The organism is uncultured Anaerobiospirillum sp., from assembly GCF_902485895.1.
GTDB lineage: Bacteria > Pseudomonadota > Gammaproteobacteria > Enterobacterales > Succinivibrionaceae > Anaerobiospirillum > Anaerobiospirillum succiniciproducens.
Genome location: NZ_CABTML010000107.1, coordinates 1 through 57,671, shown reverse-complemented (window position 1 = coordinate 57,671; position 57,671 = coordinate 1). Strand labels below are relative to the sequence as shown.

At 43.5% G+C, this 57,671-nt stretch carries 36 protein-coding genes and 2 pseudogenes; 23 read left to right on the top strand and 15 right to left on the bottom strand.

The features are described 5' to 3' along the window. Positions 1–128: 128 nt before the first annotated feature. Complete coding sequence (locus tag RDO37_RS08905; RefSeq protein WP_303075135.1) at positions 129–569, bottom strand: hypothetical protein; 441 nt, start codon at positions 567–569, stop codon at positions 129–131. A gap of 1,031 nt (positions 570–1,600) precedes the next feature. Between RDO37_RS08905 and RDO37_RS08900 the strand changes: the two genes are divergently transcribed. The 5 genes from RDO37_RS08900 (at position 1,601) to RDO37_RS08880 (ending at position 8,977) form a co-directional block, all read left to right on the top strand. Continuing rightward, positions 1,601–1,996, top strand: a complete 396-nt coding sequence (locus RDO37_RS08900; protein ID WP_052338969.1) for a NirD/YgiW/YdeI family stress tolerance protein — start codon at positions 1,601–1,603, stop codon at positions 1,994–1,996. A 376-nt stretch (positions 1,997–2,372) separates the two neighbouring features. Continuing rightward, positions 2,373–2,798 carry a NirD/YgiW/YdeI family stress tolerance protein gene (locus RDO37_RS08895; protein WP_308498828.1) on the top strand — a complete coding sequence of 142 codons (426 nt, stop codon included), beginning with the start codon at positions 2,373–2,375 and terminating at the stop codon, positions 2,796–2,798. A gap of 573 nt (positions 2,799–3,371) precedes the next feature. Continuing rightward, on the top strand, positions 3,372–6,578 hold the full coding sequence (locus RDO37_RS08890) for an FAD-binding and (Fe-S)-binding domain-containing protein (protein ID WP_308498827.1): 3,207 nt from the start codon (positions 3,372–3,374) through the stop codon (positions 6,576–6,578). A 469-nt stretch (positions 6,579–7,047) separates the two neighbouring features. Further along, positions 7,048–7,566 (top strand): isoprenylcysteine carboxylmethyltransferase family protein, encoded by a 519-nt coding sequence (locus RDO37_RS08885; protein ID WP_027939714.1) that lies wholly within the window; start codon positions 7,048–7,050, stop codon positions 7,564–7,566. A gap of 331 nt (positions 7,567–7,897) precedes the next feature. Beyond that, a complete protein-coding gene (locus RDO37_RS08880) occupies positions 7,898–8,977 on the top strand; it encodes a suppressor of fused domain protein (RefSeq protein WP_303075047.1) in 1,080 nt (359 codons plus the stop codon). A 188-nt stretch (positions 8,978–9,165) separates the two neighbouring features. Here RDO37_RS08880 and RDO37_RS08875 read toward each other — a convergent pair whose 3' ends face one another. Beyond that, positions 9,166–10,779 (bottom strand): HNH endonuclease domain-containing protein, encoded by a 1,614-nt coding sequence (locus RDO37_RS08875; RefSeq protein WP_308498826.1) that lies wholly within the window; start codon positions 10,777–10,779, stop codon positions 9,166–9,168. A gap of 88 nt (positions 10,780–10,867) precedes the next feature. Then, positions 10,868–13,213, bottom strand: a complete 2,346-nt coding sequence (gene rmuC, locus RDO37_RS08870) for a DNA recombination protein RmuC (protein ID WP_308498825.1) — start codon at positions 13,211–13,213, stop codon at positions 10,868–10,870. A 1,162-nt stretch (positions 13,214–14,375) separates the two neighbouring features. On the opposite strand from rmuC, the gene RDO37_RS08865 reads away from it, so the two are divergent. Both RDO37_RS08865 and RDO37_RS08860 read left to right on the top strand, forming a co-directional pair. Then, entirely contained in the window at positions 14,376–14,666 is a 291-nt protein-coding gene (locus tag RDO37_RS08865) for a hypothetical protein (RefSeq protein ID WP_308498824.1), read from the top strand. A 103-nt stretch (positions 14,667–14,769) separates the two neighbouring features. Beyond that, the gene (locus RDO37_RS08860) at positions 14,770–16,701 is read left to right on the top strand and encodes a hypothetical protein (RefSeq protein WP_308498823.1); all 1,932 of its coding nucleotides are present in this window, start codon (positions 14,770–14,772) and stop codon (positions 16,699–16,701) included. Between the two features lie 438 nt (positions 16,702–17,139). On the opposite strand, the pseudogene ppk1 reads toward RDO37_RS08860, so the two are convergent. The 3 genes and pseudogenes from ppk1 to RDO37_RS08845 all read right to left on the bottom strand — a co-directional run. Then, positions 17,140–19,191: pseudogene (gene ppk1, locus RDO37_RS08855) on the bottom strand (polyphosphate kinase 1); the annotation flags it as partial. A gap of 681 nt (positions 19,192–19,872) precedes the next feature. Continuing rightward, complete coding sequence (locus tag RDO37_RS08850) at positions 19,873–21,375, bottom strand: hypothetical protein (protein WP_308498822.1); 1,503 nt, start codon at positions 21,373–21,375, stop codon at positions 19,873–19,875. Between the two features lie 181 nt (positions 21,376–21,556). Next, positions 21,557–21,958, bottom strand: a complete 402-nt coding sequence (locus tag RDO37_RS08845; RefSeq protein WP_308498821.1) for an outer membrane protein assembly factor BamE — start codon at positions 21,956–21,958, stop codon at positions 21,557–21,559. Positions 21,959–22,616: 658 nt separating this feature from the next. Here RDO37_RS08845 and grpE point away from each other — a divergent pair. The 4 genes from grpE to greA all read left to right on the top strand — a co-directional run bounded on the left by grpE (position 22,617) and on the right by greA (position 28,658). Next, the gene (gene grpE, locus RDO37_RS08840) at positions 22,617–23,372 is read left to right on the top strand and encodes a nucleotide exchange factor GrpE (protein WP_308498820.1); all 756 of its coding nucleotides are present in this window, start codon (positions 22,617–22,619) and stop codon (positions 23,370–23,372) included. A gap of 611 nt (positions 23,373–23,983) precedes the next feature. Continuing rightward, entirely contained in the window at positions 23,984–25,924 is a 1,941-nt protein-coding gene (gene dnaK / locus RDO37_RS08835) for a molecular chaperone DnaK (RefSeq protein WP_281710225.1), read from the top strand. A gap of 361 nt (positions 25,925–26,285) precedes the next feature. After that, positions 26,286–27,518, top strand: a complete 1,233-nt coding sequence (gene dnaJ, locus RDO37_RS08830; RefSeq protein WP_027939723.1) for a molecular chaperone DnaJ — start codon at positions 26,286–26,288, stop codon at positions 27,516–27,518. Positions 27,519–28,172: 654 nt separating this feature from the next. After that, entirely contained in the window at positions 28,173–28,658 is a 486-nt protein-coding gene (greA, locus tag RDO37_RS08825; protein WP_027939724.1) for a transcription elongation factor GreA, read from the top strand. Positions 28,659–29,044: 386 nt separating this feature from the next. Here greA and yhbY read toward each other — a convergent pair whose 3' ends face one another. After that, positions 29,045–29,332 carry a ribosome assembly RNA-binding protein YhbY gene (gene yhbY, locus RDO37_RS08820; RefSeq protein ID WP_027939725.1) on the bottom strand — a complete coding sequence of 96 codons (288 nt, stop codon included), beginning with the start codon at positions 29,330–29,332 and terminating at the stop codon, positions 29,045–29,047. Positions 29,333–29,957: 625 nt separating this feature from the next. On the opposite strand from yhbY, the gene rlmE reads away from it, so the two are divergent. The 7 genes and pseudogenes from rlmE to secG all read left to right on the top strand — a co-directional run. Then, entirely contained in the window at positions 29,958–30,629 is a 672-nt protein-coding gene (gene rlmE, locus RDO37_RS08815; RefSeq protein ID WP_308498819.1) for a 23S rRNA (uridine(2552)-2'-O)-methyltransferase RlmE, read from the top strand. Between the two features lie 326 nt (positions 30,630–30,955). Continuing rightward, the gene (gene ftsH / locus RDO37_RS08810) at positions 30,956–33,106 is read left to right on the top strand and encodes an ATP-dependent zinc metalloprotease FtsH (RefSeq protein ID WP_308498818.1); all 2,151 of its coding nucleotides are present in this window, start codon (positions 30,956–30,958) and stop codon (positions 33,104–33,106) included. A 333-nt stretch (positions 33,107–33,439) separates the two neighbouring features. Continuing rightward, on the top strand, positions 33,440–34,411 hold the full coding sequence (locus RDO37_RS08805) for a flagellin (protein ID WP_308498817.1): 972 nt from the start codon (positions 33,440–33,442) through the stop codon (positions 34,409–34,411). Between the two features lie 330 nt (positions 34,412–34,741). Then, positions 34,742–35,698 (top strand): flagellin, encoded by a 957-nt coding sequence (locus RDO37_RS08800; RefSeq protein ID WP_308498816.1) that lies wholly within the window; start codon positions 34,742–34,744, stop codon positions 35,696–35,698. Positions 35,699–36,015: 317 nt separating this feature from the next. Beyond that, positions 36,016–36,879 carry a dihydropteroate synthase gene (locus RDO37_RS08795; protein WP_308498815.1) on the top strand — a complete coding sequence of 288 codons (864 nt, stop codon included), beginning with the start codon at positions 36,016–36,018 and terminating at the stop codon, positions 36,877–36,879. Between the two features lie 329 nt (positions 36,880–37,208). Next, complete coding sequence (gene glmM / locus RDO37_RS08790) at positions 37,209–38,561, top strand: phosphoglucosamine mutase (RefSeq protein ID WP_308498814.1); 1,353 nt, start codon at positions 37,209–37,211, stop codon at positions 38,559–38,561. A 404-nt stretch (positions 38,562–38,965) separates the two neighbouring features. Beyond that, a pseudogene (gene secG / locus RDO37_RS08785) lies at positions 38,966–39,280 on the top strand (preprotein translocase subunit SecG); the annotation flags it as partial. Positions 39,281–39,740: 460 nt separating this feature from the next. Here secG and RDO37_RS08780 read toward each other — a convergent pair. Further along, entirely contained in the window at positions 39,741–40,343 is a 603-nt protein-coding gene (locus RDO37_RS08780; protein ID WP_273325272.1) for a 5-formyltetrahydrofolate cyclo-ligase, read from the bottom strand. A 465-nt stretch (positions 40,344–40,808) separates the two neighbouring features. Continuing rightward, complete coding sequence (locus RDO37_RS08775; RefSeq protein WP_027939406.1) at positions 40,809–41,111, bottom strand: cell division protein ZapA; 303 nt, start codon at positions 41,109–41,111, stop codon at positions 40,809–40,811. 883 nt (positions 41,112–41,994) lie between these two features. On the opposite strand from RDO37_RS08775, the gene rluB reads away from it, so the two are divergent. Both rluB and RDO37_RS08765 read left to right on the top strand, forming a co-directional pair. Then, a complete protein-coding gene (gene rluB / locus RDO37_RS08770) occupies positions 41,995–43,311 on the top strand; it encodes a 23S rRNA pseudouridine(2605) synthase RluB (RefSeq protein WP_308498813.1) in 1,317 nt (438 codons plus the stop codon). A gap of 772 nt (positions 43,312–44,083) precedes the next feature. Beyond that, a complete protein-coding gene (locus tag RDO37_RS08765) occupies positions 44,084–45,844 on the top strand; it encodes a transporter associated domain-containing protein (RefSeq protein ID WP_308498812.1) in 1,761 nt (586 codons plus the stop codon). Between the two features lie 494 nt (positions 45,845–46,338). Here RDO37_RS08765 and uxaC read toward each other — a convergent pair whose 3' ends face one another. From uxaC to RDO37_RS08740, 5 genes are all read right to left on the bottom strand, one after another. Further along, a complete protein-coding gene (uxaC, locus tag RDO37_RS08760; protein ID WP_308498811.1) occupies positions 46,339–47,745 on the bottom strand; it encodes a glucuronate isomerase in 1,407 nt (468 codons plus the stop codon). A gap of 526 nt (positions 47,746–48,271) precedes the next feature. Continuing rightward, complete coding sequence (locus RDO37_RS08755) at positions 48,272–49,585, bottom strand: TRAP transporter large permease (RefSeq protein WP_308498810.1); 1,314 nt, start codon at positions 49,583–49,585, stop codon at positions 48,272–48,274. A gap of 10 nt (positions 49,586–49,595) precedes the next feature. Next, positions 49,596–50,108, bottom strand: coding sequence for a TRAP transporter small permease (locus RDO37_RS08750; protein ID WP_044121513.1), 513 nt, complete (start codon positions 50,106–50,108; stop codon positions 49,596–49,598). A gap of 322 nt (positions 50,109–50,430) precedes the next feature. Next, the gene (locus RDO37_RS08745; protein ID WP_308498809.1) at positions 50,431–51,429 is read right to left on the bottom strand and encodes a TRAP transporter substrate-binding protein; all 999 of its coding nucleotides are present in this window, start codon (positions 51,427–51,429) and stop codon (positions 50,431–50,433) included. 1,374 nt (positions 51,430–52,803) lie between these two features. Then, positions 52,804–53,565 (bottom strand): hypothetical protein, encoded by a 762-nt coding sequence (locus RDO37_RS08740; RefSeq protein ID WP_308498808.1) that lies wholly within the window; start codon positions 53,563–53,565, stop codon positions 52,804–52,806. A gap of 576 nt (positions 53,566–54,141) precedes the next feature. On the opposite strand from RDO37_RS08740, the gene RDO37_RS08735 reads away from it, so the two are divergent. Continuing rightward, positions 54,142–54,693: a YceD family protein gene (locus RDO37_RS08735; RefSeq protein WP_052338918.1), complete on the top strand. Its 552-nt coding sequence runs from the start codon at positions 54,142–54,144 to the stop codon at positions 54,691–54,693. Positions 54,694–55,664: 971 nt separating this feature from the next. Continuing rightward, the gene (gene rpmF, locus RDO37_RS08730) at positions 55,665–55,835 is read left to right on the top strand and encodes a 50S ribosomal protein L32 (protein ID WP_027939400.1); all 171 of its coding nucleotides are present in this window, start codon (positions 55,665–55,667) and stop codon (positions 55,833–55,835) included. Positions 55,836–55,842: 7 nt separating this feature from the next. Here the strand turns inward: rpmF and RDO37_RS08725 are convergent, their stop codons facing one another. After that, positions 55,843–56,133 carry a hypothetical protein gene (locus RDO37_RS08725; protein WP_308498807.1) on the bottom strand — a complete coding sequence of 97 codons (291 nt, stop codon included), beginning with the start codon at positions 56,131–56,133 and terminating at the stop codon, positions 55,843–55,845. A gap of 287 nt (positions 56,134–56,420) precedes the next feature. Between RDO37_RS08725 and RDO37_RS08720 the strand changes: the two genes are divergently transcribed. Beyond that, the gene (locus RDO37_RS08720; protein WP_308498806.1) at positions 56,421–57,470 is read left to right on the top strand and encodes a hypothetical protein; all 1,050 of its coding nucleotides are present in this window, start codon (positions 56,421–56,423) and stop codon (positions 57,468–57,470) included. The last annotated feature ends 201 nt before the right edge of the window (positions 57,471–57,671 follow it).

Below are 57,671 nucleotides of genomic sequence, written 5' to 3'. Positions count from 1 at the left end.
TGCACGAGGCTAAAAGCAAGCCTGCACGATGCTAAAAGCAAACAAGCCTGCACGAGGCAGGCTTGTTTGATGAAAATAGGTGTAATTGCAATTAGTGCTAGAAGCGATGCGCTTGTGGCTATGTTTGCTTAGCGACCACTTTGCAAGGTGCGTTCGATACTTTGCAGGATGTAACGAGTGTTTTCGTTATTACGCTCGAGCACTGCAATACGATTATCAAAGTTGTTCAGCTCTTGCTGCAGGAATCTGTAGTCCTGATCGGTCTTGCCAACTACGCCCTGTACGCCATGGAATTCAGCAGATACACGGTTTAAGTTGTTACGCACGCCTTCAAGCTCGCGATAGTACTCAATCAAGGTGTTGTTAAGATTGGTTACCTTGGTCTGCAGGCTACGTACATCAGTTGCACTTGAAGAGTTGTTCAGTGACTCTTTTTGATCTGCAACTTGTAAAGTTAAGAACACAAGTTGCACTGCCATTACGATAACCGCAATGGTTAAAGCTCCAGTGATAAAGAGTAATGGCTTTTGAGAGTGGAATGTCTTAGTTGGATTGTCGTCTCTCTTCATAAATCACGTCTCTCTTTAAAAGTTGAGCACTGCTACCTTTGTTGACAAAAAGCATCCTCAATAACTTATCGATGATGCTGCGTGCACTGATGATAAAAACAAGATGCTTGAGATCTTGCGGTGTATCACCATAGCGATATTAGCACAATCAATGTATCTAGGATGATGAATTTTACAGACAGGCATATGATGGTGCTAGGCATGGTGTATGGGCATATGCTCAGAAAACTTTTGCATATGCTTAGAAAATTTGTGCATATGCTTAGGAACTTGAGCATAGGCAAAAATGTTTTGCATAAGCAAAGTTAATCGTGTTGGCCTTTAACTCTATGTGAGTAAAGGACGCAGCTTAAATGCGCACACTACGCCGTGTATTGTTCAATATAGCAATATGCGCCAGATTTGTAATTATCATTAGATAGAGCCTATGTTCTTGCTCACAGTTTTCTTTTCATAACTGTTATCAGATGCGGTTATTGTTCTGATCTTAAGATCTTGCATGGGGTGATTACACTTTTGTTTGCTAAGTTTGTGCTGTGCAAAATGGTGGAGTTTTGTCTTACTAAGCTTAAAAGTGTGATGCATTTGGCGACGTTTTTGATGGCGTAATTGTGCAAGATTATGCCAATGCAGATGGGATCAGGCTTTAGCGATAATTGAGGGTGTTTTCTTAGTTTTGACTTAGCTAAGATTTAGCGGAAACTTAGATAAAATAAGGCTTTGTAACAGATTGGAACAAAAAAATTAAAAAAAATTTAACCTTCCTTGAAGCCCGATGAAATCAATGTTTGTGGCGATCTTAGGCTCTAAGATCTGACAGATGTTTGCATAAATATAGGTGCTACTAAGTTTCAGCTAAGAACAATAGTTTTTAATGAACTCATACAAGGTAACGCACCGAGCTGAAGCTCACAAAGGAATAAAGTTGAGCTTATTAAAGACAGTTGTTGTTGTCACTTGCAAATACATTTTGCACTCAGTTCGTGGCTAAAGTTACTACTCCTAAGTATTTTCAAGTGAGGATTCAAATCATGACTAAGTTATCTGTTATCGCCGCAGCTTCTGCTCTCGTATTAGCCTCTTCAGCTGCTTTTGCTGCTCAGGCTCCAGCAGGCTTTGAGAACGCAGGCAACCCAGCCGCCCCTGCAGGTTTTGGCGCTCCATCTGCTCCAACCAACACCATCGCTCAGTTAGTTCAGTCAGGTACTGATGAGCAGCGTGTATCTGTAACTGGCCGCTTAACCAACTTCTTAGGTGGTGAGAACTACGAGCTTACCGATGACACTGGTCGTATCCTCATCCAGCTCGACGACGATCGCAACTGGGGTCACCTCCAGAAAGGCGCTCTTATCACTGTATTCGGTGAGTTAGATCGCGAGCACGGCAACGTTAAGATTGACGTAGACGACGCCGTTTTAGCTAAGTAATAACTTAGGTTTCAGCACTGAAAAACTAGCCTTAGGCATGGTCATGTTGAAAGCTTAAGGCTAGATTTGCAAACAAACGTAGGGCGCAAATGCTGCACTATGCTTTTATCTAAGATGACTTCCATCTTAGCTTAAGTGGTTAGCGTCACCACGCTTAAAATTTAACTTTAAGCACAAGGATGCCAGGTTTCTTTATTCAAAGCTTAAATAGCTTTTGCCTTTGCAATCTTAAGCCTAGGCTTGTAAGAGCCGTGAGCCTCTTGTTAATGATATTGCATTATTGCCGCTTGGCTCTGATAAGTCGTAATCCGTAGGCATGCAAAGACAAGTACAAAATCTTATGGTCTAACAAACTAGACCAACATGGGTGATTCTTATGAAGACTTTAAAAGTTTTAGCCGCAGTTGCAGCATTATCCGTTTTATCCACTCCAGCTGCTTTTGCTATGGGTGGTCCATCTGGCTTCAACACTCCAGCAGTAAACACTGTTGCAGACGTAGATCGCAACGCTTATGACGATCAGCTTGTAACTTTACGTGGTGCTTTAGTTAACTACTTAGGCCACGAGCGTTACCTCTTTGCTGACAGCACTGGTACTATCGAAGTTGAGTTAGATGACGATTACGACTGGTCTTACGTTTCTAAGGACATGCCAATTGAGTTAGTTGGTGAAGTTGATAAGGACTTCTTATCCACCTCTATCGACGTAAAGCGCATTACTCCACTCAATGGTACTGCAGCTCCTGCTCCAGCTAATGCCGTTCAGGGCTTAGCTCCAAATGGTGCAGTTCAGCCACGCTAGATTCCAAGCATAATGTCTTAACCAAGCTAATTAATACCGTGGTTATTACTCCAAATTTAGCAGTCTGATTGATGACTGCTATTTTGGTGAGCTTAGCTAGGTTGAGTACAAAGCACGTACTAAGCCCTCGTTTGCGTTGTCAAACGGGGGTTTTCTGTTTTTAGAAAGGTTATTTGTTGATCGGATGTTCCCTAAACTCTACAAAGCTGTTTTGTATCCATTCATAGTCTTAACTTTTTGATGCCCCATTTGGCCGCATAGTGCTCTGAGATGGTTAAATGGATAGAAAATTTCACTTTAGATGCGGGTTTTTTGTAAGGTTATGAGGCGATATGTAGCGGCTTGGAGCATGACAATAGGGAGGTTCGTGAGAGTTTTAAAAAATTGTTGGGCGGCTGTTGCTTAGCTTTTGAAAACTTGATGAGTTTTGCCTAGAGATGCGCTTTGGCTTATCATTGAGGCTCATTTTTTGTCGTTAGACAGTCTAGACAGTTTTAGTTTCACTTTTTGCCATGCAACAGAATTTAGGATCTGTGCATTTACTATCACACGGGAGTTATGCAAGTGACGGTTATGGTTCCTCGTATTTACAATCTTAGAAAGATTGAGACAGCATACGTGAAGTTTCTCGAGGCACTGACTTCAAGCAACTTTTCAGGCGAGATTGAAGACCGTTATGCAGCAAGATTATTAGTTGCTACCGATAACTCTGTCTATCAGCGTATGCCTCAGGCAGTGTTGTTCCCAAAGAGCAAAGAAGATGTAGTTGAGATCTTCAAATTAGCCTCACGCTCAGAGTTTAAGAGTGTGAAGTTTGCTCCACGTGGTGGTGGTACTGGAACTAATGGTCAATCTCTTACCGATGGTATCGTGATTGATATGTCTCGCCACATGAAGAATGTATGGGACTTTAACCCACAAGAGCGTTCTATCTACGTTCAGCCAGGTGTGATTAAAGATGAGCTCAATGAGTTAACTGCTAAAGAGAACTTATTCTTCTCACCGGAGCTGTCTACATCTTCACGTGCCACCATTGGCGGCATGCTCTCAAACGATGCTGCAGGCCAAGGATCATTAGTTTACGGTCGTACCTCTGAGCATATTTTAGAGGTGGATGTTGTTCTTGAAGATGGCTCTACTGCGCTGTTTAAGCCAGTAAGTGGCGATGAGCTTAAAGCAAAGCTTGCCCTTAAGAATCTTGAGGGTGATATCTATCGTACTGTCTACTCCCTGGTTAAAGACAATGCCGCAGCTATTAAGCAGCATTTTCCTAAGCTAAACCGCTTCTTAACTGGCTATGATCTCGATCATGCTTATGATCCTAAGAGTGATACTTTAAATCTGTGCCGTTTAGTCTGCGGTGCTGAAGGTACTTTATGTACTGTAGTCGGAGCTAAATTAGACTTAACAGTTAAGCCTACTTATCGTGCTTTATGTGTGGTTAAGTATGAGAATTTCGACTCTGCCCTGCGCCATGCTAATGCCTTAATCAAGGCTGGCGTATTCTCAGTTGAGACTGTAGATTCTAAGGTACTTAACCTTGCTAAAAAGGATCCTGTATGGCTCTCAGTTAAAGACTATATTACTGATGTTGAGGGCGCTGAGATCTCAGGTGTCAACATTGTCGAATTTAATGGCATGGACACTGAGAATGTTAAGGCTTTCATGCTCAAGCTTTACGATCAGACTATTAAGCAGTCTCAAAAGCGTCAGATGGGTATTTTAGGTGCTTGCATTGTTGAAACTAAGGAAGGCATTGCAGCTGTTTACGGTATGCGTAAGAAAGCTGTAGGTCTGTTAGGCTCAGCTGCAGGTGCTAAGAAGTTAGTAGCCTTTACCGAGGATACCGTCGTTCCTCCAGAGAACTTAGCCGATTACATCTTGGAGTTTAGAGCTCTGCTTGATGGCATGAACGTAACTTACGGCATGTTTGGTCACGTTGATACTGGACTTATGCACGTACGTCCTGCCTTAGATCTTACCACCGATGAGGATCGCGAGAAGCTAGTTAAGATCTCCGATGGTGTCGTCGAGTTAGTTAAGAAATATGGCGGTCAGATGTGGGGTGAGCATGGTCGTGGTTACCGCTCATGCTATGGTGAAGTGTTCTTTGGTGAGCTCTATCCATTAGCCCGTAAAGTTAAGGCTGCCTTTGATAAGGACAATCGTCTCAACCCAGGTAAGATCTGCGTGCCTTTTGGTAACGAGACTGACAAGTTAGTTGCTGTTGATGATCCTATGCGTGGCGATCTCGACAGAACTATTGATATTCGAGTACGCGATAGCTTTGATGGTGCTATGAACTGTAATGGTAATGGCCAATGCTTTAGCTACTCAACAACCTCTTTAATGTGTCCAAGCTATCGTTATAGCAAAGATCACGTCAAGTCTCCAAAGGGCTATTCAGGCTTAATGCGTGAGTGGCTGCGTTTAATGACTGAGCGTGGTGTGGATATTAATGCAGCTGAGGAAAAACTCACAATCGAGGCCTCTCGTGAGCGTACTTTTAAAGAGTCTTGTGTGGCTGCTGTCTCTTATGTAGGCAACCTATTTGAGCGTACTTACAACACTCTCTTTGAGCGTGAGGACTTTAATCACGAGTACTTAGGTCATGTGGCTACTTGCTTATCATGTAAGTCCTGTAAGACCCAATGCCCAGCTCACGTAAACTCAGCTGAGCTTAACTCACGTTTCTTAAACTTCTACTACAGCCGCTATTTACGTCCTTCTATGGACTTCTTATGCATGAATGCTGAGCGTACCAATCCATTAATGGCTCGCGTACCTCGTTTGTCTAATGCATTACTGCAAAACTCCTTAAGCAAGCTGTTAGTTGAGAACATCTTTAAGTTTGTTGATCTGCCTAAGTTCAATGAGCGTACCTTACGTCAGCAGGCTCAAGATGCCAACATTCAGGTGTTAACTGCCAAAGAGGCAGAGGCACGTGCAGCTCATTATGATGTCATTGTTGTCTCTAATGCCTTTACTGCAAGTTATGAGGCTGATGGCCTGATTGATTTAGCTAAGTTAGTTCGCTCCATGGGTTTTAAAGTGGCGATCTTAAAGCCATATACCAATGGTAAGCTCTTAGTGATCCGTGGTGCGCGTGCAGCCTTTATTCGCAAGGCTCGTCCGCAGGCTGAGCGTTTAGCACGCCTCAATGCCAAGGGCTTAACTTTAGTGGGCTTTGATCCAGCGCTGACCATTTGTTATCGCGATGAGTACAAGTCCCTCATACCAAACTGCCCTGACTTCAACGTGATGCTGCCAGAGGAGTGGTTAAAGCAGGCTTTAGCTAGCGAGAAATTCTTAGCTAAAGAGGCCAAGATCAAAAACGCACTTGAGGACATTGTGCGCAGAAAGACTCCAGATCAAGAGGTTTCTTCAGGTGCTGTTAATGAGGATGTGATTGCATCTTGCGATTACACTGAGGACTTCTATCTGTTCTGTCACTGTACTGAGCAAGCTTTAGTGCCTCTGTCAGTACAGATGTGGCAACAGATCTTAGCTCACTTCAAGCTGCGCCTCATGCCTGTGTCTGTAGCTTGCTGCGGTATGGCTGGTCTCTTTGGTCATATGAAAGACAATTTAGATGAGACTCGTACCGTTTACGAGCAAAACTGGCAGGCAAAGATTCGTGAACGTGACTTTGCTCAGTGCTTAATCACAGGCTTCTCTTGTCGCTCACAAGTTCATCGTATGGAGCACAAGCGTGCTAACCACCCAATCCATGTTCTAGCTAACTTGCTTGAACAGGCTGAAAAAGAGTCTAAGCGCTAAGAGTGAGCCAAGACTCTGCCAAAAGCCTTAGCTCTTAGGCAGTAACAACAATGACACTGCCTAGGAGCTAAATGAGCCTCAAAGGCACACCTTGGTGCGCCGTATTGAGGCAATTAGCACTCAGGTGCTTACTAAAAAAACTCAGTTTTGTGATCTATGGAGCCTCGCACATGCGGGGCTTTATCATTTATGCAGCCAACTCTTTTGCTAGCTGTTAAACTTGTGCCCAAGGTTGGGCCTAATCTTGATGATGCCTGCCTTGTGTAAGGGCTTGAGATCGCCATGTTTGATCTTGAGGCTCTAAGCGTTTGTACATGTATATCTGTGTACAAATTTATGAGTTCATGCTTATTGAGGGTATAACTCTCCCTTAGTGCCAAGCCACTAGCTATTGCTTGTGGAACTAGCCGCAGCAGTGTTTGTATGAGCTTAGTTGTTGTTCTCTATGTTCCTAATAGTGGTTTAAGCAATGGTATTAAGCGTTAAAGATAAGATCTTTTATTTCTTAGGATTCTTTGGATTTATCGTAGTGGCTCCTGCAGTGATGTATTTTATTTCTGTGCAGTGGCCAATGACTTTCTTACCTGAGGATGCCTCTACTTACATCTTAGGCGGCCTTACCTCAGCTGTCGGTCTTTTCTTTGCGATTTGGTCAAACTATGCTCTCGTAGTTAAAGGCAAGGGTGCTGCAGGTAACTTTGGCAACATCAAGATGATGACCGAGACAAAGCACTTAGTTACCACTGGTCCTTATGGCATTTGCCGTAACCCAATGCACTTAGGCGTATTCTTATACTTCATGGGCTTATCTTGTGCCTTAAATTCTTTAGCCACCTTAGTGCTGCCGCTCTTTATCGTGGTCTTTGCATATTGCTTTGCCATCTTCTTAGATGAGCCACGTCTGCGCAAAGACTTCCCTGAGGAGTTTGAAGAGTACTGCCAAAACGTACCTCGTTTTATGCCAAAGATTCTGCGCTGGCGTAGTTAATACCATCGTAACGGATTCAATTTAACCAAGCGCCCAGAAGGATTTCTCCTTGCTGGGCGTTGTTTTTTAGTCTCTAGGCAAGTGGTGCTTGATGGTGAAGTGCTCTTTGGCTGCCTTGGTTAAATTGCAAATATAAGCGAGTATTTGCAAAGCTTTAGTCATTTGAGGTAAATACGCATCTGCAATAGGCTACAATAGGCACGCACTTAAGATCACTTAAGGATAACTGCAATGCCTTATGACTTAAGTTGCAGCAAACTTACTTAAGTTTGCTTAGCTTATGGCCCGATATTTTGGGACGTTAGGATTTTGGTTTAGAGGAGATTGAGACATGGAGCAGGCAGCAAAAGCTCAGATGTTACAAAAGGTAAAGGAGCTGTATGAGGCAGATGCTTATGCAGGCATTATGGATCTGCTTGAGCCTTTACTTGATGATATCGATTACGAGCTTGCCTTAGAACTTGCACGTGCCTATATCAATGCTGGCAATGCTATCGAAAGCTCATCAGCTGAGGCTGTAGGTTTAGCAGGCTCTGCTGAAGATCTCTACATGAACGCCAACGCTCTGTTAGATCGCTTCGCTGGTGATGGCAAGGAGCACTCAACCTATCTGTTCTACAAGGGCTATGCTCTGTTTAAGCTTGGTTTAAGTGCCGATGCTCAAATGCGTTTTGAGCGTGCTCTGCGCTTTATTAAGTTTGGCAGCGAGGACAAGCTGCTGCCTACTATTCAGCGTATGCTTACCCTGTGCAAGACCTTAGATCCAGACAATCATGAGATCTCTCTTAGCAAGCAGGACGAGGCTATTATTGATGAGCACATCAAAAAGAACTTCGGTACCTACAAGATCTTATTCAAGACTGATCGCTATGAGCTGTTAAACATTGCTCCAACTGAAGAGCACCCATTTAACCTCATTATCACCAAGGGTGTATCAGGCAGAAAGTTAAATGTACCAGCAGGGGTGGATGAGCTTACTAACAGCCGTATTGAGCTTGCTATCTGTCTGCCAAAAGAGTGGGAGTTTTCAAACTCTGAGAGCTACAACTTATGGCCAATCAACACCTTATGTGAGCTCATTAACTACATCTTAACTACTGATGAGTTCGTAGGCTTTGGTTACACCTTCAACCAAAACCGTACTTTACATTCCTCCACTGACTTCACTGGCGGTATGCTCACAGCATTAGGCGCTTATGATAAGAACGTACAAGAGGTAACTCTTTCAGATAACTCTTTAGTACGCTTCTTTGAGTTAGTACTCTTATTCCCAATGGAGCTTGCTTTCCGTCAAAACCACGATGCTGCAGCTCTCTTAGAGGTATTTGCCCTTAAGGGTGTAGTTCCTAGCCCAGTACGCAAGCGTATGGATGTTTGCATTGAGGCTGCACCTGTAGTTGAGAAGGTATAAGGACGCATAGTCCTTGCGTCTACATCAAATGAGATGTGGGTAAAAGCCTAGCAACATCAAGGAAAATACAACTTTTCTACAAGGCCGCCATTTGGCGGCTTTTTTGCGCCTATAAGATCTAGCTGACGGTAGTATTCCAGCGTCTAATAATAACTAGATAATGATGGTATTCCTGGTGCTAATAAGAACTAGATGATGATGGTGTTCCAGCGGCTAAAGCCCTGATTGATGGCCACTTGATAGGATGGACGAATTTCGTTGCCGATAAGATCACAGAAGTCTGAGTCACTAAGCTTAGTAAGATCATTGATAGATTTACCGTGACTTATTTCAAGGTAGTGATCCACTATAAGCTTAAAGTCTGAGCCGAGGTTATTGTCTGAAGCTACAAGCATGGCTCCACCATCAGACTTATCATCTGCCTCAGGTGAATCATTTTCGCTATTGGCACGGTTAAAGTGGAATCTAAGGAGCTCTTGATGTTGTTTTGCTAATCTCTCAATGCACTCAAGCGGTGGGAGATTATTGCTCTTAGAACTATTAGCTGAGTCATCAAGAGGAGTGAGGTTCCAAATCATGTCATGGTGAACAAAAGACCATGGCAAGAAGTGGTCTAGTGCAAAGCGATCATGCGCCTTAAAGTGCACATCATCGTAGATAGAACGTAAAGGCCCTTGTTCTTGTAAGTAGGTTGAAAAGTACTTATGTTGCACCTTCAGGCTATTACGCACTTCTTCAGGGGCGTACAGCTTAGAGACAATGGCCGGCATCAGACGATTGTGCTTTTCCATATACTCGGCTAAACGATGGTAGCTAAAGGCTCTTAGCACCATGATATTGGCTCTAAAGTAGCCGCCATACAATGGATTAAAGACTACTAGATTAAGCTTCCTAAATGCATTTTGGGGGAGCATGCCTTTGAGGCATGACAGTAGCTCATCAGCATGGCTAGTTAAGGCATTTATGCTCGATACATCAGTCAAGATAGGCGATGTCGCTGTCTTAGTAGCTGAGCTATCACGCGAACTTTCAATAGCATCGAGTAGCTCACTTCCAGATGCCATAATGCAGTATGGGGCATTGTTGCTCAGATCTGATGCCTTAGCATTGCCATTCCATGGAGATAGAAAGCGATCAGGGACATAAATGCTCAGTTTAAGAAGATCGCCACAAAAGTCATTGAGCTCAGATAAGAAGAACTCCATGAGATCATGAGCCTCATCGCTCATAACTCTCGTTTGTGGCTGCTCAAGCTTGTGCATGCTTGCATTGGTATCGGCAGGATTAGCTGGTAGATAAATACGCAGGCGTGATCCTTTTGTAGATGCAGTGTGGCTTAAAAGCTGATGATAGTAGTTATAGAGTTTAGTAAGATTCTTTTTGCCAGAGATACAGGTAATTGGTAGCAGCCAATCGCACAGACTATCTAGCTTAAACAAGTCCTCTAGAGAGCATGGCATACCATTTAGATGAGTTGAGATCTCAAGGCTCTTGCATAGCTTAGGCAGATGACTTTCAAAGATACGTTCTAATGTGTCGATGCGCTCTGGCAGAACATCCTGCAAGCCAAAGGAAAAGTGAAAGGTCTTGTAAGGCGGATAGGCCTTAGACAGCATCATGACAATCAGTTCATTAAGCGAGACAGAAGCACGGCCTTGTTCTACAACATCCAATAAAGATAAGCCCCACCAAAACTTGTAGGTAGTTGTGGTTGTGTCATAGAGCCTAGAGATCTTTTCGACCTCTAGATTATGACCATCCCAACTTGGAAGGTTTAGGAATGAGCTTAAACCATTTGCCATGTGAACAGTCTCTTTTTCAACTCAAACTAAAGATCGCAGCGACTGCGATCTTTAGTTACGAGATGCTTGTTAGCTATGCCGACCTTATTTAGTCTGTGCCATGGAGCGGGTGCTGCTTATCGTCAGCATCATCCTCATTAAGATCATCGCTGTTGCCATTGGCAAGATCTTCAGATGCATTAGCTTCAACAGGTATAACACCTGCCTCATTTCCATCAATCTCAAGAGAGATTGTAGAGGCTATGGTGTCTTTGGCTGCAGCTAATTGTGGCTCATCAAATAAAGGTACATCAGTTTCATTAGATACTACGCTTTGAGAGTCACTGATCTTATTGTTCGCATCATCAGAGCTTGTAGAGTCCTCTGCTAGCGAAATGGTTTTAAGCGGCTTGATAGAGCATTCAATGGCTTTGACATTGTCATCTTGCATGCCAATGCCAAGCTCATGCTCATAGTTCTTAAATGCCTGCTCAGTAAGATTAGGTGCATCGTAAGAGAAGACCTCAAGTAATCTACGTAAGTTACCGCGACCTTCACATAAGGAGGTATTGACCGCATCAATTTGCTTATTGAAATTGTCGCGGATCTGCTTAATCTTTTCAAAGTCTCTACAGACCTTGTCGCATTTGCGGTAGATAGCATCAGCGCTCTTAGATAATTGCTTAAACTTGTCGCCTTGATGAGCTAAATTCCATAAATTAGCCACAATACGCAGCGCAGGGAATAAGGTTGAAGGTGATACTAGGTAGACGTTATCGCTTTGAGCTTTGTCATACATAGTTGGATCATTCTTCAAGGCAATGGTTAAGGCCTGATCGATAGGCACAAACATAAAGACAAAGTTTGGACTGCCAAACTCGCCATAGGATGGATAATCCTTATTTTTAAGCTCAGCAATATGGTTATACACAGATGTAATATGACGCTTAAGAGCATCATTAGCCGCATCCTCATCACCTTCGTTTTCAGCTGCAATGTACTGTGTATAGGCGCTTAAAGAGCACTTAGAGTCAATAATAATGCCTTGGTTTTGTGGCAGTTGCACAAGCACATCGACACGTCCTCGTTCACCCTCTTCATTTGTTGAGGCAAGCTCACGTACGTAGGTTTCGTTTTTAACTAAGCCTGCGGCCTCTAAAACTTTCTCTAAACGCAGCTCACCCCACATGCCCTGAGTCTTAGCGCCTTGCATTAAGGCATTAGTCAAGTTGTGAGCCTGCTGTTCTAAAGTAACCTGGGCTTGCTGCAGATTCTTAAGCTCATTTTTAAGCTGGCCAGCCTGCTCAGAACTGGTCTTTTGTGTTGCGTTGATAAGCTCTCTAAATGTAGCCAGCTCTTTTTGCAGAGGATTAACAATGATCTGCATATGTTCTTTGTTAGCAGACTGTAAGGACTCTGATCTTTCTTTTAAGAGCTTTTCACCTAAGTTATTAAGGCGGTTTTCTAAGTTTTTATTGTTTTCAGCAATACGCTTTTCTTCGTTCTCTTGAATAGTCTTAAGCGTAGTCACCTCGCTAGTAAGAGAGGCCACTTTTGAGATCTTTTCTGAAAGAGTGTTGGACATATCTTCAAGCTTTTGCTTGAGATCGCGATTGTCTTTTTCAAGCTTATCGATAGTTTGCTTAGAGCTGCTAATGGTGTTGTTTAAGAGCTCCTCATGAGCGTTCTTGAGATCTGCTAAGGTCTTCTTATGCACCTCTTTACAATCTTCTAAGCTAGCTTTTGCTTGCTCCTCAAGCTTCTTTAAAGTCTTGTCGTGATCTTCACTGAGCTTCTTAATGGTCTTTTCGTGTTCTTCACTAAGCTTACGATTAGTCTCATTAGCCTCTTGCTTAAGCTGTTCAAGCTGAGATTGAGCCTCTTCTTTAGTTGCCTGCAGTAAGGCCTTATCCTCTTCTTTGGTCTTCTCAAGCAAAGCGCTGCTTTCGCTCTTAGTCTTCTCTAAAAGAGCAGTACTTTCATTCTTAGTTTTTTCTAAGAGCGCTGCATTTTCACTCTTGGTTTTCTCAAGGAGCTCACGTGACTCAGTTTTGACCTGATTGAGCTCATCCTCAGCTTTCTTCTTTAAAACTGCAACTTCGTTTTCATGGTCAGAGCTAAGCTTTTGAATATAGTTCTCGCGCTCTTCGATCTTAGCGCTAAGAGCCTCCATCTTGGCCTTGAGATCAGCGGTAGTGGAGCTTAGGTTAACTTCCTTTTCTTGGGCGCTTTTAGAGAGCTCTTCAAAGTTTGTTTTAAGCTTATCAAGCTCAGCTTGTAAGAACTCTTTTTCTTTAGCAAGCTGCTCTGATTTGGTGGTGATCTCAACTAGCTCAGGGTTATTGCGTGACTTAACGCGTAAGGCTAAGACCTTGGCATAGAGAATGGCGCAGGTTACGGCAAGTACTACTACAAGTACACTCACAACCGTATTAGAACCAAGAAAGTGCAGCATAATAACCCCAGGAACAGTTAACAACTAAACAAAAACACAGCCACGCACAACCGCTTAAGCTAACCATGCACAGAAAGCCTTAGCAGTTGATACGATCAGGATAGATATAATAGCTTAATGTATCCCATCTGTCTCACTCAACCATAGACGATAATCGCTTGCACAGCCAGATCACCACTATAACTGATAGCAATGCTGTGTAATTACCCCAACAACCAATTTGTTTATCCACATTCACGTAGAAATCAGTAGCTGCATAAACGCCATACTTATCAGCTTTTACTGCACTATTTGGCCTCTTTAACTGCAAAACAGATTCTAAGATGATGCCAGATCATAGAGGGTGGCAAAGTAGGGCATAGCTGATTAGTTTATCCACATTCACGTAGAAATCAGTAGCGCATCAAACGCTATACTTATCAGGTTTTACAGCAGTATTTGGTCTCTTTAACTGCAAAACAGATTTTAACTGCAGCTAGGGTAATAGATGGCTGAAGGTAGGGCATAGCCGATTAGTTTATCCACATTCACGTAGAAACCAGTAGCTACATAAACGGCATACGTATCAAGTTTTACAGCAGTATTTGTCCTCTTTAACTGCAAAACAGATCTAAGATGATGCTAGATCATAGAGGGTGGCAAAGTAGGGCATAGCCGATTAGTTTATCCACATTCACGTAGAAACTAGTAGCTCATCAAACGCCATTCATATCTGGTTTTTGAGCAGTATTTGGTCTCTTTAACTGCAAAACAGATTTTAACTGCAGCTACGGCCATAGGCGACAGCAAAGTATGGCACAGCTGATTAGTTTATCCACATTCACGTAGATGCTAGTAGCTGCCTAAATGGCGTACTTATCAGGCTTTTGAGCAGTATTGGGCCTCTTTAACTGCAAAACAGATTTTAGAAGATGCCAGATCATAGAGGGTAGCAAAGTAGGGCATAGCCGATTAGTTTATCCACATTTACGTAGAAATCAGTAGCTCATCAAACGCCATACTTATCAGCTTCTGCGGCTGTATTCGGTCATTTTAACTGCAAAACAGAATTTAGATTATGTAAGGGGTGGCTAAGTAGGGTAATAACTGGATTAGTTTATCCATATTCACGTAGATGCTAGTAGCTGCCTAAATGGCATATTTATCAGGTTTTTGAGAAGTATTGGGCCTATTTAACTGCAAAACAGACATCTTACAAGAGCGCTTAGGTGAGTCTTTAATCAAGAAGTTTAAGCAGCTTGAGCTTTACGAAATTACAACCTTAGTGCTCGCACCGTCAAATGTCGCGACGGCCCTAGATACTAGTGTAGTGATGCCGATAGACACAAATGTTGCTAGCAGCTTACAATGTAAGAGTGCGACAAGCATGATCCTGGACTTTGCTAATGTAATTACAGCTAATGATTACCGAGAGCTTGAGCTTATTGAAGAGGCGCAAAACTTTACAGTCTAGGCTTTAAAACCTAGATCTTTAGTAAGCGAGATTTTGATTATTGGCGATCATTGTTCAGCAATAGTGTTATTGGGCGTGATAGAGCAAATTGTGTAGGTTGCAGATGGATTTTGAGATTGAAGAAGGGCGACTGCTTGCATGTTTGGGCAATGATGAAGATCTTGTGATCCCTGAGGGTGTTAAGTTCATTTCTAGAGATTGCACTTTTTCGAATGCAGCGGCTATTAAATCTATCTATCTGCCGCAGAGCTTTTTAGGATTTGAAAAGGCAAACAAGGACGATAATTACTTCATTTTCAATAATGAGACTCAGACTATTACGAATATCTATATAAAGTCTGATATCGATAACTATATCCCTAGCCACATTGCGGCATTATTCGAATCTAATACAAATAGCTTAGATACCTATGGCTTATTTGATGGTCTCAGACTGCCAAATCTCGAGCGCTATTCGGTTCATCAAGGCAACCCTATCTATAGAGATGTCGATGGCTTACTCTATAGTGAAGACTTAAGCTGCTTATTAAGTGTACCGTCTAAAAATGTCGATGAGGTGGTGCTGCCTAGGCAGTTAACCACAATCAACCCCAATATAGCATTAGCCAAGCACTATGCTAAGTTGAAAATAATTAGCTTAGAGACGTTTTTAAGAGACAAAATTTTAGAGCAGCTGTGCTTACTACCAAGCCAACTGGTGATCTTGTATGCCCCTAACCTTGAGTTGTACTTTTCAAGAAGCTCGGATGAGAAACGGCAACTCAAGATAGATAATTTGATTTGTTGTTTTCCTATGCTTCAAGAAGAGCTTATGGATAATGACAAATTCGCGAGCAGCGCAGCTATGGGTTACCTTTTTGAACCTGAGCTGTATGATAAATGGCATAAGAGAGATTGCATCAAACGTTTGCTGTTAGATGAGGCGTATCTATACCCACTTACAACAAATAACCATGGCCTTAAGATTGTTAAAGACTTTTATGAGCAGATATGGGATTCTAGTAGCATGCCTATGATGCTGCCTAAAAAAGGTTTTAGCTCTTCAGTATATCTTTATGAGGCGATCTTAAGAGGCAGCATAGATGATGTTCAAAGTGCACTTGCAACTAACTTTGACTTTCATGGTCTTTTTGAGGATGTTTGGGTTCAAAATCGCTACTCGGGAGGTCAGGCCTTAGCTTTGGCGTGCCGTTATGGTGGCGTACAAAAGGTAAGATGCTTGTTAGAAAACCACAACTTTTGTAAAGCACCCAAAAATAAATTCCTCCATAGCCCTTTGCAAGAGTTTATCGCAGGCCTTAATTATCTTTGGGTTGTCAGCTCACTTAGGTTTGATATTGCCATCAACACTCATTTGTACATAGCAGATAATGCTGAAATCCGAGGCTATACACCTTTGAGTGAAGAAGAACGCATAGAGTGCATTGCGCTTTTATTTAACCGAGGCATTATCCGAGAATTTACAAGCTCACATGCCTATGTGGAGCCGGTTGATCGTATGTACATTTATGCCTTAGTCTCAGGAGAGAGCAAGATTGCTACATACCTAAAAGGTAAAGGCGCATCACTTAGCACCATCTTTAGCGCTTCTCGCTATGGGCAATATGCTAAAGACCTAAAAGAGCTCCTCTTTCAAGCAATTGAGATCGACCCAAAGAGCATCGTGACCTTAGCTAAAGCACAGCAAGAAGAGGGAGGTAGTTTAAGGATCAATCTAGGAATGTTGCTTTCTATTCTTAAAACAGATGAGAGCGCTCTTAGCGATCTATTAAGCTATATCGAGATCAAGGCAGCTGACCGCTCTGATCTTCTCGAGATCGCCATTGATCGCGGCAATATAGAGTTTTTAGCTTCCGCGCTCAGACAAGGATTGGTCAAAAGCAAAAGGAGCCTCGATAAGTTTATTGAGCATGCAAGCAATAAAAACGCACATGAGGCAACTGCGATCTTGCTCGACTACAAAGATGCAACTTTCAATAGCAAAAAGCCTGCTCAACGAGCAAGCAAGTCAAAGCGCCCATCATTAAAGCTCTAAAGGACAGCTAGGTGTGCTTAGTGGAATGCGGGTATAAAAAATGCCCGGTCTTTTTAGGACAGGGCATTTGAGGGGTAATCAATCGTTAATTTGTGTTGCTTATGGCTTAGGAGTTTTTGCCTTTACCGAAGCTTTGCCTTTGGAGTCACTCTTGTCTGATTTGTCTAATTTGTCAGACTTGGAAGACTTGGCATCAGTCTTATCGGACTTATCCTGCCTTACATCGCCTTTGGAGCTCTTGGAGTCAGCCTTCTCTGCCTTGTCAGCTTTCTCTGTCTTTTCTGACTTATCTAATTTTTCGGACTTGTCGGCCTTGCTTGACTTACTCTTTGATGCATCGCTGCTTTGTACTTGAGCGGAGCTAGACTTGCTTTTATTTGACTGAGCGTTCACGGTATCGCTAGAGCGCTTCTCTTTTAAAGCCTCTGTAAGCTTCAACTCCACATTCTCAAGGTACTTGTGAATTTCGATTTGGGAGCGAATCTTTGGAGCATTAGGAGTGTAAGGTACATACTCATTCTTCTGATCTGCATCGATAATACGAGCCTTCTGATTGTCGCTCTCTTGGATCTTGAAGATAGTACGGATGCGGTCACGCAGTACAGGATCTAATACTGGGGTACCAACCTCGATACGGTGATCGAGGTTACGGGTCATCCAGTCTGCTGAGGAGATATAGAGCTCTTCATCATTGTTGTTGCAGAAGATCATGACACGTGGGTGCTCTAAGAAACGGTCAACTACAGAAGTGATGTAGATGTTCTCAGATAAGCCCTCAATGCCTGGACGCAGTGAGCACATGCCACGGATGATAGCGCGGATCTTAACGCCTGCCTGAGAGGCCTTGTAAAGACGAGCAGTCAGGCCGTCATCAACTAAGTTATTAACCTTGAGGTTGATATAGGATGGCAGACCCATGCTTGCATTCTCAATCTCACGATCGATCATGGCGTAAATGCGTTGACGAGCGTTGATTGGAGAAACTAAGAGCTTATCAAAGCGTGGACGAGTATATGGGTACTCAATAAAGTCAAAGACGTTTAATACCTCACGAGTCTGGGCATCATCACGAGTAAACAGAGCAAAGTCAGTGTAGATCTTGGCAGTCTTCTCGTTAAAGTTACCAGTACCAATGTGAGCATAGTGAACGGTTCTACCATTTTCCTTACGGGTTACTAAGCACAGCTTAGAGTGAATCTTTAAGGTTGGCAGACCGAAGAGAACCTTAACGCCAGCGTCAGTTAAGTGAGATGCCCACTTAATGTTGTTAGCCTCATCAAAGCGAGCCTTAAGCTCAACCACTACGGTGACGCGCTTACCGTTATTAGCAGCATCGATAAGTGAGTCGATTACGCGGCTATTGCGAGCAACACGGTAGATGTTGATACGAATAGCTGTAACCTTTGGATCGTAGGAAGCCTGACGTAAGAACTCAGTGAAGTATTCAAATGAGTAGTATGGGTAGTAAAGCAGGATATCGCCTGCAGAAATAGCATCAAAAGCATTGATGTAGCTGTCAAACTGAGTTGAGCGTACTGGCGCTAATGATGGATATTCAAACTCCTCAGAGTGACCCACACTTGGGAAGGATAAGAAGTCCTTAAAGTTATGGTAACGGTTACCAGCCATGCAAGAGTCGATGTCAGACAGATGGAGCTCATCGGTCATGAAAGACACCATCTCAGGAGGCATTGCTCTGTCATAAGCAAAGCGTACTGGCATGGCGCTTAAACGCTGCTTTAAGGAGTTAGACATGTTCTCAAGTACGGACATGTCTACATTAGAGAGCAGGTCGTACTCGGAGTCACGGTTCATCTTAATGGAGTAGGCCTCGATGGTATCGTAATCAAAGAAGCTCTTGAAGATGTCGTCAAGGCAGATGCGAATTACGTTATCAAGGAACATTAAGGTAGTTTCGCCTTCTTGAGTAGGCATACTGATAAAGCGAGGAACTACATCAGATGGAATCTCAATTAAGGCATAAGAATGATCTTTGCCAGTCATGCGTACGAGCAGGTAGGTGTACTGATCGCGCATGAACTTAACTAGATCAATGTGTTCATTGAAGATGATTGGATTGATGTGCTTGAGCACGTGACGACGGAAGTAGCTACGAATCCAACTCTTTTGGCTTTCGGTAACTTCAGTCTCATCTCTTAAGTAGATCTTGTTGTCGGCAAGCTCTTGAACCAGAGTTCGGTAAATGCGGTTAACTTCTTTTTGATAGGAGCCAACTACAGTCTGTACGCTCTTGAGCAGCTTAGTACTTTCACGACCAGAACCATTCTCTTTATTAATGATGATCTGGCGCTTGAGGTTAGCTACACGAACCTTGAAGTATTCGTCCTGGTTATTAGCGTAGATACCTAAGAAGCGAATCTTTTCAATGAGTGGCACAGATTGGTCGGCAGCCTCTTGAAGCACACGGCCATTAAAGGATAACCAAGATAGCTCCTTCGGTACCAAATCAAGTTGAGTTTCTTCTGACATGACCAATCCCTGTAGACATGAAAAAATAAGACACCATGAGCCACAATCTAAAGTTACATCGCTTTTCCAAGGATGAATCGTTTACAACTAAACTTTAGAAAAGTTTTATGTGTAAAGGATTGTATTGATTTGCTTTAGCAAAATGGCACCAACTTTTTAAGTTGAGCTGGTGTCGTTGGCTCTAAAAAGCCATAGTATATGCGGTAAAAATTAAGTTCTTGTTAAGTTAGATCAACTGATCTAGACAACAAAAATACACTCATGTTTTGCCGAAAATCGCCTCGATATTACAAATTGAGGCCGACCTAACATTGTACGCCAGCTCATCGCAATTCCGCTTAGCACTGTATACAAATACAGTTGTACATCACGCTTTAGATCCAAACAAGTATTAAGACAAGATCTGCAAGTACATTAAGACAAAATAGTAGAGTTTTGGGCAAAAATAGTTTTATGGGCAGCTCTCGTAGAGCTTAATGCTGGATAACAGACTGCTTCTTCTAGCTTTGCTGTAAATGCAAAGAGAGCTATTGGATGCGCCTAGACGTTTTAGGCTGTGGCTAAGTATAAAGAGCTTATGGAGCTGGCTTACTAAAGCGCTAAGAATACATAAATATGTATCTCGCCTCTAGATAGTGGCACGAGGGTGGTGCTGCTCATTTAAGGCGAGATGGTGAAGCATTAGTTGCTATCTTGCTGATTAGATATGGCTGCAGCTGCAGCTTCGGCTTTTTCTTTGGCTTGCTTAAGGCGCTCTTCATGACGCTCAATCAGTCGCTGATGGGCCTCTTTGATATCCTTATCTGCTTTTGGAGTGATAGCTTGAGATCCTTTGCTATCCTCAGATGAGTTATTCTTTGGTGCTTTCTCATAGAACTCTAATGGAATGTTTAGCTCAGCTTCGTTGCTCTTAAGAATATCCTCAGTGACAGTCTCAGATGGAACATTTGGCATTGCGTAACCTTGAGATGCATTAGCCTCAGGCATGTTCTTACCAGTTGCATCAGGCATGTTCATATCAGTTGCATCTGGCTTGTTCATATCAGTTGCATCTGGCATGTTCTTATCTTGTGCCTCAGAAGCACCGGTTGGTGCTGTATTCTCTGTTGAAACGCTCACACTTGATGAACCATTGAGATCTTGGCGGGCGCTGTTGCTAATTGCAGCTTTATTCTCGGTCTGTAAGCTTTTTTCTTTGGATGCATTAGTTACATCTTGAGATTCATTAGTAATGGTTGCACCTGAAAAGTCTTCAGACTTTGTAGCCGTATTATCTTTAGCTTTCTTTGCAGGGCTCTTGTCAGTATCAAAGATATTGATGACAGAGCTGCTTTGTGGTTGCGCGTTTTGATCTTGGTTTACTGATCTTGCTTGTGGGTTACTCAAGATAAGATTGCTAGCTTCTTTGGCGTTAGCGGCACGTTGCTTCTTGCGCTCGTTGATGAGCGCTTCAAGATTATTCTTAATATCAGAGATGTCGTCAGCTTTTTGCTCCTTTTCTGCATTAGGAGCAGAGGCAGATTTATTAGTGTCCTTTGTAGTATTAGTTGTTAGCTGTTGGTAATACGGTGATCCTGGTGTCATAAGTCCAGTGAGCATCTGTCCTGCAGCACGATTACCAAGACGTGCTGATTGCTCTAAAAGTTGCACACCAATACCGATAGTACGAGGGTCTTGAATGAAGACTCGTCCAGCAACTTCAAGGCCATTGACCTCGCCACGAATGTTAACGATACGCTGTAGCCAATATGCACCTTGAGTTGGCTGATTGTAGGCGTAGAAGTAACGAGCCACAAGGGCGATCTTATTTGGCCTTACGATGATGTTGTCGTAAGGCATACGGTTGCCTTCAATCAAGGCTTTTAAAGCACAGCTTTCATAGGCTTGGGTTGGCTTCATTCTTTGGTAAAGAAAGGCACCATGCGGATAGTCAGTAGTATTAGTGAAGGTGCTGTTATAAGTTTCGACGATCTCATCAAGATAAGTCAGATCGCCTGCAGCACATTCGATACACTTTTGGATGAAGAACTCAGTCTTAGTACGAGGCTTTTTTAAAACGATCTCTTCGCCTTGTTCTTCAACCATGATCTCCTCAGAGGTTTCATCACGGATAGAGCAGCCATTTAATAGCATGCTAGCGGTGAGTAATGCACATGATGCAAGAGTTATTTTTGCATATCTCATCGAAACGTCCCTCTGAGTTATCCATCTAACAGACTAAAGATACCACTTTTAGCGTCAGATTGAAGCGAGCGTAATAGCTTGATTAGTTAGTATGGTGAGCATACAAAAATGCCCGCGATAACGCAGGCACTTTTAGAATGAATCTACGGTAGTAATGCTTAGCTCTTAGGCATTGAAAATACTACTGTGAATTGTCAGGAGCAATGACCATGTCCTCAGAGGAGATCTTCTGTACGCTATTTACGCCATAGTTGAACTCGGCTGGCTTTTCAAAGTCGCCATGGATATCAACTAAGGTACGGCCTTGGAAAATAGCGATTAAGGTCTTAATCTCTGGGTCATTCCAACCCTGACGATGCAGCTGAGTGTAGTACCAACGGCTGTTATCTAAAGGATCGGTGAGCATTGGAGTGCCGAGAATGAAGCGTACCTGATCGTCAGTCATGCCTTGACGCAGCTTGTTGACTGCTTCTTGCTCAACGAAGTTGCCCTGGTCTAAATCGTAACGATAAGCACAACCGTTAGTTAAGGTGGCTAAAGTGGCGGTGAGTGCACCAATGAGTAAAATCTTGTTTAATCTCATGCTGATTGGCTCAAAGCTCTATTAACAGCAGCAGTCATGTAAAGGACAATCATCCTCTAGGCATATGCCATAACTGCAGGCAGCTATTGTGTATGCAGCTGTTGACTGCGGGTAATCGATCTGGCAGCTCATTAAGAGTGTGATCAGTTGTTAAGGCTTGATTATAGCTTAACTTCACTTAGGGAATGCTTAGATATCCCATTAAAACAGACTCTTTAGCTACGCAAAAGTTCACACATTGTATCAAAAGCCCGAAAAAATTTGCCATAGACACTTGAAAGATACTTTATTAGCCTCCATATGTAATCAAGTGCACTAATATTCAGTGCAAGAAGCAGCATGGTTTTATCTATCTTAAGAATCTTTTAGATAGCGTCATGGTCACTTTTGTCAATTGACATGGGCAGACTTTTAGAACATTATGCGATTGCTTTGGTCTTAGACAGCGTTAGTGGCTTGCTTTTTCCTCAGCGGTCTTAATAGTAAGTTGCTGAGGAAAAAGTAAGATACACTCTAGGCTCTAGTGATTGGGTTAACTAAGCGCCATTGAACATTCATTTGAATGTTCAGTTTAGTTTAAAGCGCTCTTAGCTAGATAGATACTATTTTAAGCCTAGACGCTGTATGTTTATGGTTTTTCATTTTTCAGGATATGCAGATGCAAGATAACGAAAAGCAGACTGTTCAGGATGCGCTCAACACTTTAAAGGCTAATAGCACTGACCGTGATGAAATCGCTGCCCGTATGGCTGCACAGGCTTATGCTAATAATGCAGCAATGGCACAGGACGCACAGCCACAGCAAGGCGCAGCTTTCAATGCCAATGGTGCTCCTGAGGATCAAAACGTAACTGCAGCAAATGATGCTGAAGTTCAGCAAGCAGAGATTACTGATGCAACTCCAGAGGAGCTTGCAGCTGAAGTAGCTAAGCTCCAGAGCGAAAACTCTGCTCTTAGCAATCAGGTTCACGAGCTAACTATGGCTCTTGCCGCTGAGCACGACAAGATGCTGCGTGCTGTAGCTGAGGCTGATAACGTACGTAAGAGAGCTGAGCAGGACGTTGATCGCGAGCGTAAGTACGCTTTAGAGAAGTTTGTTCGTTCTTTAATGCCTGTATACGATGCTCTTGAAAAGGCTTTAGAGTTCTCTGATCGTAACAATGAGGCTACCAAGGCTACCATCGATGGCATTGAGAACACCTTAACTCTGTTCTTAAAGGAAATGTCATCTTTTGGCGTAGAGCAGGTTGATCCTACTGGCAATCCATTTGATCCAAACTTCCACCAGGCTGTGTCCATGGTTCCATCTACAGATGTTCCAAACAACCACGTATTAAACACCATGCAAAAGGGCTTTACCTTAAATGGTCGTGTGGTTCGCCCAGCTATGGTTATCGTTGCTAAGGGCAACTAATAACTAAAAAGCTTCATTACAAAGTAATGAGCTAAACCCTACAACCTCGTATCTTTCGTAAGATGCAGGTTGTAGGGTTTTTTCTTTATTTTGCACTTGAAAATAAGATCCCTCATCCCCAATTAATCTAACAGAGCAGATAAGAACAAGGTCGTTCATAATGCTCAGCTTGAATCAGTAAGCTAACACTTAGCTTTAAAACATTTACTCAAGACATTCTTCTTTAAAAGAACGTTAAAAGCGGAATATGTAAATGCTAGTTAAGTTACAAAAGTTTTACTGATTAAAATGCCTTGTTTATGGGGTTTGTAAATAAGTGCAAAAGAAAATTTAAAAAATTTTGTGATCAGTACTTGAAAACAAAATGTACTGACCCCACTTGTAATAACAGATAAGAAAAGAATTTCAAGAACCAAATGCACTGTGAGCCTCGTCATTTATGGCAACGACTTACAGCTTGCTAAAAGAGGCTCTGCATAAGATATGACCGTGACATCCACTGAAACGATGTACGGCAAGACCAGTGCTAGAGCTTTTAAGAGAGCAAAGAGATGTAAGACTTTCTGAAAGCTCTTTGGTTCTTTACAGCTTTGACAGCGGAGATAAATCAAATGGGAAAGATTATTGGTATTGACTTAGGTACTACTAACTCTTGCGTTTCTGTTCTTGATGGCGACAAGGTTCGCGTTTTAGAGAACTCCGAGGGTCGTCGTACTACTCCTTCGATCGTTGCTTATGCTGATGATGGCGAGATCTTAGTGGGTGATGCTGCTAAGCGTCAGGCCGTTACCAATCCAGAGAAGACCTTATTCGCTATTAAGCGTTTAATTGGTCGTCGTTACGATGATGGTGAGGTTCAGCGCGACATCTCCATCATGCCTTTCAAGATTGTTAAGGCCGACAACGGTGATGCTTGGGTAAGCGTCAACGACAAGAAGCTTGCTCCTCCTCAGATTTCTGCAGAAGTCTTAAAGAAGATGAAGAAGACTGCAGAAGACATCTTAGGTGAGCCAGTTACTGAGGCCGTTATTACCTGCCCTGCATACTTCAACGATTCACAGCGTCAGGCTACTAAGGATGCTGGCCGTATTGCAGGTTTAGAGGTTAAGCGTATCATCAACGAGCCTACCGCAGCAGCTATTGCTTACGGTGAGGACAAGGCTAAGGGCGAGCAGAAGATTGCTGTTTACGACTTAGGTGGTGGTACTTTCGATATCTCCATTATTGATATCGACGAGATCGACGGTGAGAAGACCTTCGAGGTATTAGCAACCAACGGTGATACTCACTTAGGTGGTGAAGACTTCGATAACCGCATCATTAACTACCTCGTTGAAGAGTTCAAGAATCAGCAGAATGTAGATTTACGTAAAGATCAGTTAGCTCTGCAGCGTTTAAAGGAAGCTGCTGAAAAGGCTAAGTGCGAGCTGTCTTCTTCACAGCAGACCGATGTTAACCTGCCATACATCACCGCAGACGCATCTGGTCCTAAGCACATGAACATCAAGATCACTCGTGCTAAGTTAGAAGCTTTAGTTGAGGATCTGGTTAACAAGACTTTAGAGCCTGTTAAGATTGCTTTAAACGATGCTGGCTTAAGCGTTTCTGAGATCAGCGACGTTATCTTAGTTGGCGGTCAGACCCGTATGCCAATGGTTCAGAAGTTAGTTGCTGACTTCTTCGGCAAGGAGCCTCGTAAGGACGTAAACCCTGACGAAGCTGTTGCTATGGGTGCTGCAATTCAGGGTGGCGTGCTCTCAGGTGCTAAGAACGACGTGCTCTTACTGGACGTTACCCCACTGTCCTTAGGTATCGAGACCTTAGGCGGCGTAATGACCACCATGATTCCTAAGAACACCACCATCCCTGCTAAGAAGTCACAGGTTTACTCAACTGCTGAGGACAATCAGTCAGCTGTAACTATTCACGTTCTCCAAGGTGAGCGTAAGCGTGCCTCTGACAACAAGTCTTTAGGCCAGTTCAACTTAGAGGGTATCGAGCCTGCTCCACGTGGCATGCCACAGATTGAAGTAAGCTTCGACATCGATGCTGATGGTCTTATCCACGTATCTGCTAAGGATAAGAAGACTGGTAAAGAGCAGAAGATCACCATTCAGTCCTCTTCAGGTCTGTCTGAGGATGATATCGAGCGTATGGTACGCGAGGCAGAGCAGCACTCTGAGGAAGACAAGAAGTTTGAGGAGTTAGCTTCTGCACGTAACCGCGCTGACAACACCATCCACACTGTACGTAAGGAGTTAAACGACAAGAACGTACAGGGCGAGGACAAGGCTGAGGTTGAGCGTAACATCAACGCCCTTGAGCTTGCAGTTCGTGGCGACAACAAGGACGACATTGAGGCAGCTGAGAAGCGCGTCTTAGAGTCACTCCAGGCTATCTTAGCTCGTGCTCAGCAAGCTGCCGGTGCTCAGAGCGCTGGTGCTGGTGCATATCAGCAGGCTGATCAGGGTGCTCAGGCTAACCAGGGTTCATCACAGGATGACAATGTGGTAGACGCTGAGTTCGAAGAGGTTAAGGACGACAAGAAATAATTGTCCTCTCTAAACAATCTAAGCGTATGGCTAGCTAGTAATTAGCTAGTCATAGCAAACAGCAAGATGGCTCAACCACCGCAAGGGGGTTGGGCCTGTTTAGCTAGAAAAGATGGTAAGATACGCAACTTAATTAGAGCGACAAGCTTACTGATTTTTGACAAAAGCTGTTTAGGTCTTGCTTTAGTGCTTTGCAGGCATTGTGTCTTGGCAACAGAGTGCTAAAGCATGACAAGTTATTCACACTTTAGTTTTTGCAATATGTAGTAGTGCAGTGATTGCAGTGCAGCGAAAAGGCTTTAAGCTACATGCTTAAAGCTACAACTAAAGAGCAACACATACTGATTCTTTCGAGATAAGCATGGCAACAAAACGTGATTATTATGAGGTGTTAGGCGTCAAGAAAGGCGCAACTGATGATGAGATTAAGCGCTCATTCAAACGCCTCGCAATGAAGTATCACCCAGACCGTAATAAAGAAGCTGATGCGGGTGAGAAGTTCCGTGAGATCAATGAGGCATACCAAGTTCTTTCTGATCCAGCTAAGCGTCAGGCCTATGATGCAGGCGGCTTCTCTGCTGTAGACGGCTCTCGTGCTGATGATGGCGGCTTTGGTGGTTTCGGTGGATTTGGCGGTGCTGGTCCTGAGTTTGCTGACATCTTCTCGAGCATTTTCGGCGAGGGTGGTTTTGGCGGCATGGGCGGTCAGCGTCAACGTCGTCAATCTGGCCCTGTAAGATCTCGTGGTCGCGATTTACGTATCGTAGTTAACTTAACCTTAGAAGAGGCCGTTCAAGGTCTTACTAAAGAGATCAAGATTGAAACTCTTACTACTTGCCCAGACTGTAATGGTGAGGGTACTAAGGATCCTAAGAGCAGAAAGGCATGTCCATACTGCCACGGTTCTGGCGTAACAGTTTCACAGCAAGGCCCATTTGCTATTCAGCGTACCTGTGAGCACTGTAAGGGTGAGGGTTATGTAGTAACTGACCCATGTAAGCGCTGTCATGGTGAAGGCCGCATCAAGATGCCTCACACCGTCAAGATTAATATTCCTGGCGGCTTAGACACTGGTCAGCATGTAGTTGTATCAGGTGCTGGTGAGTCAGGTCAGCATGGCGGTCCAAACGGCGATCTGCTTGCTGTAATCCAGGTTGCAGAGCACAAGCTCTTTAAGCGTGACGGTGATAACCTCTACTGTGAAGTACCAATTAGCTTCACTACTGCAGCTTTAGGCGGCAAGGTAACTGTCCCAACCTTAGATGGAAAGCTTGCTATCACTGTTGAACCAGGCACTCAGACTGGTACTACCTTCAGACTTGCTGGTAAGGGTATTAAGGCTACTTACTCTAACCGTCCACGCGGTCACCTGTACTGCACTGTTGTAGTTGAGACCCCAGTAAATCTCAACGATTACCAAAAGGATCTGCTGCATAAGTTAGAGCAGTCACTTGAAGGTGAATCAAAGGACAGTAAGGATAAAAAAGAGGGTAAGAGCTCTACAGAGTCAGGCCACAGACCAAAGAGTGAAGACTTCATGGACAACATGAAATCATTCTTTAAAAACTTAGGTGGCGGCAAGAACTCTAAGTAGAGTCATATAAGACTCAAATATATAGCCTTAGGCTATATACAGACTCCATAGCGTGCTCTGACTAATGAGCATTAAGTTAGGGCATGCAACTGTCAAACATTAAAGCTTCACGGCAGCAATGCCATGAGGCTTTTTTCATACATACTTGCACCAAAGCAATAGCACCAACAAACTCAAAGTACACATCAGGGCAACAATTAAGCACGACCTAAAAAGGCCATGTAACAGTTGTTTTGCTATTCTGCTGTGCACTTAGTTAAGCTACTTTTTGGACTAAACACCAAAGCAAGCGAGCGCGTGCTATAATTGCTAAACTCTTTTAGCCGTAGCAGCGCACAAAGTAGTTGTGGTTTTAGCTACTGCTTTATTACAGAATTCATATGCAAGACGTCTGGTGCATAGCGCTCTAGACGTTTTTTGTTTTTTACAACATCACTTTCGTCTCGAACTGTCCTCAAGTTCTGAGTTTCACGGCCTCATTGTAAATGACTTAGCTACGATCTAGCTATCGAGCTTTTTAGGCAGTGATCCGCTTTTAGGATAAGCAGCGTTAGTGATCTTTGATCTCCAACTCTTTGCATATCAGCGATCTAGTGCATTACTTAATGACTAGCTTAAACATGCATACTTGGAGATCGAACTTTTGAGGAAATTATGGAACAGACTCCGATGACTGCTCGCGGTGAGCAACTTTTACGTGATGAATTAGAGCGCCTGAAGACTCAGGAGCGTCCACGCATTACCGCAGCCATTGCAGAGGCTCGTAGCCACGGCGATCTGAGCGAAAACGCTGAGTACGATGCAGCTAAAGAAGAGCAAGGCTTATGCGAAGCCCGTATCAAGGACATCGAAGCTAAGCTTGCTTCAGCTAACATCATCGATGTGACTAAGCTTGCTCATAATGGCCCATTAAAGGTTGTGTTTGGCTCAACCGTAACTGTGCTTGATGTTGATACTGAAGAAGAAATCACCTACAAGATCGTAGGCGAGGACGAGGCATCTATCGAGAACAACCTCATGTCCTACAAGACTCCTATCGCTAAGGGCTTACTTGGCAAGGTAGAAGAGGACGAGGTTGCTATTAAGATCCCTAAGGGCACCGTTACTTACGAGATCTTAAAGGTTGAATATATTGCCTAAGTGGCAATCATCAATCTAATCGCAAGCCTAACAAAATACTGCTAGGCAAGCGCCTCATCCTAGGCCGTTGTAGCGTACAAAGCGCTACAGCGGCCTTTGTTATTTTGGCCACGACAAAACAAAGCCAATCAAAGCCAAACACAGCAAAGCCAAATAAAGCAAAGCCAAACAAAGCCAAATAAAGTAAACCTAGCCCCGCACTGTCACCAAAAGGGTAAAGCAGCGTAAGGCCTTGTGAAGAAAAAGAAAAAGATCGCGATCTGTAAAAAGATCATGAGGAGAGCTTGTGATCGAGAGGACAGCTAGGATTTTGCAGGTCTAAGAAAAAGCAAAGCCCGAACAGCTTAGCTGTATCGGGCTTTTTGAAGCTTTAATTGCCTGTATGCTTAGCGAGGCAGAATGAAGCGGCTTTCTTTGTTCTGACGGAACAGAATAGCAACGCGGCCAACTACATTAACAAGTTCTGCCTGAACAGCATCAGCAGCTTGCTGAGCCTGTTCTTTGCGGCCTTCACCGGCATTGAGCTTGACCTTAATCAGCTCGTGATGCTCGATTGAGCTGTCAATCTCTTTGATGACATTCTCAGAAAGTCCATCAGAACCGAGCATAACAACTGGATTTAAAGCATGAGCCTGTGCCTTTAAGAACTGGCGCTGCTTTGTGTTTAATGCCATATGTGTATTATTCCTAGTGATCTCAGACATTAGGTCTGATCGATTAGCCAGACAAAAGGTCTGACCGGCTCACATTCTATCAGATCCGCTACACATTAAAAGATCTTTCTTAGCAAAAGCCTTGTGTATGCCATCTACAAACAGATAAACAGAGTCTATATCCTAAAGCTAGGTTAGGACAGGTTATTGTGAATGCGTAGCATCTAATTTAAGTGCCTAGTGCTTGATAAATTCTCTTGTCTTAGCGCTTGGGCAATAAGGGTTATGATTTATGCAGTTTAAGCATGCATAGATGCTTATTTGAGAGTCTAAGATAGTGCGAGTAATTGCTTGTGAGCAATCGCTAAAAGTGAGACAAATTCGATTGCTATGAGCTTACTCATATTTTTTGCTTTTGTTTCTCGCTTTTTCACCGCTATCTGGGATCCTATGGTACAAAGTCATGTGCATACTTAAAGCTAATCAAGCGATCATCTTAGCTATTAGTCAAGAGCCAAGATGCTTAAGATTATCCCGAGTTATAGCCCTTTTCGTGAAAAAACAGCGGCTTGCTAATGTATAATCGTATTCTTGCACACATACTATGAGCTATGTGTAGTTAGTTAATTGTCTTGGGAAATCAGATATGCCTGTACGTAAAAGAAGCGCAAGTTCCACCAGATGGCTTAAGGAGCACTTTGACGATCCTTTCGTTAAAGAGGCCCATAAGCGCGGACTGCGTTCACGTGCGACTTTCAAGCTCGAAGAGCTGCAAAAGAAAGATCGTCTGATCCGCCCTGGAAACATCGTTGTAGATCTCGGTGCCGCTCCAGGTGGTTGGTCTGAGTATGCAATTAAGTGTGTCGGTGAAAGTGGCCGTATTGTCGCATGTGACATTCTGCCAATGCGTCCGATCCGCAACGTAGATTTTTTACAAGGTGACTTCAGAGAAGACGCCGTATTTACCAAGCTCTACGGCATGATTGGCGGTGGTGCTGATGTGGTTTTATCTGACATGGCTCCAAACATGTCAGGCAACAAGGCCATCGATCAACCACGTGCCATGCTGTTAACTGAGCTTGCTTTAGACATGGCTCGCCGCGTTTTAAAAGAGGGCGGTAGTTTTGTAGTGAAAGTATTCACAGGCTCAGGCTCTCAAGAGTTCTTAGCCGAGCTGAAAAAAGACTTTACTAGCGTGCGTGTACGTAAGCCAGAGGCTTCACGTGATCGTTCAAGTGAGGTTTACATGGTTGCAACTGGCTTTAAGGGCCATGAGCTTTCAGGTGTAGCACCTGAAATGGATAGCTCCAACTCATAGGCCGTGCTAAGTTTAAGCAAAGCCTTGGTGAATATAATCAAACTCTTAAACTAGATAAGCTCTGTCATTGTTAAGACAAAGTTTTAATTAGCCTCTTAAGAGGCCTAGTACGGATTTTTCGATCGTCTGTGGGCATAAAGATTCACAAGAAATAAGCTTGTGATGAAGTGTGCGCATGATGATTATTAGGTGGGAAACCGCCAAACAAGACTTTAAAAGCCTAGCTTTAGTGAGCTTACGTTTTTAGTCTTGATGCCGATTTATTGTATGTTTCCAGTCATTGCAGCAGGTGCTGTAGTTTCTTTCGGGAACTTAATGAGGAAGTAATGGCAAAGAACTTAATCCTGTGGCTTGTGATTGCGATAATTCTGATGTCGCTGTTCGAGTCATTCAACAGCTCAGATAACAATGGTCGTACCATTGATTACACTAGCTTTATTTCGTCTGTACAGAACGACCAAGTTCAGGAAGTTGTGTTTGACGGATCTGTAATCAACGGCTTAAAGCGTAACGGTGAGCAGTTCACTACCGTAATGCCTATTCATGACAGTGCTATCTTGGATTCTCTGTTAAGCCATAACGTACGTACTTCAGGTACACGTCCTGAGGAGCCAGGTTTACTGACCTCAATTCTGGTTTCTTGGATGCCAATGTTGCTCTTAATCGGTGTGTGGATCTTCTTCATGCGCCAGATGCAAGGTGGCTCAAAGGGCAATCCGCTGTCATTTGGTAAGAGCAAGGCTAAGCTCTTAAGTGAAAGCCAGGTTAAGACCACTTTTGGTGACGTTGCTGGTTGCGACGAGGCCAAGGAAGATGTTGTCGAGTTAGTCGACTTCTTACGTGACCCATCTAAGTATCAGAAGTTAGGTGGCCGTATTCCTCGTGGTGTTCTGATGGTTGGCCCTCCAGGTACTGGTAAGACCTTACTTGCCCGTGCTATTGCTGGTGAGGCAAAAGTACCATTCTTCTCTATTTCTGGTTCTGACTTCGTAGAAATGTTCGTTGGTGTGGGTGCATCCCGTGTCCGTGACATGTTCGCACAGGCCAAGAAGAATGCTCCTTGTATCGTATTCATCGACGAAATTGACGCTGTAGGCCGTAAAAGAGGTGTTGGTTTAGGCGGTGGTCACGATGAGCGTGAGCAGACCTTAAACCAGTTACTCGTTGAAATGGACGGCTTTGAAGGCTTCGAGGCTGTAATCGTAATTGCAGCTACCAACCGTCCTGATGTATTAGATCCAGCGTTATTACGTCCAGGCCGTTTTGACCGTCAAGTAACTGTTGGTCTGCCTGATGTTCGTGGCCGTGAGCAGATCTTAAAGGTACACATGAAGAAGGTACCTTTAAACTCTGACGTTGATGCTGCTTTACTTGCTCGTGGTACTCCAGGCTTCTCTGGTGCTGAGCTTGCTAACTTAGTTAACGAAGCAGCTTTATCTGCAGCTCGTGCAAATCTGCGTACTGTTGGTATGCGTGAGTTTGAGCAGGCTAAGGATAAGCTCTTAATGGGTGCTGAGCGTCGTAGCTTAATCATGAATGATCATGAAAAGGCTAACACTGCATACCACGAGGCAGGCCATGCTATCGTTGGTCGCTTAGTTCCAGATCATGACCCAGTTTATAAGGTATCCATTATTCCTCGTGGTCGTGCTTTAGGTGTTACTTCATACTTGCCTGAGCAAGATCGCTATAGCCAGTCTAAGCAGTATCTGTTATCCAGAATTTCAGCACTATTTGCTGGTCGTTTAGCAGAGGAAATCGCTTTTGGCGAGGATGCCGTAACTACTGGTGCATCTAATGATATTGAGAGAGCAACTGATATTGCTCGTCGCATGGTGACCCGTTGGGGCTTCTCTAAGAGATTGCCACCAATGCAGTTTGACCAAGACCAAGATCAGTCTCAGTACTTAGGTGGTGGTCATGTTTCCACTATGCCAGTATCTGACAAGACTACTCTCATCATTGATGAGGAAGTTACTGCAATCATCAACTTCTGCTATGACAGAGCTAAGACCATGCTTACCGAGAATCGCGATATTCTCGAGGCTATGAAGGATGCTCTGCTCAAGTATGAGACTATTGATGCAGCTCAAATTGATGACTTAATGAATCGTCGTCCATGCCGTGCTCCATCTGAGACTGGCGTATATGACAAGAAGTCATCTGACTCTAATGGCTCTAACGGTGATGCAAAGGACGAAAAGAGCGCATCAACTGAAGAGTCAAAGTCTGAGTCAAGCTCAGATTCTAAGAGTGATTCAACTGAGTCCTCTTCTGAGCAGCCTAAGCAAGATAATGCTGCATCAGCTCAAAGCACTGACTCAAATAAGAGTGAATCTGCAGATAATAGCGAGAAGCAAGCTGAGAGCAGCACCGAGTCAAAGGCTCAAGATCCTGCTCCTATGAGTGAAGAAAAAGCCGGCACTTGGCCATTCAACACTCCTAGCGGTAAGAATGCTGACGACGATAAGAAGTAATCTAGACTCGTCAATAAATTAAAAAAAAGCCCCGATCTGTTAACAGATGCGGGGCTTTTTTATCCTTAAGCTCTATATCCAATTTAACGATTAAGCCGCATTATGGTTTTATTAAGCACTGTAGTTGCTTTAAAGACATTTGAGTTTACGTCGTATTTTAATCAGCCTAGCTGCAGCCGATATATTAAGATATAGGAGTCAAGTTCGTTCAGTCGTTGTTTATGTTCGGCAGGCTAAGTCCTCACGGCTTATTCTGAACTTGCTATCACTGTGTTGATTACTCGATTACATGCTTATTAATGGCTAGCTAGTTCATGAATAGAGGGGTTAGAAATGGCAGTATATGTAAATACAAATGTCAGCTCCTTAAATGGTCGCCGCTCTCTGGATAATGTCCAGAATCAACTTACTACAACCTACAAGCGCCTCTCCTCAGGTATGCGCATTAATTCTGCAAAGGACGATGCTGCTGGTTTACAAATTTCCGATCGCCTTACCTCCCAAATCAATGGGCTTAATCAAGGCAATCGCAACGCTAATGATGGTATTGCGCTCTTACAGACAATTGATGGCGCAGTAGAGGAAATCACTGGCAGTTTACAACGTGCTCGTACTTTATTAGTACAAGCAGCAAATGGCACCAATACCGCATCAGATCTAAAAGCTTTAGAAACTGAAATTGGTACTACGCTCTTAAACGCTGCAGCCATTGCTACTGACACCACTTTTGCTGGCAAGAAGATTCTTGAAGGTCACATGAAAAATAATGATGACATTTATGAAAGTGTAGTCAATGGTAAGAACTTCGACCCTGGTATTATGAGATTACAGGTAGGCGCTAATAGCGGTGATGTAATTGTAGCTACTATTAAGAGCTTCTTTGTTCCAGAAATTGTTAACGGTACTCAAGTTGACTATAACGGCAGGAAACAAAGTATCGCTGATATTTCTGCTGGTGCTTTTGATATTCAGCAAGGTCAAGATAATAGAGCTGATGCCATGACAGTAAAAATTGCTACTCATGACGATGCTCGTAATGCTCTTGCTGCTATTGATTTTGTGATTGCTGAGGTCGACTCACGTCGTGCCGAGGTAGGTGCTTATATGAACCGCCTTGAATCCTCTATTCGCAATCAATCTAATGTTGCTGCTAACGAAGCTGATGCTCGTAGCCGTATTCGTGATGCTGACTTTGCTGAAGAGTCTGCTAACATTTCACAGCAGTCCATCATTCAGCAAGCTGCTGCTTCCATGCTGATGCAGGCTAACACCCGTCCTCAGCTTGGCATTAGCTTACTTGGCTAATAGCATAGTTTAAGATTGCTTTTGAATTCTAAAAAAGGCCCTGATTCTGCAAGGTTTCAGGGCCTTTTGTATTTCATGGTGTTAAGGCGAAATTCGTATTGCTTTCGTAAAAATTGGTGTCTTTAAAATAGTTTTGAATAGGGCTGTTAATTAATATTGATGATGGCCGTAAACATAAGTAGAGAAATGAGTTCTTTCTCGCGATAGCTTGAGATCTTGGAGGTCTCTTCGCTACGAAGTACCTCAGATCACCAACATGCTCTTGCAAAACAGGCCTCTATCACCTGTTTGATTGTGGTATCGAGCATAATTAGATTAAGGAGATAGGTCATGGCCGTATATGTAAACACAAATTACAGCGCTCTGCAGGGCCAGCGCTACTTAGGCAATGTCCAGAACCAGCTGACTACCACATACCAAAGATTATCAAGCGGTATGCGTATTAATAGCGCTAAAGATGACGCTGCTGGCCTCCAAATCGCCGATCGTTTAACCTCCCAGATTAATGGCCTCAACCAAGGCAACCGCAACGCCTCCGACGGCATTGCTCTTGCCCAGACCATGGAAGCTGGCATGGACGAAATCTCTGGCATGCTCCAGAAAGTTCGTACTTTAGCTGTTCAGGCAAATAACGGCACTAATACCTCTGACGATCGTCGCGCCATTGGTAAGGAAATGGAAGCCTTAGTCAACGAAGTTAACCGCATCGCTCAGAAAACTACCTTCGCCGGCAAAACCATCTTAAATGGCAAAATTGCTGGATCTATTTTCGGTGATCCTGCAGCTGGTGGTGGTAATACCGCACCTGCTGGTGATGCTGGTACTTTGACTTTGCAGGTTGGTTCAAATAAGGGCGATACAATTAGTTTCACATCAAATTCCGTAATGTTCTCAAAAATCGGATCAGGCGATTTGATGGGTGATGCTGCAGATAAAGTTTTCAAGACATCTGCTAATGGCACTATAACTGTAACCCTTACCAAAGCTAAAACAGATACTTCAGCTACATCCATTGCTGCAATTGTTGAGCTGATGGATTCTATGATCTCTAAGGTTGACGGCGCACGTGCTGATCTTGGTGCTTTGCAAAATCGTCTTGAGTCATCTATCCGCAATCAGTCTAATGTTGCTGCTAACGAAGCTGATGCACGCTCACGTATTCGTGATGCTGACTTTGCTGAAGAGTCTGCTAACTTATCTCAGCAGTCCATTATCCAGCAGGCAGCTGCTTCCATGCTGATGCAGGCTAACACCCGTCCTCAGCTTGGTTTAAGCCTCTTAGGCTAAGTTTTTTATTATGCTCGTGTAGAGCAGTACTGTTTTTCTAAACAAGGGCAGCCATTGGCTGCCTTTTTAGTTTTGGTGGCTTGATAACTTTTAGTGCGCTGTATCTGTTTCGGTGTTTAGTCTTGTTGAAGGGCGATTTTGTTAGGTTTTATAAGGCTTGATCTTTTAGTTAAGTAGGATTTGGAGTGGCATTTGTTGCTTAAAGTTTGACTATGCTCGCAACTAAATAACTTAGCTTACGACTGAGGCTCAAGATGTCCTAATATGTTAATTATCAAGATACTCTGTTTGGCGTCCTTAGACTGGGGGATCTCATTGTGGAACTGAAGTTAGTAAACAGCACTGTTGAGTTATCAGGCCTACTTATCATGGGCATCATCGATCTCAATACTGATGACCCACTTGACCTTGACGAGATCGCCGAAATCGCCTCTGGCTATGCTGCAAGCGGTGCTACCTTTGTTGAGCTCAGTGTTAATAAGCACAAGAGGGATGCTTGCTCTCAAGATGCAGAGATTGACATGCTATGTGCAGCATTAGAGACCATCAAAGATATTGAGCTTATCCCAGCTGTGTACACCAGTGATCCTGTCATCATGCGCAAGGTAGTTGAGTGTGGTGCTCAGATGATTGTAGACCCGCTCGCTTTAACGCAGCCTGGTGCACTTGAGGCTGTCGCTGAGATTAAGTGTGCAGTATGTATGCTCATGGATCAGTCAGTCAACTTCACTGAAGATGATTGCTGTGATCCTTGTGCTACTGTATCTGAGTTCTTTTATGAGCGCTTAGATGCGTGTATCAATGCACACATTGACCGTCAGCGTATTGTCTTAGATCCAATGATTAGCATCGATACTTCTGTTGACTTCCGTCTGAAGATGTTTGGTCGTCTCAATACCTTCAATAGCTTTGGTCTACCAATTAGCTGTGCACTGCCTCGTATGGTGGCTGAAAAGGACAATATCAATCAGTCTATGTCCATCGTTGCTACTGTGGCGATCTTTGCTGAGCAGCAGGGCGTGCGTATGATTCGTACTAATCGCGTCTATGACATCGCCTTAGTAATTAACAGCTGGCATGCACTCAATCATAGTGCTCGACCATTTAAGCTCTCACGCGCTATCGGTCGCCGTCTTAAGGAGTTGGCATTAGGCCGCCTGAAGAAAAACGAGAACAAGTAGTCGTGTTTATTGATTATAAATGTGCATAGCACTCACTTGATGTGCGTAGGCGTAATGAACAATCTACTTATTTGAACTTTTGGGTATATACAAGCCACTTACTAATGCTCAATATTGGGCAATGGTAAGTGGCTTGTTGCTTTTTAGTCTTGTGCTACAGATTTTGCCTATAGCATGAGTTAAAATCATTGACTGTGTTGTGGGATCGTAAGGATCCTTATGTGTTAAAGGATATGACAGTTTTGCTGTCGGAAACTATGCTGATGCCTTTAAGCCTTTGTCGTCGATGAGGCAGTGTTTATGGATGTCAGTGTGGTTAAGGGGAAGCGATGCAAGCTAAAAAGCGCAAGTATTTTGGAACTGACGGTGTTCGTGGTCGTGTAGGTCAGTTTCCTATTACTCCAGACTTCGTCATGAAGTTAGGTATGGCAGCAGGTAAGGTTCTGATGAAGAACAATCAGGGCCGTGTAATTATCGGTAAAGATACCCGTCTGTCAGGCTATATGTTAGAAGCTGCCTTAGAGGCTGGTTTTAGCGCTGCTGGTGTTTCAACTGTGCTCTTAGGCCCAATGCCAACTCCAGCGGTTTCTTATCTGACAAAGGCATTCCGCGCTGATTTAGGTGTTGTTATCTCTGCCTCTCATAATCCTTTTTATGACAACGGTATTAAGTTCTTCTCTTCAGAGGGTACCAAGCTGCCTGATGATGTTGAGCTGGCTATTGAAGAAGCTTTAGAGGCTGAACTTGAAATGGCTAAGCCTTCTGAGTTTGGTCGTGCATACCGTCAGTCTGACGCTCCAGGTCGTTATGTTGAGTTCTGTAAGTCATCCTTTGACTCACGTATGAGTCTTGAAGGTAAGCACATTGTTTTAGATTGTGCCAACGGTGCTACTTATCATGTTGCTCCACTCGTATTTAGAGAGTTAGGTGCTGAGGTAAAACTAATTGGTGTTGATCCAAACGGTATTAACATTAACGACGGTGTTGGCTCTACTCACATAGATACTTTAAGCGAGCGTGTACTTTCAGCTAAGGCTGATTTAGGTATTGCTTTTGACGGCGATGGTGACCGTGTCATGATGGTCAACAAGAATGGCCGTGTCTTAGACGGTGATGCGCTTTTATACATCATCGCTATGGACAGAGCTAGCCGTGGCAAGCTCAAGGGTGGTGTAGTTGGTACTCAGATGTCTAATTTAGGCTTTGAGCTGGCATTAAAGAAGCACAATATTGAGTTTACCCGTTCAGCAGTGGGTGATCGCTATGTTATGGAAGAGCTCTTAAAGCGCAATTGGATCTTAGGCGGTGAAAACTCAGGTCACATCATCTGCTTAGACCACACCTCAACAGGTGACGGTATTATCTCTGCACTGCAGGTGCTCAAGGCCATGATCCGTACTGGCAAGAGCTTAGATGAGCTCACCGCTGACTTAGTCATGTTCCCACAGGAGCTTATCAACATTCGTCTGACTGCTGGCTTTGACGTGTTTAACGATGAAAAGGTAAAGGCTGAGGTTAAGGCTGTTGAAAATGAGCTGCAGGATAAAGGACGTGTACTGCTACGCAAGAGCGGTACTGAGCCATTAATTCGCGTTATGGTTGAAGGTGAAGATCGCGAGGTTGTACACAATATGGCCGTACGTATCGCCGATGTCATCCGCAAGCAGGCTGAAGGCTTATAAAGTAGCCGACTTTCTTTAGCTTCTAATATGGTTTGTTAAACTAAAGATGTTTGTATGGGCCATTGGCTATTTCTTCGTGCGCTGTATCTCAGAGCTTAAGAATTGACCTTGCCTTTTGAGCAAACCTATATGGCTTAAATAGTTAAATTATTGTTTAAAGACCATTTTATGGTGAAATTAAGACCCGATATGAGTGATCATATCGGGTTTTTGCTTTATACAAGGGCAAGCTCTTATGTAGCCTACAATCGGCCATTTAGTGGGTAAATAAGGGCAAATAATGCTGATCTTGTTAGATACGAGAGTGTTATTTTTGCGGCTTAGCAAGCTTTATGACTTGATAAAAGTGACATTGAACGGTATCATTGCACAGCCCAAAATATCCATTTTTTTACGGTTGTGCTATGTACGAGATTGTTATTGTATTTCTGCTTTTAGTTTCAATTGCCATTGTTGCCTTAATCCTGGTTCAGCAGGGTAAGGGTGCAGGTATGGGCGCCTCCTTCGGTGCAGGTGCATCTAATACCGTTTTCGGTTCAGCTGGTTCTGGTAACTTCTTAACTCGCTCCACCTGGACTTTAGCAATTATCTTCTTCGGTATCTGCCTCTTAATCGGCTACCTGCAGAAGCAAGACAATACTAAGACTGGCGATTTCACCAATATCGACGCAGCTCCAGTAGCTGAGCAAGCTGCTCCAGCTCCTGCTGACGTTCCTACTATCGACGGTGATGTTCCTGCAGTTTCTACTGAGGAAATGACCTCCGAGATGAATTCTGATGTTCCAGTAGTAGAGTCTGATGCTACTGCTGAGACTGACGCTGCTGCTGTAGAGACTGATACTGCCGCTGAGGCAGAGGCCGCAGCTGAGCCTGAGACCGAGGAAGACGCCGAAATCAAGGCTGCTATCGAAGAGTCTAACAACGAGCCAGAAGAGGCTAAATAATTAAGACGTCAGGCAGGCTAAGTACGTAGCGTATCAAGCACAGCCTGCCATAGTCTAAAAAAGAAGGGAGATGCCGAAGTTGGCACCTCCCTTTCTTTTTGCCTGTAGTAAGGGTAGATAAGTTTAATAGGCTTACGTTAAGCTTGTAGTATTGGATCACGTGATCGTATGTAGTATAGGCCTACGGTGGGCCATGCTGACTTGTTAAAACAAGCATCTGTATGGTCAAAGTTGCTTAGTACTTTTTGTTGAAGATATAGTGCTTAGTTGGGGTAATGACCTCATCTAGAGGCATGTCCCAAGGCTGGCTTTTGATCTCAGGTATGAGTTGAAAGTCGTAGGCAAGGCCTAAGGTTAAGCACTCACAGCTGATCTTTTTTAACATGCGGTCATAATAGCCACCGCCCATGCCAAGGCGCTCACCTTTTTCATTAAAGCCAACTAAAGGCACGATGACTACTTCAAGGTTATGAGGTTGTACTAGATTCTCTGCACTGACTACAGGCTCTGGGATCTTAAAGCGGTTTAAGATGAGATCTTCTGGTTTTTCATAAGAGTAGAAGTCCATTAGACCTTTCTCTTCAGGATGAATCACAGGCAGAGCCATATGGTGACCTGCAAGGCGTAGAGCCTTGTTGATCTCTACAGTATCAATCTCGCCAGAGAAGCTGTGGTATGAGGCAATACAGCGGTTTTGTTTTAAGAACTCATGCTCAAGCACAACACGTCGTACTAGCTCTGAGCACTTAGCTACCTCATCTTCATGCAGGGCTTTGCGCTTCTGTCTAATCTCATTACGGGCATTGTTGCGCCATTCCTTATAAGCACTGACTATCACGGCAAAACCTCACTAAATTAATCTATAGCTTTTAATAGCTTATATTGTTTGCGTGAACATTATACGGCCGTAGCATGGTGTAATTAAGCAAGAGGGTAAAAAGTCTTTATCGCATGCATAAGTCAGGGCTAACGCCATAGCTTTAGCTGATGCTGAGGTCTGATGTGAGGTCTTGCTAATGGTAAAGTCAGGGCTGAGGCCATAGTCTTGGTTGATGCTAAAGTCAGGGCTGAGGCCATAGCCTTATCAGATGCTGAAGTCTTTGATGATGCTAAAGTGCAGCTTTTAGGAACTTAAGATCTTGGCTAAGTAAGCATTATGGCCTAAGAAGGTTACTTGGTAGCGCTATTAGCGTGTCGCTATATGATGCGTGAGATCTTGAGATGGGGCGTACTATCTTTTATGCGGGGAGACTGCCTCACTATTGAGGCAGGAGAGGTGTGGCCAATTAGCTTGGCCTTAATGCTACTGATCTGCGTCGATATTGTTGAGATTGCGCTTGATGCGGTGAATGAGCGCCATAGCCTGCTCCTGGAAAGGAGTAGAGGTGTCTAAGTAGCGCTGCAGCTGGCTTTGGCTTTCAATAGCTGCAATGATAGCCGCTTGCTGTGGGGTCAGACTTGGATTATCACGCAGAATCTTAGCGGTGATTTCCTGAGTCTTGCCTACAGCTCGTTGTAGTGATGCTGCCTGACTTTTATGGCAGCGCAGGGCGAAACTTTCACCTAGAAGTGAGACTGTAACGGTCTTGATATCATCCTGATTCATAACTCTTTGATCCGATTCGTTCTTACAGTCCTGCAAGAGGCAATCTTAATTGTTCACGTGGATCTCTAACCAAAACGTTAGTATCCGTCGTGCTTAGATTGCTGTGCAGAGTATCGTAATGCTGTTGCCACATCGTACTCAAGACAAATCCTTTGTCTTAAATATGAGTCTAAGGGCACAAGGAATATAGTTTATTTGCGTTTCTAGCCTAAGCTTCATGGGTAGTTCTTTTCAAAGCCATGTAGTTATTAGGCTTTGTAAGCTTTAAGCTTTGGCTCAGATTGATCACGTTTAGTTGCACAAAACGTAGCAAACGCACAGTATTATGCTCTATTGTACCAATATTTTCGCTCGATGCGATTTTTATGGTAATGGTATGGCATAATGTTGAGCTTATTACACCTCATTATCATACTCATAGAATGCATGCAAAAGCGATTTGTATGCACCATTCAGTGCCTTGTACACACTATGCTTATCGCATAGTGCGATATTGTTTCTCATGGCATGCTGCATTATTCAGGGGCATGGTTAATAACGCAAGCTCTCAGAACCATTCTATGGGTATCAGTTTAGCTTACATTGTTGCTTATGCAACATAACTAAGATCACATCTTGCAGTTTACGAGCATCACAAGGCAATTTTGTAGATGCTACGAGCAAGGCTAATGAGTAATTTACTGCTCAGTGTCGTGTTCTAGTCGTAAGCTTAGTTTGCTAAATACTTATCACGAGCTTTTGAACTTTAAGTATTTTCTTAAGGCGGTATTTTCTCGATAAGTATATGTATTCTCAAAGCGGTTATGAAGTTCTATGCTGCTTTTATTAGCAAACATCGAGGTTTTATTCATAATGCACATTACTCAAGAAGGGATTCTTTAAGATGCAGAAAAGGGCAGGTATGGAGCGTTCTTTTAAAGGCGGACATGATGGCTTTAAAGGCGGCAGATCTCAAGGTCAACGTCGTATGAGCGATGGTCCAGCACGTTCCTCCCGCGACGATCGCAAGGGCTTAAGCTTTGACGGTCGCACACGTTCAAATAACCAAGGCCGTGCTTTTGCTGAGCAAAAGACTTTAAAGCGTGCCGAGGCTGCTAAGCGTAATGTAAAAGCTGCAGTAAATGCAGCAGTTAAAGGCAAGAGTGAAGAGCGTGTTAGCGGTGTAAAACTGCACAAATTACTCGCCAATGCTGGTATCGGCTCTCGTCGTTTCTTAGAGAGCATGATTGAGTCTGGTCGTGTAGAGGTTAACGGCAAGAAGGTAAACTTAGGTTTCCGTACTGAGGATGAAGACATCACCGTTAAGATTGACGGCCGTATTGTTTATTCTCCAAAGACTCGTAAGCTTGAGAATCGCTGCCTCATGTACTACAAGCCAGAAGGCGAGATCTCATCTTTATCCGATCCACAAAATCGCCCAACCGTTTTCGATCACTTACCTCGACTTGAGATTGGTAAGTGGATTAACGTTGGCCGCTTAGACTTAAATACCTCCGGTTTGCTTTTATTTACCACTGACGGTGATCTTGCCCATGCGCTGATGCACCCACGCTATGGTATTGAGCGTGTCTACGCCGTTCGTGTTTATGGTGACGTAACTGAAGAGCAGTTAGAGCAGCTGCGTGAAGGCGTGTTACTTGAAGATGGTATCGGCAAGTTTGATGCTATCGAGTACCGTGGTGGTGACAATCGTAACCACTGGTTCCATGTATCCTTACGTGAAGGCCGTAACCGCGAAGTACGTCGTCTGTGGGAAGCAGTTGGTCTGCAGGTTAGCCGTCTGATTCGTATTTCCTATGCAGGCTTCGATCTTGACCCACGTATGAAGTCAGGTCAGTACCGTGAGCTTACTTTAGCAGAGGTTAACAAGCTTCGTTCTAAGGCTCAGTTAGCTGCATTAAAGCCTGAAGAGTATGCAACTACTCCACTGCGTATCTCTGCATCTTTAAACCGTCAGCGTAAGAATGTTTCTGCTAAGCCAAAGGCACAAGTTGACAATGGTGCATCTGCAAGCAATGCACGTGAAGGCGATATGCGCGTAGGTAAGAGCTATGGTCGTGGCCGTGATGTGAAGGGTAAGTCTTTTAAGCTTAGCTACAGCTCAGACAAGCGTTCAGGCTCATCTCGTGAACAGGGTCGTAAGGGCGCAGCTTCAGCACGTGCTGGCAAATCATTTACTCGTGGTCGCTCCGGCCGCTAAAGTTATTTAAGCCTAAAAGCGCAAGCTCAAGGCTCATTTTAATTAAGGATGAGGCAGCTAATGTCTCATCCTTTACTTTTATCCAAAGCTAGTACTTAGGCTAAGCATATGGACAGGGCGAGTTAAGGCGTCCATGTCTGTACATGGAAAGTCATTGTTGCTTAGGCTATTGGCAGGGCGGCTTGAGGCTGTCTATGTCTGTACATGGAAAGTTATTGTTGCTTAGGCCATGGGCAGGGCAGCTTTAGGCTGTCCATGACTAGACATGGCGACTTAAGAGTATGTTATGTATGGTCTTGATACTTATTGGGACTGTGTTTGTTTAGCTTTGGTCTATGTTATGAATAGTGCAAAACTAATAGTCATACTTACGTTTTTTGTGCGAGAGCTTAGATAAGTCGGTTAGCATACTTGGATTGCTAAGCAGATTTGAGTACTATCATACTTTTAGCCTAATTTAAGGCTGAGACAAAAATCATATACTTGCTACATATAGATCTCAAGCTACGCTTGTGGTTAAAGAGCTGCTTTGTAAGTGATCTTTATAAGCCATTATTGATGGTGTACTTGGAGATTACATGTGACAAAGAGGCTCGTGTAGTTTTAATTTTTTTCATGGAATCTTGTTTTGCAGGTAACTACTCTTTTTTAGAGAGTGGGATCTGCATTTGGCTAAAGCTTAGATCAAGGCATTTTGCTTGGCACTTGGTGCAAGTATAGTGTCTACTCTTGTAAAGGCCGTTTTTTTAATTGTAAGTAAGGTAAAAATATTATGGATCCCACGGCAGTGCATCAAGTCATGTTCGATATGGCTTGGGTGTCTGATCCTACAGCATGGTTAGGTCTTGCTACCTTGGTGGTTATCGAGATTGTTCTTGGTATCGATAACTTGGTGTTCATTGCGATTCTTTCAGCCAAGCTGCCAGAAAAGCAGCGCGATATGGCCCGCTATATTGGTTTAGCAGGTGCGCTGGCTATTCGTCTGGTCTTACTTGCAAGTATCTCGCTTGTGGTCAATATGGTTGAACCTCTGTTCTACATCGGTTCAAAAGGTATCACAGGTCGAGATCTCATCTTAATGGTAGGTGGTGTCTTCCTCTTATATAAAGCCGTGCATGAGTTGCATTCTAAACTTGAGGGCTTTGATGAGGAATTGTCAGTATCTAAGGCTGCTGGTTCTGCTATGTATTTGGTAATCCTGCAGATTATGGTACTTGATGCCGTCTTCTCCATCGACTCTATCATTACTGCAGTAGGTATGGTTGATCACGTCTTCATCATGATGTTTGCTGTGATCATCGCTATGACTGTAATGACCTTAGCATCGCGCTTCATTACTGAGTTCGTGGCTCATCACCCAACCTTAGTTATTCTGTGCTTAGGCTTCTTACTCTTAATCGGCTTTAGCTTGATTGTTGAGGCCTTAGGCTTCCATGTACCGAAGGGCTACCTCTATGCAGCTATTGGCTTCTCCATCTTAATGGAGATCTTCAATCAGATTGCTCGTAAGAATACCTTAAAGCTCGGTGAGACAGGTGGCAAGGTTGGTCTGCAAAGCCGTGAAGTAGCTGCTAACTTAGTACTTAGACTCTTAGGTTCTAATCAAAATCAGGTTCATACCTTAAAAGAGGCTATCGTATCGGGTACAGGCTCTCAAGTGTTCAACAACACTGAAAAAGAGATGGTATCTCGTGTTCTGCAGCTAAGCTCCTTACCTGTTAAGGCTGTGATGACTGCCCGTACTGATGTAAATCAGGTTGATATCTCTGAGAGCATGGAAGAGATCTTAACTGACATTAAGGACAATCGTTCTTCTCGTTTAGTTGCTTACAAAGACTCTCAGCGTGAGGTTCCGCTTGGCTATATCAAGCGTGATGAGATCCTCACTGTTAAGATGAGTATCGACAACGGTAAGATCGAGCTGCCAAACAATCCTAATGCTACAGATAGTGCTAAGGAAGCAGGAAAGAAAGTTGCAGCTTTAATTGGCGAGAATAAACAAGCAGAGATTAGCTCTGAGCTCTTACTTGAGTGCCAGGTGCGTACACCTCTGTATCTGCCGGAAACTGTCTCAGTGATTAAGGCTTTAGAAGAGTTCCGTAAGTCTAAGAAGAACTTTGCATTTGTCTTTGATGAGTTTGGTAACTTTGAGGGTATCGTTACCTTACATGACATCATGGAAGAGATTGCAGGTGAGCTGCCAGATCAGACTGAAGTTCCTGAGTTAGTACGTGTTGGCCCAGGCACCTTCCGTATTGAGGGTAATGCCATCTTAAAGGATATCTCTCGTTTAACTGGCTTTACTGTTCCAGCCTCCGAAAGCTATCACACCATTGCAGGCTTCATTCTTGATTACCTGCAGCGTGTACCTCAAGCTGGCGAAGTGATCTCCATGACTAAGTGGAAGCTCGATATCTTAAAGGTTGAAGAGAACACCATTGAGTCAGTTATGCTAACTAATATTGTAAAGGCTAAGGAAGGCGAAAAGGCCAAGACCAAGACTACAACTCCTGGTGTAACTAACGCCGAATAAGCGTTAACTCACCTTAAGCTTTTGCACAAGGCCATGGGATAAAACCCATGGCCTTTTGTTATTTTTGGAGGCAACAAATTAAGTACCACCAGCCTCATGCTCAAACCTCATCGCATATGTCAAGTTTATCTGTACTTGGCCTTTGTATTTGAGTAGCTGCAAACGAAGCTTGTGAGTTTAGACTCTATGCGTGGTTCTCTGTTTTAGGTGAGCCATAGTGGCACTAATAGTGGCGTTTAAGCGGCACTGCTCGTATGGGCGGCATTGCTTGTATGGATGGCTAGATGGGAGAGCCGGTCTTATAGACTGATGGTAGCGACGTGGTGGGGTGAAAAAAGAAAGGCAGCTATACAGCTGCCTTTGAGTAGCACCAGCGCGTACGCGCCAAAACTTGAGGTTTTTGTTTATGCTTTTAATCTAGCGCTCCATGTTAATTTTTACTTCATTGAACATCCATGTGCGGGCGCTAGATGGACATGTATAAGTGCTCTAACTTAGACGTTGAAGTTAAAGTAGCGGTTAGTGTTGTTAAAGGAGATATCCTCAACAATCTTGCCTAAGAACTCCATATCCTTTGGATACATGCCATTTTCAACCAAGTTGCCGATTAAGTTACACATAATGCGGCGGAAGTATTCATGGCGGGTGTAGGAGAGGAATGATCTTGAGTCAGTGAGCATGCCTACGAAATTGCCAAGTACAGACAGTGAGGCAAGCGAGGTCATCTGATCTACCATGCCATGATAGGTATCATTAAACCACCATGCAGAACCTTGCTGGATCTTGCCTTGAGCCTCAGGGCCTTGGAAAGAGCCGATAGCAGAACCAATCGCAGCATTGTCAGATGGGTTTAAGGAATACCAAATCATCTTAGGCAGTGAATCACGCTCTAAGAGTGCATTCATCATGGTGGTGATGCCACGAGCACAGGCACGATTGTCGATGCAGTCAAAGCCGGTGTCAGCACCTAAGGTTTGGAACATGCGGCTGTTAGGATCACGGATAGCGCCGTAGTGCATCTGCATGACCCAACCGTACTTGGTGTAGCCCTTAGCCATATGGATTAAAACCATGGTCTTGTAGGCTTCGATTTCCTCATCAGTTAAGGTCTCATTGTTTAAGCCCTTAACAAAGATCTTCTCTAAGGTTCCCTCATCCACAATGCGGCAGTAAGCGTAATCAAGACCGTGATCAGAGGCCTTACAGCCCATCTGATTGAAAAACTCCATACGCACGTCTAAAGCGTCAAAGAACTCAGCGCAGGTCTTAATGGTACGAGAAGTTAAAGAGGCAATGTGCTCTACGTAGTCCTTGAAGTTTTCCTTCTCGATCTTCATGGCCTTGTCTGGACGCCATGCAGGGAGCACCTTGGTCTCAAATGGAGTCTGAGCAATCTTTGCGTGCCACTCTAAAGAGTCACCTGGATCATCAGTAGTAGCGATTAACTTAACGTTGGAGCGCTTGATGATGGATTGCACACGGAACTCATCGGTAGCAAGCTTGCTATTACACTCTTCCCAGATTTCCTTGCAGGTCTTCTCGTTAAGTGGCTTATCAATGCCAAAATAACGCTGCAGCTCTAAGTGAGTCCAGTGGTACAGAGGGTTGCCAATAGCACGAGGCAGAGTCTTAGCAAACTGCTCGAACTTTTCAAAGTCGGTGCTGTCGCTGCCAGTAATGAGGCGCTCAGGTACGCCATTGGAGCGAATCATACGCCACTTGTAGTGATCGCCACCAAGCCATGCTTCAGTGATGTTCTTAAACTGATGGTTTAAAGCGATCTCAGCTGGGTTGATATGGCAGTGGTAATCGATTACCGGCATCTTACTCGCGTGATCATGGAATAACTCTTTAGCAGTTTCGGTCTGTAATAAGAAGTCCTTGTCCATAAATGGTTTCATGTGAACACCTCGACTAGGCCAAGCATTAACGCGCTTAGCTAGGAATAGTAATTTAGATGCGCCTATCGATAAGCCTTAGCCTAAGAGCCAAAACTAGATGGGGACAAGCATTAAGGCGGTGCCACAGCACAAGCTGTTGCCATGACCTAGGCCGTACTAAGAACAAAGCTGTTGCCATGCCTTAGTGTAGGCTAGCTTGCTTGACTCTAGTTTGGGCTGCTCAGATGCAGCTTTGATGGCTGGTATTTTGATCTTTAATGCTGACAGATTAGTCAGCAAACAGCTGTGCTCAAAGAGAATGATTTATCTTTTGAGTACAAGTGTTTGATGGCTATGGACAAAAGTATCTTTAGTTTATTGTAAGGCTGTGCAGCATAATGCTGTGCAGCCTTTTATGATGCAGCGAGGCGCTGCACCTTAATTATGTGCAGCTCCTAGGCTGCATCTTAACTATATGCAGCACCTTGGCTCCGTTTTAAGATGCTGCTGATTCTGGGCAGCATCTTTGGTTATGTGGGATAAATACTTACTTTAAGGTGGCATCGTAGCCAGCAAGCTCTGGAATGAAGCTTGAAACGGCTGGGAAGTAAGTACACAGCATGAGCACGGCCAAGATTACTGCATAGTATGGGAGCAGTGGCTTGATAACGCTCTCGATGGAGGTCTTAGCAACCTTAACACCAACGAATAAGATGTTGCCAACTGGTGGGGTGATAGTACCAATACAGAGGTTGAATACAATCACGATACCGAACTCAACAGGTGATAAACCGCACTGCATAGCAATTGGCAGGAAGATCGGGGTAAAGATCAGAATTGCTGGAGTGGTATCTAAGAAAGTGCCCACGAACAGTAAGAAGATATTAATGATGAGCAGAATAACAATCTTGTTAGAGGAAATACCGTTTAACAGATCGCCTACAGCAGCTGGGATATTCACAAAGGAAATAACCCAAGACATGATGGAAGATACGCCAATCAATAACACGATAATGCCGGTCATGATGGCAGATTCTGCGTAAATCTTCTTTAAGTCAGCAAAGGTAATGGAGCGGTAGAGGAATGACAAAATGAGTGAGTACACTACAGCTACCACAGCACCTTCGGTGGCGGTGAAAGCACCGTTAACGATACCGCCGATTACCACTACGATGAGAAGTAAGCTTGGCAGAGCATCAACAGTAATCTTCATAGCAAGAGGCAGAGTGATCTTCTGAGAGTCGCCCTTGTAGCCTAAACGCTTAGCTGCAATGCAACCTACGATCATACAGCCAAGTCCCCAGAGAATGCCAGGGACATAACCAGCTAAGAATAAGGCAGCTACAGAGGTACCGCCTGATACTAAGGAGTAGGTAATTAAAACGTTTGATGGTGGAATCAACAGGCCAGTAGGAGCTGATGCGATATTTACAGTGGCCATGTAGTTTTTAGAATAGCCTTCTTTTTCAGCAATTGGGCCAATGATAGTACCCATTGCAGAGGCAGCAGCTACACCAGAGCCAGAGATAGCACCGAACATCATATTAGCCATGGTGTTGGTGTGGGCAAAAGAACCTGGAGCCTTACCTACTAAAAGACGGGCAAAGTTCATCAGTCTTATCGCAATTCCTCCTCGATTCATGATATTGCCAGCGAGGATGAAGAATGGGATAGCGATAAGGGTGAATACGGAGATACCAGAGAAAGTACGCTGAGCGCCAGTCTGCAGCATCATATTAAAGTCCAGTGCAGCTGCACCAGCTAATACAGATGAAATGGCAATGGAAATACAGATTGGTACACCTAAGATGAGCAATCCTACGAGCACCAGAGCCATGGTTAAACCAACAGTAATAGTCATGATCCTCTCCTTACTCGTTCTCTTGCTCTACGCCATATGAAGCGAGATTAGGGTCCTTAAGCTTCTTAACCATATCAATCATGTTAAGAACACCGTAGATGAGAATGATGACACCAGATAATGGCAGTACTGCGTACATCAGACCCATGTTTACGCCTAAAGATGCGGTAAGCTGATTCATGTTTTCAGCAGCCATTACATAGCCGCCGTAAACTAATAACAGTGCAGCAGTAAGGATTACCAAGATCTCAGAGAACATGTCTAAGTAAACGCGCTTAGCACCAGTGAACTTGTTATAAACGAAAGCCATGGCAAGGTGACCACGCTGACCGAATACATAAGCTGCTGACAGAATTGAGAGCCAGGTGAAGCTATAAGTAATTAACTCCTCAGAAATAGTACTTGGAGAGTTAAAGAAGTAACGGGTGACGATCTGATAAGTACCGATGCAGGTCATTGCCATAAAGAGCAAGACGCAAAAGGACATAATGCACTTATCAAGAACTTTTCTAAGGACTTGCATAAGATGACTCCGTTAAACCGTGAACTTGAGTGCACTCATGGGCACAAAGAAAATTGTAAAATCAATGAAGCACTAGTTACGTGCACTGTGCATTTTGCGTAGTATGGCACACGCAAAACAATGTCCATAAAACCGTTTGTATATGCTGTTTGTATGGATTTGGTGATTTAATCTGTGCCGACAACGAAATACTTGTGTATATATCGTTGTGTAATTTGATGAGGCTTGTTTAGATGCACTCAAGAAGCTTATGTACTTGAGTGCGTCTTAAGACACAGCTTAAGAACAAGCTGTGCCGTTTTTTTTCAAAGATGGGCAAGTATTACTTGTTAGCTTCAGCGTTAGCAGCGGAAGCCTCGTCGTATAAAGCCTTGATCTCTGGAGTGTCCTTTAAGAGCTGCTCGTGCAGAGGTAAAACCTTGTTGCGGAACTCGTTAACATCAACCTCGATGAACTGAACGCCCATAGCAATAGCCTTTTCCTTGGCCTCAGCGATAGAGCCCTTCCATGCAGCGAACTCAGCTTCCTGGGCAGCCTTTGCAGCCTCATCAAATACTGCACGCTCTTCTGGGGATAACTTCTTTAAGAAAGCGTTAGAAGCAACTAATACGTCAGGACACATCTGGTGCATGTCGTAAGAGAAGTACTTGGTGATTTCACCGTGCTTCTGGTCAGTTAAAGCAAGCTCGTTGTTCTCAGCACCGTCGATAACAGACTGCTGCAGAGCAGAGTAAACTTCACCGAAGCTCATTGGGGTAGCTGCAGCACCGAAAGCCTGCATCATAGCTACGTTAACAGGGCCTGCCTGTACGCGGAACTTCTTGCCCTGTAAGTCAGCAACTGACTTAATTGGGGTCTTTGAGTAGAAGTTACGGGTACCAGCGGTGAAGGCTGCAACTGGAGCAAAGCCAGTCTTCTCGCTGTTTACAGATAACTTGCCTAAGATCTCAGGATCAGTAATGAACTTCTCGAATGCTTCTTCGGAGGTGAAGAGGTATGGAATTGAGAAGATGGAGAATAACTTGTCGAATGACTCAACGTTAGCGGTTGAAACAACCAGGTACTGAACAGAACCCTGCTTGATTAACTCTAAAACTTTCTCGTTAGCACCTAAGGTTGCATTAGGGAAGATCTGAACTTCAAACTTGTCGCCTAACTTCTTTTCAACAGTGTCCTTGAAAGCTACTGCACCGATGTGGTCTGGGTGAGTTTCAATCTGTGAGTGAGACAGACGTACAACTTGTTTGGACTCGCCACCGCAACCAGTCATTAACAGTGCACTAAGAGCTAAAGCAACAGCTGAACCTAAGATTTTCTTCATATTTACTACTCCATATCTACCTGAAAAAACTTTAAGTCTTTTTAGGTCGATACTTCCTCCGTACTTTAAATTAACCTCAAACCGTAAGCTTGAAAGCCTTGGCTTGTACGTCCTATTGTAGCGTCAAATGAAACTATAAGCCGTGATGTACTTGTTTAGTTGCATCAAGATTTTTGCTTCATGTGCAATTTCTACTTAACAGACCTTCAGTAGAACGCTACTTTTAAGCTCTCAGCCTACTGTTAACTCACAACTTAATTACTGCTTTGAAATTGCTAGAAAAAAGTTGAGTGAGATGTTCAGTTTAGTATATTTGCGTGAGTGCTTAAATTTGATTTAGGTGAAGGTGATTTATCATTATCTTTGATGTGATAATTTTGGTCACAAGAGTATTGTAAGACCATCTTATAAGAACACATAAATGCTTGATTTCAAAACGTTAACAACATCACAAAACAAGATATAAAAAGGGAAAACGCCAATCTTGGATACTAGTGTCCTAGTAGCCAATTGCTATGTTTAGTGTGTAAAAAATCACTATGCGCAACACTATGTTTTAATTGGATTTGGTAAATTTTCAGACCACTTTTTGTAAGTTTTTACTAACGTAAACTTGCTAACTGTAAGTAGCTAAAAACTTGCATGATTTCCTTAGCAAAAGATCGCTATCTACTCAGAAGATACTGCACGCCAATCGCCAGCTGTAATGCAGCCGCATTAATATCTAAAAACGCTTTGTTTCGCCATTGCTACGCTTTTTAGTATCAGCCCACAACTTAGTAAAAGATCACCACCTTATACAAAGCACATAAGCTAACTAGGCGTTTGTTTAGCTAAGATCTGATGCAATAAAACATGCTACATAAAGGCACTAACTCTGAAAGTGAATGGCGCTCATAAGAGCGATCTTCAAGAGGAGCCGATCTTGTTAGAAGCTAGATTGAATGATCAGCAGTTCTCAAGTGGATGTATAAGCTATTTAGGTTCTTATACGTGCATCGGACATGGCCAAATTTCAAGTGAAGTTTTAGGCCATGGCATCGGTTCAGAGCTAGGCTTGTTGTAATGGGTATAAAGATTCAGATATCGAGACTAGAGCACTTTGGTTCAAGTTTAGAGAAGCACGAGAAGCATGACTGCTTGATGGGGTAGTGGCAATAGCGCTCGCCTCGATAAGTGCTTTCTAATCAAGCTAGCCTGAAAAGAAATGACAGCTAGAATGATGGGCAGGCTAAAAGTAAGTACAGCTGTAGTTAAAGAGTGGCAACAAGCAAGGTGGGTCTTGGGAGGCTATAAGCTGCTGCAGCTAAATATGCATCTGCAGCAGCTTGATGTGAGGCCATGTGGCCAAGATGAGAATAGCTATGGGCTTTGTTATTTAGCTGCAGTCTTTTGAGGTGCTGGAGCCTTTGAGCAGTCCATGTAGTTAAGTGCTGCACGACCTGAGATAAACAGAGGGAAGTTGTTGTCGATCATACGGTCGATAAAGGTAAGCACATTGATAGTACAGCCTGGACGGATGGTGTTGCGGGTAGCCTTGTCATAGAAGACAGAGTCATCGATACGCAGATCCATAATGAAGGCCTCATTGGCTGAGGTCACAAAGAAACCATTGATGGTTGGATCAACACCAACGTGAGTTACTTGAACATCGGTAAAGATAACAGGCAGCTTCTTAAGCTCTGGTACATAGCCTCTTAAAGCATTTTGATTGAGCATCTCTAAAAGCTGCTTGAAAGAGACGTAGACACCAGCATCGGTTGAGTACTTAACTTTGTTGTTAAAGTAGATACGATCTTTGCCAGTATCAAAGTTTGCAATGGTCAGTACACCTAAAATCGGAGTATTGATCTTACCGGTAAGGCCAGCTGAGCCCTCTGGGAAGATTACGGTAGAGGACTGTGAGAGCTTTTCAAGGCGGTTTTTAGCCTGAACATCACCAGTAATTGCTGATCTAGTTGGAGCATCAAGCTCCTCACCAGCATCTAAAACTACCTGATTTACTGCAAAGTGCTCGGTCTTAAAGACAGTCTTAAGGTGGTATGCCTGAGCAGTAGTTGAAAAGGCAGTAAGGCCGATGAGAGCACTAGCTGCTACTAAAGAGCGCATAACAGTTGAAAGCTTATTTATCTTCATAAGAAATCCTTAATATCTACCCTGCATTCAGGCACAAGAGTTCGTGCGCCAAATTTCGACCCAACTACCTTAAATGAGCAAAGTGATATGCAATCAGGCGGTAGTTACAGTTACTAGATTGCGCTAAAAGCGGTGTAATAGCATCTTTAAGATACAACGCTTAAGAGCACAACAGCATTAAGTTAAGCATATGACAAAACATATGCGATACAGCAGCTAAGTATATGCATAAAGCATACTGACTTAAGTTAGATTCTAGCAAAGAGAGGGCTGTTAAAGTGTAGCGTGAGCAATCTTTGCATATCTGATAGCGTTAAAACCATTGTAGCGCCAGTATGATGCATTGCAAACAGCATATATTTGATTGTGAGATGGCCGTACTTATCTTAATTGAGCGCATTGTAAGTAAGGTTTACAGTGCTTTTGTGATTAAGCAAGAGACAAGAGCCTCTTCTTATGGAATAATGTCTTACATAGAGGCTTTATTAGATAAGCTTTGCTATACGTTCAGTATTTGCTGAATGTATAGCTAAGCTTACTTTTAGTCCTCCTTATCTTTAATTAAAGGACAGCTTAATGGAAAGTACCAACGTTGTATTGCCTAATGAGGTTGATCTCGATAAGTGCATTGCCCTGAACACCCAATTTAAGGGAGCACGTCTAGAGCTTAGCCAGCTTGAGCGCTTTAGCTCAGCATGTGACAAGGTGCAAGGCGACGTCCTGTGCTGTGTGTCCTTTGAAAATGACATCAATGGACTGCGTGTTGTCAAAGGTGAAGTGGAGGCAGATGTTATTCTCGTTTGCCAGCGCTGCGGCAATGAGTATGTACAGCACTTATCTTTTGACTTTGAGTTCACTCCAGATTACGAGCGTGCCAAGGCCTGCAATCTCGAAAATAAGTACGAGTTCATCGACTTTACTGAAGATGGCAAGCTTGATCTGTACAATTTGATTGAAGACGGTCTTCTCTTAGAAATCCCGTCCATCCCACGTCATGATGAGGATGATGAGAACTGCAGCCGTCACGGTAGTTCCTGGTCTTACGGCGAGCTTGATAAAGAAGCTAGCGTTAGCCCATTTGCCGCCTTAGCTGCATTAAAAGACTCTATGAGCAAAGACAAAAAGTAATGACCAACTCCCATGGGCAAGCCCATGGGGTTCATGCGTAACAAGGCACAAGAGCCCTGTTATTCATCCTTTCACGAGCCTCATTTGATGAGGCTCTATCGTCTAAGCACTATCCTTTCTAAATTCTAAGATCCCATCTTTCTTATCTTTAGCCTCTAACATCAGCTACCATAACAGCTGTCCACTTCTAGCTTCCTTAACTGCAGTTCATGTCTGCGAACCTGCTTATCTGTATTTTCTAAAGCTTGCTCTTAAAAAAAACTTGCTCTTAGCTTTTTTCAGTACGCTCATCAGCTGCAGCGTAGGCTTTTGCCTGCTTTGAATAGAGCTATCAGCTAAGCTACGTACATATAAATGTTAGGAACTATAGTGCAACTAAAATCAGTGATCTGTATTTATGGCACTTAACCTAGCTAATGTAGCTGTGGCAACCTTATACGTTGTGGGCCGTGATCCTGTTCTTGCTATGATCTTTGGTTTAGTAACAAGCTTAGCCTCTGATCTTTTTAGCTGTACCTTTATATGATCTTATCAGGCACAAAATGATCTTTAGCTTCGGCGATCTGAGTTTATTTGCGTGAGTTTAGTTGCGGTGATCTTGGCTAAATTGTGGTGATCTTGCGTGATCTTTTTTAGCTTTTTATAAGCTCAAAAAGCACTGGTGATGTATGGCCATTGTTAGCGCTAAATGGCTTAGTTATGGTGTTTGCTAAGATCTTTTGATCGGGCGCTGGAGGTGGGGGTTGCTGCGTTTTGTGAAATATATTTGTGGTGTAGATCAAGAATTGTTGAAAATTCCGCTGAAAGTGCCTATAATAGCGCGTCCGTGATCATGGCTTGGGAAAGTCTATTGGTCATGAGATTTTATTTTTTGATCAAAAAAAGCAGCTCAAAGCCTCATTTTGCAAAGGTTTAAACCTGTAATAGCAAGCGGCTGTTATGAGCAATGAAAGGTATTTTAGGAGACTATAATGGCCGTTCCACAGAACCACCAGTCCCGTTCACGTCGTGACAAGCGTCGTACTCACGATGCATTAACCGCTCGTCAGTTATCTGTAGATCCACAGACCGGCGAGACCCACATCCGTCACCACGTAACCGAGCAGGGTTTCTACCGTGGCAAGAAGGTTATCTTCAAGTAAGATTCCTTCAATAGCCTGAAAAGGCATGCTTTATAGCGCTAAAGCATAGCAGTTCAGACTGCACGACGGGGCTTGATGCCCCGTCTGTCGTTTTTGGGCTATCCATTTTCTTATCCCACCCCATCCGAGCTTCTTGCTTAAACTTCTGCCCTCCTGTCTTTTGGCAGTTCTTGCTTCTCAGTTTTGCCTTATCAAGCTCAAGCTCAAACAAAATCCCAATCCCAACCTCAAGTTCAAACACAATCTCAAGCTCATGCTCATGAGCAAACACAAGCGCAAATAAATCTTTATTTGCCATAGCTTTGCTGCTTCAAGGTATTAGGTTTTGCCTACTTGCTGGTGCTTAGACGTTAATTGATATTTGAGCAATTATGATATTTTCTTGCGTCTTTAAGTAAATACTTAATCAAAGTTGATAATTCATTTGCTAAGCTAAGTGCACCTAGCTTGGGGCTTTTAGCTGTGCTGATGGATCATGGTATAGGTATTAGCTTGCTTGCTTGCCTGCCTAAGCTTAAGGTGATTACTTAGATACGTAATGCTTGTAATAATGCAGCGTTTTCCTAGACGTGGATGGTTTCATTTATGTTCTTCAAAACAGACGACGATAGCAAAGCTCAGTCTTGCGTTGCCTTAGATGGTACTGGTGGCGATAACAAAGATACGCGTCATGTTGTTGATGCAGTGCGCTTTGCTCTTGCTATGTACCCAAGCTTATATCTCATCGTCTTTGGCAGCTCCGAGCTAGAGGAAAAGCTAAAACTAGCCATCAAGGAAACTAACCGTTACGAGTTTAGGTTGGCTGCTCAATGCATTACGCAAGATGAACCACCTCGCTCTGTGTTACTTAACTACAAAAACTCAGCCATGTATAAAGCTATGGAGTGTGTTAAGTCAGGTGAGGCTGGTGCTATGATCTCTGGTGGTGGAACAGGGCCTTTAGTAACGATTGCACGCCACCTTTTGGGGGTGCAAAAGCTTAATGACAAAGCTATTCGTCTAAAAGAGCGTTTAGGCTATGAGGGACGTGGTGGTAAAGTGCGTCCTTGTTTTGCTGCACGCATACCTGTGGGCAAGGGACGTTTTGCGCTGATGATGGATTTAGGCGCTAATGCTACTTGCTCTCCAGAAGATTTGTATGACTTTGCCAATCTTGGAAAAGCTTGCGCCTCGATTTCTTTGGAAATTAGCTCTCCACGTGTAGCTATCTTAAATATTGGAACCGAGCTTGGTAAAGGCAGTCCATTAGTACAAGATGCTAAGAGTATTTTAGAGCAAGACCGTTCAATAAACTTCACCGGATTTATTGAAGCTAATCGAATCTTTCGTAATGATGCCGATGTCATTATTACTGATGGCTTTACCGGTAACGTTGCTCTAAAGGCTGCCGAGGGTGTGGCTGATCTGTATTCTTCTTCCGGCGGCTTTAAGCGTTTCTTTAGCAAGATGTCACGACCTGATTGGCTCTTGCCATGGCAATACAATGGCTCAGTATTACTCGGCGTTAATGCTCCAGTTATCAAGTCTCATGGATCTGCAGGCAAGGAAGCTTTAGCTGTAGCGGTAGTTGAGGCTGCACGCGCTGCACAAAAGAATCTTAGTACTTCCATGGCTGATGCCTTAGCTAAAGGATAGAGAAAATTTATATATTGCAATTAGGATATGTGCGTTTTTAGTTACTGACATTGGGGAGTTGCCTAAGTAATTAAGAAACAGACTATTAATCGCATTCAATATGAAAATAGGATGCTCGAATAGTATGTATTTTAAGTATGTAATGGTAACGTTCTGCGCTCAAGCCTGCTTTTTAAGAGCTTAATAGCACTGAGCAGCTGG

Bases quoted from the DNA above. Each gene is read 5' to 3' on its own strand.
- RDO37_RS08905 (WP_303075135.1), bottom strand. From the start codon at position 569: ATGAAGAGAGACGACAATCCAACTAAGACATTCCACTCTCAAAAGCCA.
- RDO37_RS08900 (WP_052338969.1), top strand. From the start codon at position 1,601: ATGACTAAGTTATCTGTTATCGCCGCAGCTTCTGCTCTCGTATTAGCC.
- RDO37_RS08895 (WP_308498828.1), top strand. From the start codon at position 2,373: ATGAAGACTTTAAAAGTTTTAGCCGCAGTTGCAGCATTATCCGTTTTA.
- RDO37_RS08890 (WP_308498827.1), top strand. From the start codon at position 3,372: ATGGTTCCTCGTATTTACAATCTTAGAAAGATTGAGACAGCATACGTG.
- RDO37_RS08885 (WP_027939714.1), top strand. From the start codon at position 7,048: ATGGTATTAAGCGTTAAAGATAAGATCTTTTATTTCTTAGGATTCTTT.
- RDO37_RS08880 (WP_303075047.1), top strand. From the start codon at position 7,898: ATGGAGCAGGCAGCAAAAGCTCAGATGTTACAAAAGGTAAAGGAGCTG.
- RDO37_RS08875 (WP_308498826.1), bottom strand. From the start codon at position 10,779: ATGGCAAATGGTTTAAGCTCATTCCTAAACCTTCCAAGTTGGGATGGT.
- rmuC (WP_308498825.1), bottom strand. From the start codon at position 13,213: ATGCTGCACTTTCTTGGTTCTAATACGGTTGTGAGTGTACTTGTAGTA.
- RDO37_RS08860 (WP_308498823.1), top strand. From the start codon at position 14,770: ATGGATTTTGAGATTGAAGAAGGGCGACTGCTTGCATGTTTGGGCAAT.
- RDO37_RS08850 (WP_308498822.1), bottom strand. From the start codon at position 21,375: ATGAGATATGCAAAAATAACTCTTGCATCATGTGCATTACTCACCGCT.
- RDO37_RS08845 (WP_308498821.1), bottom strand. From the start codon at position 21,958: ATGAGATTAAACAAGATTTTACTCATTGGTGCACTCACCGCCACTTTA.
- grpE (WP_308498820.1), top strand. From the start codon at position 22,617: ATGCAAGATAACGAAAAGCAGACTGTTCAGGATGCGCTCAACACTTTA.
- dnaK (WP_281710225.1), top strand. From the start codon at position 23,984: ATGGGAAAGATTATTGGTATTGACTTAGGTACTACTAACTCTTGCGTT.
- dnaJ (WP_027939723.1), top strand. From the start codon at position 26,286: ATGGCAACAAAACGTGATTATTATGAGGTGTTAGGCGTCAAGAAAGGC.
- greA (WP_027939724.1), top strand. From the start codon at position 28,173: ATGGAACAGACTCCGATGACTGCTCGCGGTGAGCAACTTTTACGTGAT.
- yhbY (WP_027939725.1), bottom strand. From the start codon at position 29,332: ATGGCATTAAACACAAAGCAGCGCCAGTTCTTAAAGGCACAGGCTCAT.
- rlmE (WP_308498819.1), top strand. From the start codon at position 29,958: ATGCCTGTACGTAAAAGAAGCGCAAGTTCCACCAGATGGCTTAAGGAG.
- ftsH (WP_308498818.1), top strand. From the start codon at position 30,956: ATGGCAAAGAACTTAATCCTGTGGCTTGTGATTGCGATAATTCTGATG.
- RDO37_RS08805 (WP_308498817.1), top strand. From the start codon at position 33,440: ATGGCAGTATATGTAAATACAAATGTCAGCTCCTTAAATGGTCGCCGC.
- RDO37_RS08800 (WP_308498816.1), top strand. From the start codon at position 34,742: ATGGCCGTATATGTAAACACAAATTACAGCGCTCTGCAGGGCCAGCGC.
- glmM (WP_308498814.1), top strand. From the start codon at position 37,209: ATGCAAGCTAAAAAGCGCAAGTATTTTGGAACTGACGGTGTTCGTGGT.
- RDO37_RS08775 (WP_027939406.1), bottom strand. From the start codon at position 41,111: ATGAATCAGGATGATATCAAGACCGTTACAGTCTCACTTCTAGGTGAA.
- rluB (WP_308498813.1), top strand. From the start codon at position 41,995: ATGCAGAAAAGGGCAGGTATGGAGCGTTCTTTTAAAGGCGGACATGAT.
- RDO37_RS08765 (WP_308498812.1), top strand. From the start codon at position 44,084: ATGGATCCCACGGCAGTGCATCAAGTCATGTTCGATATGGCTTGGGTG.
- uxaC (WP_308498811.1), bottom strand. From the start codon at position 47,745: ATGAAACCATTTATGGACAAGGACTTCTTATTACAGACCGAAACTGCT.
- RDO37_RS08755 (WP_308498810.1), bottom strand. From the start codon at position 49,585: ATGACTATTACTGTTGGTTTAACCATGGCTCTGGTGCTCGTAGGATTG.
- RDO37_RS08750 (WP_044121513.1), bottom strand. From the start codon at position 50,108: ATGCAAGTCCTTAGAAAAGTTCTTGATAAGTGCATTATGTCCTTTTGC.
- RDO37_RS08745 (WP_308498809.1), bottom strand. From the start codon at position 51,429: ATGAAGAAAATCTTAGGTTCAGCTGTTGCTTTAGCTCTTAGTGCACTG.
- RDO37_RS08740 (WP_308498808.1), bottom strand. From the start codon at position 53,565: ATGAAGATAAATAAGCTTTCAACTGTTATGCGCTCTTTAGTAGCAGCT.
- RDO37_RS08735 (WP_052338918.1), top strand. From the start codon at position 54,142: ATGGAAAGTACCAACGTTGTATTGCCTAATGAGGTTGATCTCGATAAG.
- rpmF (WP_027939400.1), top strand. From the start codon at position 55,665: ATGGCCGTTCCACAGAACCACCAGTCCCGTTCACGTCGTGACAAGCGT.
- RDO37_RS08725 (WP_308498807.1), bottom strand. From the start codon at position 56,133: ATGGCAAATAAAGATTTATTTGCGCTTGTGTTTGCTCATGAGCATGAG.
- RDO37_RS08720 (WP_308498806.1), top strand. From the start codon at position 56,421: ATGTTCTTCAAAACAGACGACGATAGCAAAGCTCAGTCTTGCGTTGCC.